Raw genomic sequence first — 57,671 nt, 5'->3', positions numbered from 1 at the left:
CTTCCAGGCGCGGCTGAACGGGCCGGGGGAGGCCGCCGGAGAGACCCTGCGGGTGCTCGCCGAGGTCACCACCCCCGCCCTCGCCCGGCGCGCCGCCGCCCTCGTCCGCGCGTACGCCGAGCGCCACCCCGAAGGCGCCGGTCACGCCGCCGCCTTCGTCGACCGCCGCCTCGAACACGGCCCCGCCGCTCGCGCCGTCCTCTTCCCCCTGGTCACCGGTCTGCTCCGGGGCCGGTCCGACCAGGTCCGCAGCGCTCTCGCCCCCGTGCTCGCCGCGCCCGGCACCGGCGCGTCCCGCCTCCTGCGTACCGAACTACTCGACGTACTCCTCGACGTACTCCGCGACCACGAACGCTACGAGGCACGGGATCCCGCCGTGTTCGACGCCCTGCTGCGGGCCGCCGCCCTCGGCTGCGAGCGGCGCCCCGAGGTCCGCACCCGCGCCCTCGTCCACCGCACCGGCCTCCTCCTCGTCCGCACCCCCGAGGGAGCGACCCGCTTCGACCGACGGCTCGTCCAGCTCGCCCGCGAAGTGCCCGCGTTCGCCGCGCAGCTGGCCCGCTGGCCGGCCGAAGCCCCCGCCGACTGGGCCGCCGTGATCGGGCCCAGCACCCGCCGCACGGTCCAGGGCATCGCCAGTTCCATGCCGATGCGGGACGACGGCCGTGGGCATGGCAGTCTTAGACCTGCGTAAAAGGCGAACAGGGCGAACAGGCGGACGAGGAGCGGTCACAGTGCAGCGCTGGCGTGGCTTGGAGGACATCCCCCAGGACTGGGGGCGCAGCGTCGTCACCATCGGCTCCTACGACGGCGTGCACCGCGGGCACCAGCTGATCATCGGGCGGGCTGTGGAGCGCGCCCGCGAGCTGGGCGTTCCCTCGGTCGTCGTGACCTTCGAACCCCACCCTTCCGAGGTCGTGCGGCCCGGCAGCCACCCTCCGCTGCTCGCCCCGCACCACCGCCGCGCCGAGCTGATGGCGGATCTTGGCGTGGACGCGGTCCTCGTCCTGCCGTTCACGGCCGAGTTCTCGCAGCTGTCCCCGGCGGACTTCATCGTGAAGGTCCTCGTCGACAAGCTGCACGCGAAGGCCGTCATCGAGGGCCCCAACTTCCGCTTCGGCCACCGCGCCGCCGGCAACGTCGACTTCCTCGCGGAGCTCGGCGCCACCTACGACTACGAGGTCGAGGTCGTCGACCTCTTCGTGAGCGGCACGGCCGGCGGCGGCGAGCCGTTCTCCTCCACACTCACCCGCCGGCTCGTCGCCGAGGGCGACGTGGAGGGCGCCGCCGAGATCCTCGGCCGCCCCCACCGCGTCGAGGGCATCGTCGTCCGCGGCGCCCAGCGCGGCCGGGAGCTCGGCTTCCCCACCGCCAACGTCGAGACCCTGCCGCACACCGCGATCCCGGCGGACGGCGTGTACGCCGGCTGGCTGACCGCCGCCGGGGAGCGCATGCCGGCCGCGATCTCGGTCGGCACGAACCCCCAGTTCGACGGCACGGAGCGGACGGTCGAGGCGTACGCCATCGATCGCGAGGGCCTCGACCTGTACGGCCTGCACGTGGCCGTCGACTTCCTGGCGTACGTCCGCGGCATGCTCAAGTTCGACACCCTCGACGATCTGCTCGAAGCGATGGCGGGGGACGTGAAGCGCTGCCGCGAACTCACCGAGGCGTACGACAAGAAGCGCTGAGGCAAGAAGCGTGAGGCAAGAAGCGCTGAGGCAAGAAGCGCTGAGCCGGAAGCGCTGAAGCCCCTCGTCACCAGGTGACGATCAGCTCCTTCGGGCCGCGGATCAGCCCCTTGGACTGGAACACCGTCTCCTCGGCCGGGCCCGCGAGCCGCAGCTCCGGATAGCGCCGCAGCAGGGTCGAGATCATCACCTCGGACTCCATCCGGGTGAGCATCGCGCCCATGCAGTGGTGCGGCCCGTGGCCGAAGGAGACATGGCCCGTGCCCTCCCGGTCGAAGTCGACCTCGTGCGGGTTCTCGAAGACCGACGGGTCGCGGTTGGCGGCGAGGTAGGACGCGTACACCGCCTCGCCCGCCCGGATCAGCACCCCGCCGACCTCCACGTCCTCCGTGGCGATCCGCGGTAGCCCGACGCCGTTGCGGTGCGGGATCCAGCGCAGCAGCTCGTCCACGGCCTGCGGCAGCAGCTCCGGCTCCGCGCGCAGCCGGTCCATCAGGTCCGGCCGGGTGAGCAGCAGATACACCATGTTCGCGCTGTTGTTCCGGACCGCGTGCGCGCCGCTGATCAGGATCGCCATGGACAGCGACACGGCCTCGTCCATGGAGATCCGGCCCGCGGCCAGGGACTCCGCGAGCTCCCCCGCCAGGTCCTCGCGCGGCTCCTTGCGCCGCCGGTCGAGCAGCCCGCTGATGTAGCCGTGGATCTGGGCCTTGGCCGCCCTGCTGCTCTCCGGGCCCGGCCCGGAGGACAGGATCAGATCGGGCCAGGAGGCCAGCTCCGCGCGGTCCTCCTCGGGGATGCCGAGCAGGTCGCAGACCACGGCCATCGGCAGCGGGCCGTGCAGATGGCGCATCAGGTCGGCGGGCCGGCCGGCCTCCTCCATCGCGTCGAGCAGCCGGTCCGCGGTCGCCTGCGTCAGCGGACGCAGCCGCTTGGCGTTCTGACCCGTGAACGTCTTGGTCACGGCCTTGCGGAGCTGGGTGTGGTACGGCGGATCGGCGTAGTTCAGGGCCGCCTTCGAGGCGACCATGTGGCCGGTCATCTTGGTGACCATGTGGTCGAGCAGGGCCGTTCGGCTGAAACGCGGATCGGAGGTCACGGAGCGTACGTCCTCGTACCGCGTGACCAGCCACGCCTCGTTCTCGGCGGCGAACGGCAGCCGGATGCGCGCCACCGGCTCCTCGTGGAGCAGTTCGGTGAGCAGGGGGTCGAACTCCAGCGCGGGGAGATCGTCTACCGCCCAGGTACGGACCGGCTTGGCGGGGACCGGCCGGGTCGCGGCGCCCGCGGGTTCTGAGGTCATCTCGGAGGTCATGGGAAGGCTGTTCCCGGCCCGGGGTCGCCCCGACACGCCGGGCGATCACAGCCCCCCGGACGGAGGACGGCACCGGGCACGGCGGTGACGCTCCGTATCACCCTCCGCGTCCCCCCGGTGACGCTCGCGGTTGCGGGGTGCGGTGGACGGGGTGAGTGTGGGCCCAGTTCGCGGTGAACGAGAACGAAGGAGCGACTGTCGTGGTGACTCTGTGCAAACCCGCGGTGTCCGTACCCGAGTACGTGATCACGAGGGAGGAGACGCTCGCCCTCGCCCGCTCGCTCCACGCCGATCACCCCCAACTGCCCCTGGCGCTCAGGCTGATCGAGAACACCGGCGTGACGCAGCGGCACATCGTCCAGCCCATCCAGGAGACGCTGAAGCACCCCGGCTTCGAGGAGCGCAACGCCCTCTACGAGAAGGAGGCCAAGGCCCGCGTCCCGAAGGTCATCGAGGAGGCCCTGCGCAACGGAGGGCTGCGCCCCGCCGACATCGACATGATCGTCTACGTGTCGTGCACGGGCTTCATGATGCCCTCCCTCACCGCCTGGCTGATCAACCAGATGGGCTTCCCCAGCCACACCCGGCAGCTGCCCATCGCCCAGCTCGGCTGCGCGGCCGGCGGCGCGGCGATCAACCGGGCGCACGACTTCTGCGTGGCGTACCCCGACGCCAACGTGCTCATCGTGGCCTGCGAGTTCTGCTCGCTCTGCTACCAGCCCACCGACCTCGGCGTGGGGTCGCTGCTCTCCAACGGCCTGTTCGGCGACGCGGTCGCGGCGGCGGTCGTACGGGGCAGGGGCGGCACCGGGATCGCCCTGGAGCGCAACAACTCCCATCTGGTCCCGGACACCGAGGACTGGATCGCGTACAGCGTCCGGGCGACCGGCTTCCACTTCCTGCTCGACAAGCGGGTGCCGACCACGATGGAGCCGCTGGCCCCCGCGCTCCGCGAGATCGCGGGCGACCACGGCTGGGACGCGGGCGGCCTGGACTTCTACATCATCCACGCGGGCGGACCGCGCATCCTCGACGACCTCAGCCGCTTCCTCGAAGTCCCGCCCGAGTCCTTCCGGTTCAGCCGGGCCACTCTCACGGAGTACGGCAACATCGCCAGCGCCGTCGTCCTGGACGCGGTGCGCAGGCTCTTCGACGCGGGCGGTCTGCCGGACGGGGCGCGCGGCATCATCGCCGGCTTCGGCCCGGGGATCACCGCGGAGATGTGCCTGGGCCGGTGGACGACGGCCGTCATCCCCTCCCTGGAGCCGGACCTGAACGCCCGCAGGATCGTCGGCTGCCCGACCCCTGTCCAGCCGGCCCCGACCACGACCTGACGCCCGCGAGCCCGGCCGCACGAGGCCAGTACCGCACCGAGCTAGTACCCAGTTAGTACCCAGCCAGTACCCAGCCAGTACCCAGCCAGTACCGCGAAGCCCCTTCGGCGAAGCACGTTTCCGCAATGCCTGTTCCGCAAAGGAGACCCCGCATGCCCGTCACGCCACCCTCCCACCGTCGGGCCGTCCGAGGCCCGGCCGCGCTCACCGCACTGCTCGCCGGGGTCGCTGCGGCGTCCCTTGCCGGCGCGCCCGCCCAGGCGGTCGCGCCGAAGGGCAAGGTGCCCATGCACCAGTGCTGGGTGAACGACGTCTCCGCGCCGCCCGGAGAGCTGGTCAGCGGCACCGAGAAGGACGACCACATCTTCTGCGACAGCGACCTGGAGAACGTCACCATCTGGGGTGGCGACGGCAACGACATGATCGAGGTACGCGGCCTCGTCATCGACTCCGCCATCAGCGGCGGGGAGGGCGACGACGTCATCCGCGCCAAGCACCTCGTGCCCCAGAACAGCTTCAGCATGGTCCGCGGCAACCGCGGCAACGACGTCATCAAGGTCGCCACGGTCAGTGGGGACGGGGAGAAGGGAGCCGTCGTCCACGGCGACGACGGCAACGACAAGATCACCACCGGGTCGGTGTCCGGCGCACCCGGCAAGTTCAACCGGGGTGGCGGCATCGTGACGGGCAACGACGGCGTCGACATCATCAAGGTCGGCACGATCGACTTCTCCGCCCGGGTCCTCGGCGGCAGCGAGAACGACACCATCGAGGCGAAGGCCCTCGGCCCCGAGTCCGGCGGCCTCATCCAGGCGGGCCCGGGCGACGACAAGATCAGCGGCCCGGACGGCACGACCCTGATCGTCGGCGAGCACTGGGGGAGCGTGGACGCGGGCGTCGGCAAGGACGACTGCAAGGTGAAGTCCGTCTCGACGCGGACGTCGATCAGCGGCTGCGAGATCCTCCCGAAGGCCGACCCTGCGGGCACCAACCAGAAGCCCCCGAACCCTTCCGGCCCGGCCGAGAAGCCGGCCGAGAAGCCGGCCGAGAAGCCGGCCGAGAAGCCGGCCGAGAAGCCGGCCGAGAAGCCGGCCGAGAAGCCGGCCGAGAAGCCGACCGAGAAGCCGGGCGAGAAGCCGGCCGAGAAGCCGGCCGACAAGCCTGCCGAGCCCGCGGCGAATCCCGGGTCCGGCCCCGCGGCGAAGCCTGAGGCTGGTCCCGCGGCTGACGTAGCGCCCGAGTATGCGGCCGAGCCCGCGGCGAAGCCTGAGGCCGGTCCCGCGGCTGACGCTGCGGACGAGTCTGCGACGAAGCCTGAGGCCGGCCCTGCGGCCGAGTCTGCGGATGAGCCCGCGGACGCGGCCGACTACGGCTACTGACGGGCCGTACGCCACGGGGGCCCGCGGTGGCCATCGGCAGCTGCCGCCGTCGCGGGCCCCTCGGGCGGCCTGCCCGCCCGTGCCTCCCCCGAGGGGCCCAGGGGTTCAGCGGCCTCGTGGGCTCCTCGGGTGTTCCGCCCCCGTGCCTCCGTCGAGGGGCCCAGGGGTTCAGCGGCCTCGTGGGCTCCTCGGGTGGTCCGCCCCCGTGCCTCCGCCGAGGGCCCCGGGGTTCAGCGGCCTCGCGCCCCCCGGGCGGTCTGCCACCCGGTGACCCCCGCCGAGGGACCCGGGGCGGTCGGACGGACTCCGGCGGGGCCCCGGGGCCTTCACGGGCTCGGGGCCTCCGCCTCGTCGGTCACCCAGTGGCAGGCCACCGCGCGCGTGGCGCCGCCGGGGAGGACCGGGAGGTCCTCGGTGCGGCAGCGGGTCGCGACCGGGGCCGCCTCGCCCGAGGCGAGAACCTGGCAGCGGGCGTGGAAACGGCACCCGGACGGGATCCGGGCGGGGTCCGGAGGCTCGCCGGTCAGTACCACCGGCGGACCCTCGGACTCCGGCAGCACCGACAGCAGCGCCCGCGTGTACGGATGCTGAGGCGCGGTCAGTACGGACTCCACCGTCCCCGTCTCCACGATCCGCCCCAGGTACATCACCGCCACCCGGTCCGCGATGTTCCACGCGAGACCGAGGTCGTGCGTCACGACCAGCGCCGAGAGCCCCAGTTCGTCCCGGAGCCGTAGCAGCAGCGCCAGGATCTCGCCCCGTACCGACGCGTCCAGCGAGGCCACCGGCTCGTCCGCGACGATCAGCTCGGGCTGGAGGACCAGGGCGCCCGCGATGACGACGCGCTGGCGCTGACCGCCCGACAGCTCGTGCGGGTAGCGCAGGAAGAAGCGCTCCGGCGGGCGCAGTCCGGCCCGCGACAGCGCCTCCGCGACGGCCGCCCGCTCGTCCCCCTCGTACCCGTGGATCCGCAGCCCCTCGGCCACCGCGTCGTACACCGTGTGCCGCGGGTTCAGCGATCCGCTGGGATCCTGGAGGACCAGCTGGACACGCCTGCGGTACGCCTTGAGCGCGCGCGAGGTGTACGACAGCGGCTCACCGGCGAAGGCGACCGAGCCCGACGACGGCCGCACCAGTCCGAGCAGCGACCGCGCCAGCGTCGTCTTGCCGCACCCCGACTCGCCGACCAGCGCCACGATCTCCCCGGCGCCGATGTCCAGATCCACCCCGTCCACGGCCCGCGCGGCCGGCGCCCCCCGCCGCCCCGGGAAGGCGACGTGCAGCCCGCTCGCCGAGAGCAGCGGCGCGACGGCCGTCGCCGCACCCGCACCCGCCCCTGCCGACAGACCCACCGGGGACGACCCGTCCGGTGTCAGCGGGTTCATGAGCCACTCCCCACGTGTACGCAGGCCGCCCGGCGCCCCGCGCCCGCCTCCCGCAACTCCTGGTCCCGCACCCCGCAGACGGCGTCCACCGCCACCGGGCAGCGCGGATGGAACGCGCACCCGCCCGGCAGATCGGCGGGGTCCGGCGGATCACCCGGAAGGCCGCGCGGCGCCCGCCGGGACGCCGGGTCGCCGATCCTCGGGAAGGCCGAGGACAGCGCCCGCCCGTACGGATGCTCCGCAGCGTCGTACACGGCCCGCGCCGGGCCCTCCTCCACCACCCGCCCCGCGTACATCACCGCGAGCCGGTCGCAGGTGTCGGCGAGGACCGCCAGATCGTGGCTGATCATCAGCAGGCTGATGTCGTCGTCGGCCACCAGACGCTCGATCAGCCGCAGGATCTGCGCCTGGATCATCACGTCGAGCGCCGTCGTCGGCTCGTCCGCCACGATCAGCCGCGGATCGCAGGCCAGCGCCATCGCGATCATCACCCGCTGCCGCTGCCCCCCGGACAGCTCGTGCGGATAGGCCGCCGCCCGCGCCGCCGGAAGACCGACGTGCTCCAGCAGCTCCCCGACCCGCTTCCGCGCCGCTGCCGGGGTCGGATGCCCGTGCACGAGCAGCGGCTCGGCGATCTGGTCGCCGATCCGCCGCACCGCGTTCAGCGAGTGCATCGCGCCCTGGAAGACGATCGACGCCCCCGCCCACCGCACCGCCCGCAGCCGCCCCCACGTCATGGCGAGGACGTCCTCGCCGTCGAGCAGGATCTCCCCGGTCAGCCGGGCCGACGGCGGCAGCAGGCGCAGCAACGCCAGCGCCATCGTCGACTTCCCGCAGCCCGACTCGCCCGCGACCCCGAGCTTCTGCCCGGCGCCCAGGGTGAGGTCGACGCCCCGTACGGCGGGGACGGCGCTCGCCCCCGACCCGTACGTCACACGCAGATTCCGTACCTCGAGCAGGCTCATCGCCCCACCCCCAGCTTCGGGTTCAGTACGGACTCGACCGCCCGACCGCACAGCGTGAAGGCGAGCGCGACGAGCGCGATCGCGATCCCGGGCGGGGCGAGGTACCACCAGTGGCCGGACGACACGGCGCCCGCCTCCCGGGCGTCCTGGAGCATGCCGCCCCAGGAGACCACCGTCGGATCGCCGAGGCCGAGGAAGGCCAGCGTCGCCTCGGTGAGGATCGCGGCCGAGATGCCGAGCGTGGTCTGCGCGAGCACCAGCGGCATCACGTTGGGCAGCACGTGCCGGCTCATGATGTGCCCGTGTCCGCCGCCGAGCGCCGTGGCCCGTTCGATGTACGGGCGGGACTCCACCGCGATCGTCTGGGCGCGCACGAGGCGGGCCGTCGTCGGCCAGCTGGTGACGCCGATCGCGAGGATCACCGTCCACATCGAGCGGGACAGCACGGTCGCGAGGACGATCGCGAGGACGAGCGTCGGCATCACGAGGAACCAGTCGGTGATCCGCATGACGACCGTCGAGAACCAGCCGCCGTAGTGCCCGGCGATGATCCCGACGAGGGTGCCGATGGCGACCGAGAGCGCCGCCGCGAGCAGCCCGACCAGCAGCGAGATCCGCGCGCCCCAGATCAGCAGGCCGAGCAGCGAACGCCCGAACTGGTCGGTCCCGAGGGGGAATTCGGCACTCGGGGACTCCAGGGCGGTACCCGGCGCGTTCGTCACCGACTGCACGTCCGCGCCGACGATCAGCGGGGCGGCGAGCGCGAGCAGCGCGATCAGGGCGAGCCCGGCCAGACCGTAGAGACCGGCGCGGTGGGTCCGGTACTGCTTCCAGAAGCGGGCCACCGTACCGCGTCGGCGTTGCCAGGACAGAGAGGTCGTCATCGGCCCACCCGGGGGTCGAGCAGCGGATAGAGCAGATCGGCGATCAGGTTCATCACGATCATCGCGCCCGCGAAGACCACGAACAGGCCCTGGACCAGGGGCAGATCGGGCACGCTGAGCGCCTGGTAGAACAGCCCGCCGAGGCCCGGCCAGGAGAACACCGTCTCCACCAGGATCGAACCGGCCGCCACATGCCCCAGGTTGATGAAGACCATGGTCACCGTCGGCAGGAGCGCGTTCGGTACGGCGTGCCGGTGCCGTACGGCGTCGTCGCGCAGCCCCTTCGCCCGGGCGGTCGTCAGATAGTCGCTGCCCATCTCGTCCAGCAGCGAGGAGCGCATGACGAGCAGCGTCTGCGCGTACCCGACCGCCACCAGGGTGACGACGGGCAGCACCATGTGGTGGGCGACGTCCATGACGTACGCGAAGCCGGTCTCGCCCGTGCCCGACTCCATGCCGCCCGTCGGGAAGAGCCCCGGGACCGGTCCGATGCCGACCGAGAAGACGATGATCAGGAGCAGCCCGAGCCAGAACGAGGGCACCGACCACAGCGTCAGCGCGACTCCGGTGTTCACCTTGTCGCCGAGCCCGCCGTGGCGCCAGGCGGAGCGGGTGCCGAGCCAGAGCCCGAGCGCCGAGTAGAGCACCACGGCGACACCGGTGAGCAGCAGCGTCGCCGGCAGCTTCTGCGCGATGAGGTCGCCGACCGGGGCATGGAACTGGTACGAGGTGCCGAGGTCGCCGCTCAGCGCCTTGGCGCAGTAGTCGGTGAACTGCTGCCACAGCGGCAGATCGAGCCCGAACTGCCGGCGCAGCGTCGCCAGCTGCTCGGCCGAGGTGGGGACTCCGTGGGTCATCGCCTTGACCGGGTCGCCGGGGATGATCCGGAACAGGAAGAAGCTGGTGACCAGCACGGCGAAGAGCGAGACGGCCGCGCCGCCCAGCTTCCCGGCCACGTAGCGGAGGTACTGGAGGGTCGTACCGGTGCGGGAGGCGCCGTCCGTGGCGCGGATCTTCTCGGTCCGCGCCACGTCGGCGGGGGTGCTTGCTGTCGTCACGACTCTGCTCGTCTACTCGCGGTCGTCGGCGGTGGACCGGCGCCGGATGCCGAGGAAGACGCCGATGCCGACCACGGCGACCGCGGCCGCGCCGATACCGACGACGAGGCCGGTGGACGAGCCGCCGTCCGCTTCGGAGCCGGCGGTGGCGACGGCCGGCTCGGCCGACCACCAGCTCCAGTAGCCGTCCTGGCCCCAGAGGTTGCCGGCGGCCGCCGGCATGGTCGTGATGGACCTGATCTGGTCCGTGCGGTACGCCTCCAGGGCGTTCGGGTAGGCCATGATGTTCATGTACCCCGTGTCGTACAGCCGGGACTGCATCTGCTTGACCAGATCCGCCCGCTTGGCGGCGTCGTACTCCACCGCCTGCTGCGCGTAGAGCGCGTCGAACTGGCGGTCGCAGATGAAGTTGTCGGTGGCGCCGGTGTCCTTCGGGGTCGCGGGCAGGGTGCCGCAGGTGTGGATCGACAGGACGTAGTCGGGGTCGGGGTTGACCGACCAGCCGTCGAAGGCGAGGTCGTAGTCGCCCTTCGTCCACGGGTCGCCGACGTTGTCGAGGCACTCCACCTTCAGCCCGATGCCGAGCTCGCCCCACCACTCCTGGAGGTACTTGCCGACGGCCTTGTCGTTCGGGTCGGTGGCGTGGCACAGGATCCGGAAGTCCAGCGCCCTGCCGTCCTTGCCGACCCGCTTGCCCTCGCCGTTCTTCTTGTACCCGGCCTGGTCGAGGAGCTGCGCGGCCTTGGCGGGGTCGTAGGCCAGCTTCTGTCCGGCGCCCGGCTTCCAGAAGTACGTGCCGAAGCGCGGCGGGATGTAGCCCTCGCCCTCGACGGCGTGGCCCTGGAACACCTTGTCGACGATCGTGGCCCGGTCGACGGCGAGGAAGAGCGCCTTGCGGACGGCCGGGTCGAGCAGCGCCTTGTGCCCGTTACCGAAGGTCTTGCCGTCCTTGGCCTTCGCGCCCGGGTTGGTGGCCAGGGCGAAGAAGCGCCGGCCGGGAGCGTCGTTGACCTTGATGTTCTTCGCCGTCTTCAGGGCGGCCGCCTGAGCGGGCGTCAGGTTCGGTACGAAGGACACCTCGCCCTTCTGGAGCGCGGCGACGGCGGCGTCACCGTCCTTGTAGTACTTGAACACCAGCTCGTCGAACTTGGGTGCGCCGCGCCAGAAGCCCTTGTTGGGCTTCAGCTTGATGTACTGGTCGACCTTGAAGTCCGTGATGACGAACGGGCCGTTGCCGACGATCGGGAACTGCTGGTCGTTGTTGAACTTCGAGAAGTCGCCGACCTTCTCCCAGACGTGCTTGGGCACGATCGGGACGTCGAGCGCCGTCATCGTGGCCTGCGGCTTCTTCAGCTCGATGACGAGCGTCCGCGGGTCGGGCGCGGTGACCTTCTTGAAGTTGGCCGTGAAGCTGCCGTTCGCGGTGGCGGCGTTCTCGTCCGTCATCATCTTGTTGAAGGTCCAGGCGGCGTCCTCGGCGGTGGCCTGCTTCCCGTCGGACCACTTCGAGTCCGTGCGGATCGTGTACGTCCAGGTCAGCTTGTCGGGGGAGGACGTCCACTCGGTCGCCAGGCCCGGGATCGCCCTGGCGTCCTTCGCGTCGTAGTTGGTCAGGTACTCGTACGCCAACCGGTGGATGCTGGTCGAGACGAGCTTCTGGGCGAGGAAGGGGCTCAGGGAGTCGACGCTCTGCGAGACGGCGACGGTGAGGGTGGTGTTCCCTTCGGCGGCCTGGGCGGTGGCCTGGGGGACGGCCACGAGCGTGGCGGCGGTGACGCCCGCGGCGAGGAGCAGCCGGGGGAGTCTTCGGGGGGCGGCGGGGCGGGGCGGAACCTTCGTGACCATGACCATAGGACGTACCTCGCGTCGTGGATCTTGGGCGCCAACTGGTGAAGCGAAGGTCTATCAGCGGTGGACGACGTCGTCAACGATGACTCAAACCCCTTGTGGGCTGCGGGAATACAAGAAGACCCCGCACCGGGGAGCCGGTGCGGGGCCTCATTGGTCTACTCCTGTGACGCCTTACTGCTGAGGGGCTGGCGGAGCCTGCGGGGGCGCCTGCGGAGGCTGCTGCGGCCACCCGGCGGGAGGCACGGGAGCATTCGGATCCGCTTGCGCCTGCGGGGGCGCGGGCTGCGCCGGGGGCTGCTGCTGCCAGCCCTGGGGCGGCACACCGGGCTGACCGGGCTGACCGGGCTGCGGCGGGTAGGGCTGCTGCGGGTACGGCTGGGGCTGCGCCTGGGGGTACGGCTGGGGCGCGTACGGCTGTCCCTGCTGCGGCGGGTACGGCTGACCGGGCTGGGGCGGGTACGGCTGACCGGGCATCGGCTGACCGGGGATGGCCTGGCCCGGCATGGCCTGGCCCGGCATCTGCTGGCCGCTTGGCATCGGCGGGGCCATGTGCGGCGGCAGGCCGCCCTGGCCGTCACCGGTCCACAGCCCCTGCGCCTGCTGCGCCCTGATGAAGTCCTCGGCGACCATCGCCGACAGGTTGAAGTACGCCTCGCGGGTCTTCGGCCGCATCATGTCGAGGTCGACCTCGGCGCCGGCCGACAGGTGCTCGTCGAACGGCACCACGATCACCCCGCGGCAGCGCGTCTGGAAGTGCTGCACGATGTCGTCGACCTTGATCATCTTGCCGGTCTCCCGGACCCCGGAGATGACCGTGATCGAGCGCTGCACCAGCTCCGCGTACCCGTGCGCGGAGAGCCAGTCGAGCGTCGTCGAGGCGCTGGAGGCACCGTCGACGGACGGGGTGGAGATGATGATCAGCTGGTCGGCGAGGTCGAGCACACCGCGCATCGCGCTGTAGAGCAGACCGGTACCGGAGTCGGTGAGGATGATCGGGTACTGCTTGCCCAGGACGTCGATCGCCCGCCGGTAGTCCTCGTCGTTGAACGTCGTCGAGACGGCCGGGTCCACGTCGTTGGCGATGATCTCCAGACCGGAGGGCGCCTGCGAGGTGAAGCGGCGGATGTCCATGTACGAGTTGAGGTACGGGATCGCCTGCACGAGGTCACGGATGGTGGCCCCGGTCTCCCGCCGCACCCGGCGGCCGAGCGTGCCGGCGTCGGGGTTGGCGTCGATGGCGAGGATCTTGTCCTGCCGCTCCGTGGCCAGGGTCGCGCCGAGCGCGGTGGTCGTCGTGGTCTTGCCGACACCGCCCTTGAGGGAGATGACGGCGATCCGGTAGCAGGACAGGACGGGCGTACGGATCAGGTCGAGCTTGCGCTGCCGCTCGGCCTCCTCCTTCTTCCCGCCGATCTTGAAGCGGGCGGAGGCGCCGGGGTTCCGGCTGGACTTGGCCTTCTGCTTGTTGTTGCGCAGCAGCCGGTCGGAGGAGAGCTCGACGGCGGCGGTGTACCCGAGCGGAGCGCCAGGCACGGACCGCTCACGCTGATCGTGCGTGACGGGCGTGGGCCAGGCGCCGCCGGTCCGCGGATCGACGGGCCCCTGCGCCGGAACCTGCGCGTCGGGGTACGCCTGGGGAGCCTGCGGCGCGGGCTGCGGCTGGGGCTGGGCCTGACCGGGGTGCGGGAAGCCGTAACCGCCCTGTGCCTGCGGGGGCACGGGAGCGGGCTGGGGGAAGCCGTAACCCCCCTGCGGGGCGGGGGCGTTGGGCGCCTGGGCCGCGGGCTGCGGCTGGGGCTGGCCGGGGTGGGGGAAGCCGTAACCCCCCTGCGGGGCCGCGGCGTTCGGAGCCTGGGGCTCGGCCTGACCAGGGTGCGGGAAGCCGTACCCGCCCTGTGCCTGCGGCGGCATGGGAGTCGCGGGGGTGGGCCAGGAGGCGGCGGCGGGAAGCGGCGCGGCCGGCGGGGCCGACTGGTCGCCCGTGGGCGCCGGAGCGGGCCACTGCGGTGCCGCGGTGGGAGCCGCGGGCTGGAACGACGGCGGCAGCGGGGGCAGTACCGTCCCGTCCTGCGGCGCGGGCGCCGAAGGAAGCGCGGGCGGCAGCGCGGCCGGGGGAGCGTCCTGGGGCTCCGGCTGCTCGGACGTGGGGGCGGGAGCGTCGGCGGTCGCCTCGCCGCCTTCGGAGTGCAGGACCAGCTCCGTACCGGGCGCCGAGCTGTCGGCGCCCTCGGAGTCCTGCTCGGCGGACGCTGACGCGCCGTCGGCCCCATCGGCGTCGGAACCGTCGGAAGCGTCCGTCACGGTCGCGGGCGCCGTCGCGCCGTCGTCCTGCCCCCCGTCGGCCGCAGCCGCAGCCGCAGCCGCAGTCGCCGAAGGCTCCGCGGACGTGTCGCCGTCCGGTGCCGTCTCCGGGGACGACGAAGGACCCTCGTCCTCCGAGGCCGACTTCGCCGCGGCGCGTTCCGCGAGCTCCGCCATCTCGCGCTTCATCGCGGCGGGGGAGAAGCGCATCGTCGCGCCACTGTCCAGATCGCCGTTGCCGAAGGGGTCCGAGGGGGAGGCCTCGGCCGGACCGGGCTCCGGGGCGCCAGGCCCAGGAACGGGCGCAACAGGAGCCAAAGGAGCCACAGGCGGTGCCGTCGGCACGTTCGGCTGGAAGCCGCTCCCGGCGGGCAGGCCGGGCACGGCGACCGGTGCCCCCGTCGGCGGGGGCGGGGTCTGCTGACCGGCGGCACCGCCCGAGGCGTCGCTCGCCGCGCTCTGCGTGTACCAGGCAGGCGGCGTGTAGTCGATGGTGAACTCACCCGTCAGCTCTGCGGGATCCGCGTCGGACTCGTCGACGGGAGGGTTCCAGTTCCCGTGGATGTCGTCCCGATCGCCGTTCACTTTGCCTCCTGGTGTGGTCGAGCACCCTTGTGCCGTCGTGGGTGGGGGCCACCGTTCACTTCCGATCGGCCCGGCTCTCCCCCTGGAACACGGCGAACAAGCCCGAGGGTTCTTCTGCCGCGCCCTGACCCACCCTAATCGCCCGCATCACCGCTCCGGCAGGCCCACCGGCCCCCGGCGGCAGTCCCCTGCGTCACCCGGTGCCCTCAGGTGACACCGATACGGCGGAGCGTGAAGAAGCGGGCAGGTCAAAACAGTACAACTACGCACGAGTCCGGGCCCGGCCGGACCACCCGGCGTACGCAGCCCAACAATCCGGTCTCGAAGCCTGTCCGCCTCACGACGAAACCGGCGGCCATGCGCCCCTCCCGGGGTCGCACAGCCGCCGACTCGACACACAGAACACGGACACCCGTCTCAGCGGAGGTCGAACTCCCCGTCCCGCGCGCCGAGAACGAACGCCGTCCACTCGGCCTCGGTGTACCGCAGCACGGTGTCGGGGTCGAGCGAGGAGCGCATGGCGACGGCACCGCCCGGCAGATGGGCGATCTCGACGCGCTCCTCGTCCGGGCTCGTACCGGGGGCGCCTTGCCACTCGACGTCCGAGATGTCGAGGGCGTACAGCTCGTCCTTTTCCTGTGCGCTCCCCATGGGAGTTCCTTTCGTTCACGGCCGGGTGACGGCCCAAGGGCCTCGTGGCGCCGAGCCGTCCGGCGTCGCTCGACGTCACCAGGGGAATACTAGGCAGCTCAGGACACTGGCGGGGGCCTTTCGGCCGTCCGCTCACTCGGGGGTGGCCGCCGGTGGCTCCCGTAGTCGCCCGGCGGCTCAGTCCATCCGGCGGGCCATGCCGAGCAGACCCGACTCCGCGTCCGTGGCGCTCGTCATCACCCACTGCCGGTCGCCGCCCGCGCACCAGAGCGTGACGCCGTCCGCCAGCGTCGGCAGCGCGTCGACCTCGCCCTGGGCGAGACCCAGGATCCGCCCGATCTGCTGTGCCTCCTGGGGAGACACCCGCTGCACGCCCACGAGCGTCGCGGACCGCATGAGCCGCGGCGCCACCGGGCTGAGGTAGGGCAGGAGGGTCAGTACGGACTGCCACGGCGACGAGACGACGCGCCCGCGCGGCGGCCGCATGCCGCAGTCGCGCACCACGACGACGGGACTGCCGACGCTCGCGCCCAACGGAGGCACCCGCCCCACGTCATGGAGCGTGATGCACTCCAAACCAGCTCCGGCCGCCTGCGCCAGGCCCACCCACTCGTGGGGTCGCCCGGTCTCCACCACGACCCGGGCTCCCGTGCCGGCCGCGCGCAGCGCGAGGACCTGCGCCGTCCATAGGCCGCCGATGAGCAGTACGTCGTACGGCGTCGAGCGGTGGAAGCCCACCAGCTGCGACCGCCCCTCGGCGTCCTCCCCGATGACCACGCCGTCGTCGCCCACGGGCAGGGACAGCGCACCGAGATGGTCCGCGGGCATGGTGTGCCCCGCATGCCGCGGGCCGATCAGACCCCGCAGCCCTTTCAACGTTCCGCCACGCCCCATCGCCATCACCGGGCACCTCCCAGAGGCATCGTCGCCAGCACGCCCGGCAGCTGTTCGCGGTCCAGCCGCAAGAGGCCGACCTTCGCGGTGCGCGCCGCCTGCTCCAAGGTCCGGCGGACCCGGACCAGTTCGTTGTCGGAGCCGCCGGTGACCCGCACATGGCCGCCGACGTCCATGGCTCCCTGGCGCGTACCGCGCCGGACGGTGAGGCTGAACGTCGTGGCGTACGCGGGTACGGAGGTCAGCAGCGAGACCAGCCTCGGCAACGGCGCCGCACCCCGTCCGAGCTCGGGCCAGCGGCCGATCGCGTACGTGGTGTGCCACCGGTCGTCGCACCGCCAGACCCGGGACGTCTCGGCCGTACGCCGCTGGGGCGCCGTGTCGGGCCGGCCGGCGCGGGCCGCGGCGCGCGGACTCGTACAGGCCGCCGTCGCCATGGTGGAGTTGAGCTCCTCCTGGTCCAGTACGACGGCCTGGAAGCCCGCACCGGTGATACGGCTGGCCAGATGGTCCGCGATCCGGACGAGGCACCGCTGAGCGCCCTCGAGGCCGCCGCCGCGGGCCTCCACGGCCTCCCGGCAGAGCTCGGGGTCCAGCTTCACCGCCACCCAGGTCAGCCGCAGCGCGGGCGCGCCGGTTCGCTCCTGCAGCGGGGCGTAGGAGAGCCGCGCCACGGACTGCTGCGGAAGGTGCGGCGCGGGGGCCGCCCGTACCTGCTGCACCAGCTGCACCGATTCCACCACGATGTCGTCGACCTCGAGGGCGTCGCCCAGAAGGGACAGCGGGAAGGCGCGCGCGCCGAACACCGGGCGCAGCGCCGAGCCGCTCGCCTCGACGCGCAGCACGGCGGTCAGGAAGCTGCCGTCGCCCAGCATGCCGATGGTGCGGTGGTTCCGGTCGACGTACGGCGAGGCACGGAAGCCCGGCACGTTCTCGGTCACCGGAGCGAGGGAGGGGTCCGAGTCGGGCGCGGCCGGGGCGGTGTTGCGCTGCCGCGCACGCAGCCCGAGCGCGGTCCCCAGCCACTCCTGCATGGCCTGGCCGCGGCGGCGTATCGCCGCGAGCACAACCAGCAGGCCGGCCGCGACGCACGTGGGCACGAGCCAGAGGCCGCCCAACGCGAGACCGACCGCGACGAGCGCGAGCGCCGACTCCACGAGCACCAGCTGGCGCAGCTGGAAGGGGCCCACGTGGCTGGTGCGCGACAGCGGTCGCAGCGTCGTCGTCGCGGGGACACCGCGCGGAGCAGGCGTCGTTCGAGCTTCGCCGCGCTCATTGCTGCGTTGCCGTCGGGAAGTTCCGGGCGTCCGGCCGGTGGTCCGCCCGTTCCGCGCACGCGTCGCCGTACCCATCGCCGCGTTGCCCCCTCGTGTCCGTAATAGCCGAATTCCCATGGGCGTTGACTGGGCGATCACCCTACCTGAGCAGTGAGACGCAAGCGCCGACAGGCATAGTAGGGGGCTGCGGGGCGGCTGACCGGCCCGATGAGTGTGGGACCCTGGTCGCCCATCGGGGAGAGGGACAAGCGAACAGATGGCATCACGACGGGATGAACTGAACGCCTACACCTTCGCGAAGCGGAGGCTGATTGCACAGTTCGTACAGCCGAACGCGACAGGCTCGGAGGAAGGCGCACCGCGCCCGCTGCGCGCGGTGGCGCCGGGAGCCATCGTCGGTGTGGTGATCCTCGCGATCTTCGGCGCCTGGGGCATGTTCAAGCCCGTCGCCCCCAAGGACTGGGACAAGCCGGGCGAGAACGTCATCATCGCGAGCAAGTCGACCACGCGCTACGTGGTGCTGAAGACCGGTGGCAAGACCCAGCTCCACCCGGTCCTGAACATGTCGTCGGCCAAGCTGCTGCTCAACCCCGACAAGGGCAAGGTCATCAACGTCGACGAGTCGGTGCTCGACAGCGGCAAGATCCCGCACGGCGCCACGCTCGGCATCCCGTACGCCCCCGACCGCCTCCCCAGCGACAAGGAGGCCGGCGGCGCGAAGCGCTGGGCCGTGTGCGAGCGGCCGGGCGAGGGCGGCCGGGCGATCCAGAAGGCGGCGTTCGTCCTCGCCGAGCGCGAGGAGAAGAAGACCGACGGCGCGAACCGGCTGAGCGGCGGCCAACTGCTGTACGTCGAAGGGCCCGACAAGACCCGCTACGTCGTCGACGCCCAGGGCACCGCCTACCCCGTGGACAAGGACGAACTGCTCCTGAGGCAGCTCGTCGGCCAGGGCCGCGTCGCCCAGCGGGTCTCCGACCCCTGGCTGGCCACCCTCCACAAGGGCGACGCCATCTCCTTCCCGCGCGTGCCCGGCCAGGCGGGTTCCCCCGCCGGTGTGAGCGGTCTCCCGCCCGAGGTCGACAAGATCGGCATGGTCCTGTCCGCCACGGACGGCACGCGGAAGCAGATGTACGTCGTACTCAAGGGAACGGTCGCCCCCGTCTCGGACTTCACGGCCAAGCTCCTGCTCAACAGCAAGCAGCTCGTGGACACGGGGCAGGCGGGCCAGGCGACCTCGGTCAGCGGCGGCGCCTTCCAGCCGGGCCAGGCGTTCGGCAACGACAAGAAGTGGCCCCAGGCCGCCCCGGTGCCCGTCAACGAGGCGAGCACGGCCGAGGGCAGCCGTAACACCGTGTGCAACGTCCTGCGCAAGGTGGACACCGACAACGGGGCGACCACGCTGAGCACTTGGGCGGGCACCGACTTCCCCGCCACGCTGCCGACCGGCTCCAGCAGCGCGTACGTCACTCCCGGATCGGGCCAGCTCTTCCGGCAGTTCAAGGGATCCCAGACCGGCACCGGGTTCCTCTTCCTCGTCACCGACACCGGACTGCGGTACGCGATGCAGTCGAACGGGGACAGCGCGACCGACGACGCGGGCATCGGCTCGTCCGGCTCGGAGGAGGAGAAGCAGCAGCGCCAGGCGGAGGCACAACAGGCGCAGAACCGGCTGGGATACAAGAACGTCGCTCCGCTGCCCGTTCCCGCCGAATGGTCGACGTTCCTGCCGACGGGCCCACGCCTGTCGACGGGCGCGGCGCGGCAGCCGCAGGGTTCGTGAGGGCGGGACGATGACGAGGAACACTCGACGCCTGCTGCTGCTCACGGCAACAACTGTGCTCCTGACCGGCCTACCGCTGTCCACAGCGGCGGCGGAAGACGGCTCCCAGTGCACCTTCCCCGGGAAGAGGTACGAGGGCCGCCCATGGTCGCTCCAGCGTGTCCTGCTGGACGAACTGTGGTCGCAGTCCACGGGCAAGGGAGTCCGGGTCGCCGTCATCGACACCGGTGTCGATGTCAGGAACCCGCAGCTGACCAAGGCCGTGGACGTCAAGAGCGGCGCGAACCTGATCCCGAAGAACATCAAGGACGCCAACGGGAACAAGATCGAGCGGGGCAAGGAGAACGGCACCACGGACACCGTGGGCCATGGCACCAAGGTGGCCGGCATCATCGCCGCGCGCCCGGCCAAGGGCACGGGGTTCGTCGGGCTGGCGCCGGACGCCACGATCATCCCCATCCAGCAGAACGACGCCGAAGGCCACGGCACGACCACGACGCTCGCCGCGGCGATCCGGCACGCGATCGCCAAGAAGGCGGACGTGATCAACATCTCGCAGGACACGGCCAACGCCGTGGAGCCCACGCCGCTGCTCAAGCAGGCCGTCGACGAGGCGCTGGCGAAGGAGATCGTGGTCGTCGCGTCGGCGGGCAACGACGGCCTGGGCGGCAACGTGAAGTCCACGTACCCCGCCTCGTACCCCGGCGTCCTGGCCGTCGCCTCCTCGGACCGCAACAACGAACGCGCGCAGTTCTCCCAGTCCGGCGACTTCGTGGGCGTGGCCGCGCCCGGGGTCGACATGGTCTCCACGGTGCCGGGCGGCGGCCACTGCGCCGACAACGGCACCAGCTTCTCCGCCCCTTACGTCGCCGGCCTGGCCGCCCTCATCAAGGCCAAGCACCGCAACTGGACGCAGGAGCAGATCGTCGCCCAGATCCAGCAGACCGCGGAACGCTCGATCGCGGGCCACGACCGCCTCGTCGGCTGGGGCGTCGTCGACCCGGTGCGAGCCCTGACGGAGGACGACAAGCCCCTGGAGAAGCCGGTCGCCCACGAGGGCGTAACGGCCGCCGAGGCCCCGACACCGGCCGCCCTCCACCTGGGCGAGACCCCGGAACAACGCTCGGCCCGCCTGGCGACCTACGTGGTCGTGGGCGGCGGGGTCCTGGTGGCGGCGATCGCCGGCGCAGCGGTGGCGCTGCGGGACCACCGGCGGAGGAGTCGGCGGATCGGCATGCGTTGACGATTGCAGCCGCACAGGGCGTTGGCGTACCGAACTGTAGAAGTCTCGTGACGGATAAGATACTTGGGCCTGTCAGTCGCAGTGATTACAGTGGTATCCGATGCAATCCGTGGACGGCGAGCCGCCACGATCGCAATGTAGGACAGCAGTAGCAAACGGGGAGGAATGGCTCGTGCTTGAGGTAGTGGGTGACGGGGGCGGCAGTGAGTAACCTCGAGACCGGAGTCGGCGCGCTGAAGAAATTCCGTAACCAGGTCGATGCCGTACTGACGGACCTGGAGGGCGGCGACGGCGGCGCCGCCAAGGTGGGCATGGAGCGGGTGACACGCGCGTCGTTCGGCGACGTTACCTTCAAGTTCCACGAGGCCGATGGCTTCTATGAGCAGTACAACCGCGTCCACCAGGCGCTCGTCTTGTTGTCGAAGAACCTCAGCGACCAGATCGAAATGCTGACCATCGGCGTCCACGCGGCCGACGTCGGCTACGACAACGTGGAAGACGAGCAGCGTCGCCGCTTCCACGAGATCCAGGCGCGCCTGGACAAGGAGCGGGAAGAGGCGGAAGACCTCAAGGAGCGCAAGGAGCAGGAGCGGAAGGGTGATCCCGCCCAGCCTGCGAAGCCGGTCCAGGGCGCCAAGAGCGGGGTGATCCGATGAGCGAAGATAAGCAGCCGACGACTGAGAAGCCGAAGCTGACCCCGGAGCAGAAGCAGCAGCAGGACGACGCCCAGATCCAGGGGAAGTACGCCGTCATCGACATGACGGAGCGCGTGTCGGACCTCGTCGACATCTTCGGCCCGGGTGCGGGCTACATCGCCCTGGGCAAGACTGCCTTCGACAACATGGAGCTCAACCCACTGATCGACTTCGTGGAGAAGGCCAGGCCCGCCGATCTGGAGAACGCCAGTGAGGCGCTGGAGAGGGCGACGATCGCCATCAACAAGGCGGCCAAAGAGCTGAACGAGTTCGTCAGGACGACTGAATGGGAGGGCGAGGGAGCCACCGCCTTCCAGGAGTACGGCCAGGGGGTCGTCGGTTACGCGTACGACATCGCGGGAGTGGCCAACGCTTTCGGCGCCCAAATGAAGGTCGCCAGCACGGGCCTCACCTCGGTGCGCAACGCGATGCCGCCGCGCGATGACCGTGCCCTTGCTGACCAGAAGCGACCGGAGAAGCTCAAGGCCGAGGGAGCAAGGCCGGACAACCCGGAGTACCAGAAGGCGCTGCAGGTCGAGAAGGACCGGCAGGAGGCCATCAACCAGATGAACCGCCTGGGGTCGTACTACGTGGTGTCGCAGTCGACGCTGGCAAGCCAGGAGATGCCGCCGCCGCCGAAGTCGTACAAGGCGGCGGTGCCGCGGCCTAAGGGGCGGTTCGATCCCTACGCGAACGCTGACTCCGCCACGTCTCGTGAGGACCTGTCCCAGTCCCCTCCCCGTCGTGCCATCGAGGGTGAGACGGGCACGAACGAGACCTCGCCCCGAACCCGAACCGAATCTCCCGGCAGGGTTGAACCGATTCGGGACCCGGACACGTCGATCCAGATCGACAGTGTGAAGACCCCGCCGGCGCCGCCGACCACGCCGACCGTGACACCCCCGACCACGACCACGGGAATGCCGAATCCGACGGGCCCCGTGCTGCCTCCTACAGTCTCGCTCGGCACCCCGCCGCGCACCGGAGGTCCTCGGGCCACCGGCATGCCCGGTGTTCCGCGCACCACGACCGGCCCGACCGCCGTGGGCCGACCGGGCGGGCCGACGACCTCCCCGGCCGTGGGACGACCGGGTGGACCTGTGGGGAAGGCGGGAGGGCCGCCGGCCACCGCTCAGTCCACGCAGACCGGGCGCGCGACGCCGCAGGTCGGCCGTCCGGGCGGGCCGGGCATGCCCGGAGGCACGACGCAGCGTCAGGGAGCCGGCGCGACGCGTGCGCAGTCTCCGGTCGTGGGCCGGCCCGGTGGTACGGGACAGCCTGTGACCGGGCGCACGAGCACCGGTCCCGGCACCGGGCGGTCCAACCCCATCGTCGGTGGAACACCGCAGCGCTCCTCGGGCGGGAACACCGGATCGCGGATTCCCAAGGGCACGGTCGTCGGCAGTGATGGCCCGGCTGCGGGCCGTACGTCCGCAGCGCGGCCCAGCCAGGCGGGCGTGGTGGGTGCCCAACCCGCCAACAAGGCCGCACGCCCCGTCGGCCGCGGCTCTCCCAGCACCAACGGCGTCGTCGGAACCCCTCGTGGCGCCGGCGGACCCGTCGGCGGCGGCCGTGGCAACCAGCGCCCTGCACGTGATGAGCAGGACCGCGAGGGCTCTTCGCGCCCCGACTACCTGACCGAAGACGAAGAAACATGGACGAACCGTCGGCGCGGTGCTGTACCGCCGGTGATCGACTAACCACTGGGAAGGTTCGGAAGTCAGGATGACGGCAGGAATGATTGAGGCGCGCAGGCTTCGGCGAGGGATGCTCAGCACGGTTGCTGCGATGGCGGTGCTGACGGCTGGCTTCGTCGGCGCTGCCCCCGCGGCGGTTGCTGCCGATGTCCAGTCGAAGCAGTGGTACTTGGATGCCATGAATGCCGAGGAGATCTGGAAGACCTCGACAGGCGAAGGCATCAAGGTTGCCGTCATCGACACCGGAGTCAATCCGTCCACTCCTTCCCTCAAGGGGCAAGTGCTGAAGGGGATGGACGCCTCAGAGGCTAAGGGCGACGAAACCGACGACTACAGAGGCCACGGGACGACGATGGCTGAGCTCATCGCCGGCACGGGAGCAGGCGGGGGCCTCAAAGGGCTGGCGCCTGGAGCAAAGATCATTCCTTATCGGGTCAGCGACACGGAGTTGCAGAACAATCAGAAGGTAAACGCCTTCGACGAGGAAGAGGCGATCAGGGCTGCCGCGGACAGTGAAGCCAAGATCATCAACATGTCGTTCGGCAACGAGTACTACGCGACGGCCGTTCGAGACGCCGTCAAATACGCTCAGTCGAAGGGCAAGCTGTTCTTCGCAGCAACAGGCAACGATGCCAAGAAGGGGAACAAGGAGCACTTTCCGGCCGCCTACCCCGAGGCGATCGCAGTCGCAGCAATCGATCGGGAAGGCCAAGTGGCCGACTACTCTTCGCACGGCGACTTCGTAGACCTTGCCGCCCCGGCCAATGACATCCCAAGGTGGTGCGACGCGAGCTTCACCCGCTACTGCGACGGCGACGGCGGAACCAGTGCCGCCACCGCAATCGCCTCCGCCTCCGCCGCCCTCATCTGGTCCGCCCACCCCGACTGGACCGCGAACCAGGTCCTCCGCGTCATGCTCGAGTCCGCCGGCCGCAGCGAGGACTGGAAGCCGGGCACTGTGAGCCGGTACCTCGGCCACGGCATTGTCAGTCCCGGCGCCCACATCAACCTCGGCATCGGCAAGCCGGGTGACCCGAACATCAACCCCCTGACCAACCAGAAGGTCGGCGGCACGAACGGTTCGTCCCCCTCGACCGCACCGTCTGCATCAGCTTCGGCACAAGCCCCCGAGAGCAAGCCGACATCCGACGCCGTTGTGGCAGGCTCCAGCAAGAGCACCGAAAATAACAGCCAGTTGGGGCTCATCATCGGCGGCGCCGCAGTCGTGGTTGTCGTCGCGGGGGTGGCCTTCGTGATCGCGCGACGGCGGCGCACCGCCTGACGGCTGCCGGGCGGTAGCGGAGTCGACCACACAGACCAACCTGCGTGCGCGTGAACCGGCGGACGCAGCCTCAATGAGAACCCAGAAGGGGAGAGCGAAACATGTCAGTCTTGAAGGTTGGCGATCAGAGTCTCAAGGAATTCCAGGACGAACTCACCGTCAAGTTCGAGGACGTCAAGGGACAGCTGAAGTCCCTCCAGGGCGTCATCGACAGCCTCGAGGGCCGCTGGAAGGGCATCGGCGCCGGCGCCTTCGACGTCAAGCAGAACGAGATCAACCAGGGCATGGTGCGCATCGCCAAGCTGATGCTCAACTTCCAGGAAGCCATCCAGGTCACCCGTACGACCTCCGGCAACACCGATGACGAGGTCGAGGCGGCCCTGAAGGGCGTCGACGTGACCGCGGGGTTCTCGGGCGACGCCGGGGCAGAGAAGCGGGCCACGTCCAACATCGCCGGCCTCTGACGTTCGCGTCGGAAACCGCACCAGCCAACCTGTACACACCATCGGCACCCGGAGGGACCATGTCGACCAAGAACGACGGCGTCATGCTCGTCACATACGCCTCGCTCGATGACGCGGCGAACACGATCGAGGCGCAGGCGAAGCGTCTGGACGACGCTCTGGAGGCGATCCAGACGAAGATCCGCTCGGTCTCCAACACCTGGGAAGGTGAGGCGAAGACCGCCGCGGACGGCGCGCACCTCAAGTGGGACAAGGAGACCCGCGCGATCCACACGGCGCTGCAGGGCATCGCCAAGGCGGTCCGCCAGGCCGCCCCGGCCTACCAGGCCGGCGACAAGAGGGCCGCGGGCTACTTCTAAGCCACGGCCGAACAGCACACAGGGTGGGCGCGCGCGGGAGGCGCCCACCCTGTTCTTCTGCTCGCGTTCCCTCAGGGCCTGACCGGTAGGGCGGAGATCGAGTCGGCGTGCCCGACGAAGACGCGATTGCCGTCTCCGGCGTACGCGTACCCGCCGATGCCCTCGTCCGAGTAATCGAAGATCTGCTCACCGGAGCGGGTGTCGACGGCGATCAGATATCCGTCGTCACTCTTCGCGACCCACACCGTGCCTCCCTGGACGACAGGCGGCAGCTTGCTGCCGTAGCTGGTTGCTCCGTAGAGATCCCACTCTTCCTTGCCGTCGCCCGCCCGGAGGCGGCGGAGGTCGTGGTCGACGGCGTACACCTCGTTACCGCGGACGGCCGGAGGTCCCCATGCCCCGAACTCGGCGGGAACGCTCCACAACTCCTTTCCGTCGGTGAGCGACCGGCATGTGAGCGTACGGCCGCCGAGGTACACCTTGTCGCCGACCACGGCGGGCATGACCGCCGACGTCCCCTGGTCGTCGAGACCCCAGGCGGCCTTGCCTGTGGCCGTGTCCAGAGTGACGACATTGCCGTCGGACGGGAACAGGACCAGTCGGCCATTGTTCACGGCCGCCGCCGGAGGCTTCGAGCTCGACGTCCGCACAGGCGTGGGCACCGACCAGAGCACTGTGCCGGTCGCGACGCCGACTGCCCGCAACTGCCGCTCCTCGGTCATCACGTACACGGCGCGGCCGTCCGAGGCCAGAAGCCTATCGGCGGAGACGGGGACCGACCACACCTGTTCGCCCGTCGAGGCGATGAACGCGTACAGGGATCCCGCAATATCCGCCGCAAGGACGAGCCGATCGGCCGCGGTGAGCCGGCCGGCGGACGCCATCACTTTCGGGGCCGTCCACTTCCGCTGTCCGTCAGTCACCCGGTAGGCGGCCAGTCCGCCGTCGGCCGAGCCGACCACCACGACGTCCCGGACAGGGAGGGGCGGCAGCGTTGTGGCGTCCGTTCCTGTCATGGGCCCCCACAGAGGAGTCAGTTGTTCATCCGGCTTGAGTACGGCGGCCACCGGCCGCTCCGCGGCCGCTGGGATGACCACCGGAACGTTCGCGGACTCGGGGTCGTCCGGGAGCCACCAGGCCGCCCCCACGCCGCCGAGGCCGAGTGCGGCGCCTCCCCCCGCGAGCGCCATGAGAAGTCGCCGACGGGACGGCTTGGCCTCTCCGGCTGAAGGGAAGGCCGCGGTCATGACCGCGGCAGCCTTCTCACGCCGTCGGATGTCCTCGGCCAAGTCACCCTGGTGCCACAGTCTGTTCGCTCCCCGCGGCGGCGTGAAAGCCTCCGCGATCTGCGAGGGGAGGGGGCGATGGGCCGGGTCCTTCGCCAGGCAGGGGAGCAGCAGGGCCCGGATTCCGTCGGGGACGTGTCGCAGGTCCGGCTCGCCGTGCACGACCTGGTACTGCACGCCTGCCACATGCGGGCCGTCGTAGGCACGGACTCCGCTCGCCGCGTATGCGAGCAGGGCGCCCAGAGAGAAGACATCGGCCGCCGGTCCGACGCGCTGCCCGAGCACCTGCTCCGGTGCGCCGTACCCCGGGGTGACCGGGATCTGGCCAGTCGTGGTCAGGGTCAGTCCGTGCTCGGGACGGGCGATGCCGAAGTCGATGACGCGCGGACCGGCCGAGGTCAGAACGATGTTGGACGGCTTGAGGTCGCGATGGACGAGACCGGCCGCGTGAATGTCCCCGAGCGTACGGGCGAGAGCCGTCGCGAGGGAGCGCAGTCCGGCCTCGTCCAGCGGTCCGTACGCGTTGATCGCGTCGTCGAGCGTCGGGCCCGCCAGGAACTCCGCGGCGATCCAGGGACGGCCGCCCTCCAACTGCGCGCCGAGGACCCGCGCCACGCCGCGGCTGGTCACGGCCTGCGCGGTGACGGCCTCCCGTACGAAGCGCTGAGCCAGGTGCGGGTCGTGGGAGAGCTCGGGGCGCAGGACCTTGACCGCCGCGGTGTGGCCCGCGCTGTCCCGCCCGAAGTAGACCTTTCCCATCCCGCCCTCACCCAGGACGCCGAGAAGCCGGTACGGGCCGAGCCGCAGGGGATCGCCAATGCTGAGAGGGTTCATTGCGAGGTTGCCGCTTTCATTCGAAAGGCAGGGCGAATGCGGAGTCGACGTCGACGCAGATGAGCCGCTTGGCTTCCTCATTCGCAGCGAAGACCACAGAAGAAGTCCCGTATGTCCAAGCGGACTTGTGGGTTCGCATGTCGACGGCGCTGATGCCGTTGCCGACCATGACGTAGACGAATTTTCTGCCGATGACGGGAGGCGGGTCGAGGACAGGGGCCACATCCTCCGTCAGGTTCTCGGATTCTTCCCAGAGGAGATTTCCCGTCGAGGCGTCCAGGGCCACGATGCCCCGGATTCCCTCGGCCGCGTACACGACACCGTCCCTGACGGCTGGCGTTCCATAGCGGCGTGATTTTTCTGGAATGCCACCGTAGTTCCGGTCGTCGCCGAACTTCCAGGCGACCTCACCATCGGAGAGCCGCAGCGCCCAGACATGGCCGCTGGCGACGTAGACATGCTGCTTGTCCAAGGCGAGGCTGCCTGGGATGATGTGCGAATTGTCGTCGGCCTGTCGGGGGATCTTCCATGCCCAGAGGCGCTCGCCCGTGCGGATGTCGGCGGCTGCGACGTAGAAATGCGGGCCGAAATCGTCATCCCCCTCACTGGAGATGATTCTGCGGCAGAAGACTAGGCGGTTTCCGGTGACCTTCACGCTGATGGCCACCGACGTATCCCCCGGATTGAAGTACGACGTGGTCTTCTGCCACCGCTTCTCGCCGGTACGGATGTCGACCGCCAGCAGGTGCCAGTCATCTGCCTGCTCGGATTCGTCGTGGCCGGGCACAACCTTCCGCGCCGCGATGAAGAGCAAGTCCGCCGCCGCGAGGAGCACTTCCGCCTGCCCATGGGAGCCCGCGAACCCGGGGATCAGGGCGATGCGTCGCTGCGTCACTCCGGTACCCGGGGTGAAGGCGTGAAGGGAAAGTGCGTCTATTCCCCCCTGCTCCGGGATGAAACCGTAGATCACTCTGCCGTCGGTCGTCATGTCGCTCGGATCCATAAACACGCTGGACGACCAGCGGTGTTTGCCGCTTTTCGCGTCCAGGCCGACGACCTGCCTGTTCCCCCAAGTGGCCACTGTATCGCCCATCGTCATCAGGAACGGCTCTGTCCCCACGTGGCCGGCATCGGCGCGCCAAAGGCGTTGGGGTGCGTTGTCGGCGGGGAGTGAAGACAGGTCCTCGCCCGTCGCCTTCCTCCCGGCCCACACCCACGCCCCCGCCCCCGCCGCGCCCACCCCCACCAGCGAACCGCCGGCCACCGACAGCAGCTTGCGCCGAGACATGCCCGGCCGGCCCGAGGGCGGGGGTGCGTACGGGCTCTCGGACGGGGGCGGCAGCCGGTACGCCTGGTACTGCCAGACCTCTGTCGCGCGGCGCCCGATGTCCGTGAGCAGCGGCGTCGGCAGGTGATCAGCGAACTCGCCGCGACCGTCGTGCAGTTCAGCAGCCAGTTGTTGGGGCGTAGCGCGTTGCGCGGGGTCCTTCGCCAGGCAGCGGCTGAGGATCGACGCCAGTCCCGCCGGGACTCCCGACAGGTCTGGGTCGGCGTAGCGAACGCGGTAGAGGAGGTCGGCCGCTTGGCCGGTGCCGAAGGGGCCGTGGCCGGCGGCGGCGAAGACGAGGACCCCGGCGAGGGCGAACACGTCGCCCGCGGGCGTGTGTTCCTGGCCCGTGGCCTGCTCCGGAGACATGAAGGCGGGGGTGCCCGCGGCGGTGCCGGTACGAGTGAGGCGGTCGTCGCCGGCGGCGCGGGCGATGCCGAAGTCGATGACCTTGGGGCCATGGGCCGTGATCATGATGTTGGAGGGCTTCAGGTCGCGGTGGACCACGTCGGAGGCGTGGAGCTGGGCGAGAGCGCCGGCGAGGGCCGCGCCCAGGGCCCGTACCGACGCCTCGGGCAGCGGGCCGCAGAGGGCGACGGCGTCGTCCAGGGGCGGGCCGAGGACGTATTCCGTGGCGAGCCAGGGGGTTTCGGCGCCGGGGTCGGCGGCGACGACGGTGGCGCCGTGGTGGCCTCCGATGATGCGGGCCGCGTCGGTCTCCAGGTGGAAGCGGGTACGGGCGGCGGGGTCGGCGGCGATGCGGGCGTGCATCGTCTTGAGGGCGAGGGTGCGCCCGCCGGCGGTGCGGGCGAGGTAGACGGTGCCCATGCCGCCGTGGCCGAGGCGGGCGAGCAGGCGGTGGCCGCCGATCTCGGCCGGGTCGTCGTGGGTCAGGGGCGCAAGCATCGTCGTCAGGTCCAGGTGGCGGTCGATGGGACACGGAGTTCGGCCGCGAGCAGCTGGGCCGACTGGCGGGCGAGTGCTGCGACCACACGCCCGGGCAGCCAGCCGGGGGACAGCAGCGACGCCGACGAGTCCAGAACCGTCGCCGACGGTGAGGACGAGGCCGACGGGAGGGCGACCAGCAAATCGGCGGCAGTCGGCCGGGCCGCCGCGTCGCGCGACAGGCAGCGGGAGATCAAAGGGCGCAGGGACTCGGGGAGTTCGGAGCGGTCCGGGATCGTGTGCCCGGTGGCGGCATACGCCAGCACGGCGCCGAGCCCGTGGATGTCGCCTGCGGGGCGCGGGCGCCCGCCGGCCGCCGCTTCGGGCGCCAAGCTGCCCGGCTCCTGCCCAGGACGACCGCCGCGCTGCTCGCCGTCGGGCGCCGCCGCGCGCACGGAGCCGTAGCAGGTCAGGCGCGGCCCGTCCCAGGCCAGCAACACCGCGGCGGGGGACAGGCCCGCGTGGGTGACGCCCGCGGCGTGCGCGTCGGCGAGGGTCTCGGCGAGGGCCGTCCCGATGGCCTTTACGGTGTGCTCCGGCAACGGGCCGCCGTGCACGGCGAGCGCGACGGGCAAGGGCAGCACCGGCAGGTAGGGCGTGGCGTACCAGGGGTCCGACGGCTCCGGCGACACCTCCGACACCGGCAGCACCCAGCGCCCGGCGAGTGCGCCCGCCGCCTGCGCCTCGATGAGGAAGCGGCCGGGGTCGACGCCGTTGAGCGGCGTGCTGACCAGGACCGTACGCTCACCGTCCGCGCTGCGCGCGACGAACCGGCGCTCGGGCATGGGCGGGAAGCCGGGACTGGACGGGTCGAGCCGGGTGATCAGCTGGTACGGGCCGACACGGCGGCGGCCGCCGCCGCTTTGCTGCTCGGTACGCCCTGGTTCCATCCGCGAATCCCCCGTGAAAGTGAACAACCACCGGAGCCTATCGAGAGGCTGCGATGCGGCAAGGAGCGGGCCGCTCGCTCGCTGCGATGCTCACGAGCAGGTATGCAGCCGCGTATTCATCGCCGGTGATCCCGAATGTGCGGAGGCCGGGGATGCGGACACCCCCGCCCCTCCGAGGTCGGACGCGCGGAGGGTGTCAGTCGGCGGACTTGTCGTCCTCGGGTTCGCCGACGGGCGGCAGTACGTCTACGACGTACGAGCCCTTATGCGGCAACGTCTCGATCAATCCTCGCTCGCGGAGGTCGCGTAGGGCACGCCTGATCGTCCGGTCGGCGACGCCGTGAGTCTCGGCCAGCCGCGTGATGCTGGACAGTGCTCCGCCAGGCGGGATGCGTCCCGACCGGATCTCTTCCTCGATGGTGCGTGCGATCCGCTGCCACTCGTACTCAGCCATGCATTCAGCTTCGCGCGGTGCACCGGGATCCACATCGCTAGCCCATGGTGCACCGGGGGCGACCATGGCGTACCGTGGTACATCGCAATGTGACCCCCGCAGCCGTTGGAGCGGCCCGGGGGTGTGGCCACCAACCCCTGGAGGTTGATGACAGTGGGCATTATCCATGCCTTCCTACACTTCTTGCTGGGCGTGTTCGCGCCCGGTTCCGGGCGGCGCCGGGCTGGTATCCGCCCCGCCGCCCCGCCTTCCGCCGGGCGCACGAGGGCGGCCCGCCCGACCGATGCCCCTGCCCGACAGGGGCAATGCGAGCGGTGCGGTCCAACTCAGGGATGGACCGCGCGGCCCAGGTCCCCGTATGGGCTCGGGGAAACGCTCGGCGGGGAGGACACGGCCCTCATCCGCCCCTACCTGGTCGCGTACGAGCGGCAGGAGGAGCGCGCCCGCCAGCGGCGGCGGTGCCTCACCCTCGTCATGGCGGCGGACTTCGGCATCGACCTGGACATCCGGAACGTGCACGCGACGGGGGTGGCCTGGTGAGCGAGCCGACCTCAGGCACGCCGAGGCGGAAGCCCGTCCGAATGTGCGTGTGCTGCAACCACATCACGGACGCTCCCGTGCTCGTCTCCGAGGTGCACCAGAACTCCGGTCCCGGGTTCAACGTGTACGCGTGCCCGGAGTGCGCACCGCACTTCCCGCCGCTGCCTGATGCGCTCGACCTCCTCGAGGGCGGGCATCGCCGGTACCGGGACGGTGCCGAGTGACCGCACGACCAACGGTGACCGTGCCTGCGTTCGGCCACGCCCCGGTCCGGCCGCGCGGGCTCACGCGCTCCTGAGCCCGAGGAGCTGAAGCGTCCACGCCCCGCCGGATATCGATACGCTGGCGGGGCCCACCCTGGAGGCCACCGTGAGCGCACAGCCGATCCCGCGCACGCAGAACGCCGTCGCCGCTTCTCTGCCCCCAGCGCAGCGCATGGAGTTCTACCGCGAGATGGGCGAAGCCACCCCGGCGACGATCGGGCACGTCCTGACGAACTGGTGGCTCCTCGTCCAGGTGGTAGGCGCCCCTCAGACCGCTCGCACCGCCGCCGCGGTGAAGGCGCGTACCGCTCCTGGCCGCCCGGCGTCCACGGTCATGCGAGAGCTGCGGGAGCGCGGAGAGTAAGGGACGGGGCCGACCCGTACGAGGGTCCCGAAGAGGAAGATCCCCTGACTCTCTCACCACAGGTCGAAGAGGTCCTCTTCAGCCCCGACACCCCCGCCGACGTGATGTCGGCTGTCTCCTTCGTCATGCCTCGCTGTCATGAGTCTCTGGGCCACATTGTGGCGAATTCGGGTGGGTGACGTTATCGCCTGTCCCTGCCCTGCGACTAATCGGAGACTTCAGCAAGGCCCCTGTGCCACACGCACGGTCAGACGAACGGTGATGGTCTCCGGCCCAGTGCTCGGCTCGGGAGGAGTGATAGTCATGCAGTAGGTCTCTACGGTGTCGTCCGTTCGGATCTCGAAGCTGTCCTCTGCCCGCTTGTTGGCCTCACCGCTTCCTGCGTTCTCATCCGTGCGGCGCGTGAGGTGGATGACGCCGTGCTCCGGGCCCTCGCCCGTCGCCCAGATGGCATCCTCCACCAGGTTCTCGTACGTGGAGTACAGGCTCACCTCCTGCGGTCGGGCCTCAAGATCGCGGGCAGCTTCGTGAACGGCGTGGCGCAGTTCCGTCTCGCTCCACCGGAGTGCGGCGAACTCGTGGTAGAAGTAGCCGATCATGCCGACAACAGTCGCGATGATCAGCACCAAGCCCAGGCGATTTCTCGGGTTGTAGACGTAGTTGTGGACATAGCGGCCTCTCCCGCGTTCGGTGCGCAGGAACAGTGGCTCGCGGTCTCCCCACGTCATGATGTCCACCTCAAAGTTCGGCAGGCCGCGCCCGGACGGACGACGCCCGGGCGCGGCTGGATGTGGGCTCGTGCCCGCATCAGGCCGTGCAGGCCAGAGCCTTCTTCACCTTCGGCACGAGGTCGAGGGTGAAGGCCTCAATGTTCTTACGGCGTTCGGCGACGTCGCCGCCGGCCTGGCCGTCGACACTGACGTACGCGACGAGGAAGTCCGCCTTCGGGCCGGAGCAGCCCGTACTGACCATGGAGGTGGAGTCACCCAGTGCCCCAAGGCCGGAGAACGGCAGGTTCTTCATCTTCTCCCGGTTGGTGAAACGGAACGCGTCCAGCTCGGCCATCGGGTCGTAGATTTTGTCCACCTTGTCGACCTGAAAGCGGACCCCCCGCTTCCCGTCCACCCGGATCTCGCACGACCCCGAGGTGTCCGAGCCGGTCTCGATCACGGAATCGCCCACGACCGCGAGCTTCTCGCCGTCGACGAGGAACGGGTCGAGTGTCTTCTCGTTGACCGCGATCCCGCACGCCTCCTTCGGAACGGCGTACTCCCGTCCGCCGCCGCACGCGGCGAGGGACAGCGCGAGGCAGGCGGTGAGGGCGGAGACGGCCGTACGGCGCAGTGCCATTGTCATTGGACGCCCCCTACCCCCTCGGCCTTCTTGTTGCCGTCGTTGGCAGCGCCCTCGATCTGCGAGTAGATGCCGTGGTCCTTGGAGTAGCCCTCGTGCGTCGGGTCCTCCGCCCACTCCTTGTTCTGCTGGTACCAGACGTCTGCGAGGCCCCGCAGCTCCTCGCTGCGGCTCTCGTACGTCTTGGTGTGATCGGCGGTGGCCTGGGCGTTGATCCTGTTCTGTTCGTCCTCGAGCATCTTGGCGGTGATCAGGTCCACGCCACGCTGTACGGCGTCACCTGCCGGATGCCACGGCGTGACGAGGCCACCCACGATGTGGTACCTCCACGACTTCTCCCACGAGGCATCGGCGAGGGCTTCGCCCTTGTCGGTGTTGGTCGCCTGGTAGCGGGCCTCCTCCAGGAAACCGATCGTGCGACCCGCGCGGTCGAGGCTGTCCTCGGGGTGGCCCTTCTCGGTCATGATGTCGGCCACGACCGACTGGTGCATGACCTGGGTGAGGGCCTGGTAGTCGTCCCTATTGCGCGAGATCTGCTTGCTGACCTCCATGAGCTGGCCGGCGTCCAGTTCGTGCCGCCCGACCGGGTCGCTCATCGCCTTGTGGACCCAGTCGCCGTGGTTGCCCATTGCGTACGCCATGCTGTCGCGCATCTCCGGCGGGAAGTCGTTGCCGGTGCTCGCCAGGATGCTCAGAGAGCGCTTCATGGCCTCCCGCTGCTCCGGCGTGTGCTCCTCGTACTTCGCCCCCGGCGCCTCCGGGTCGGTGACGCCCGACACGGCCGCGAACATGGCCTTGCCGGCCGCGTCCTTGGCCTCGTTCGGGCCGTCGTCCAGGGGCGAGTCGTCGAAGTACGGGCGGTCCTTGAGCACCCACTGTGCGTTGTCCTGTGGCTCCTTCGTGTTGAAGAAGTCCGTTGAGGCGTCCGGGCTGTTGGAGAGTGCCGTGAGGAAGCCGGTCATGGGGTCGCGGCCGAACTCATCGTCACCGATGAAGTTCATCTTCGGCTTCGGCTGGCTGTTCCAATAGCGGTCCGGGACCTTCATCTCCTTTTCCCTGGCGACCAGATCGTTGCCGTACTTGTTGAGGAACTGGTCGTCGTAGTCGCCCGTGCGCATGAGGTTGCTCATGATCTGGTAGCCCCAGACATCGCCGTGGCGGGTGTTGTACCGCTCGCCCGAGAGTCGCAGCATGTCGTTCTCCCACTGCCGCATGGCGGGACTGTCCGACTGCGTGGCTCCGCCCAGGACGTAGCCCAGGTTCTTCTGGAACTCGCCGAGCTGGTTGAGCTGCGTCTGGGTGAGGTCCTTGGTGGTGTCCGGGCTCGACAGGTCCGCCCAGAACTCCAGCATCCCCTTCGGGCCCACCTGCGTGGTGAACCGCTCCTGGAACAGCGGGTCGTTCTTGTTCGAGGCGAGCAGCCCGTTCAGTCGCTGGAACTCCTCTGGCGACATCTCGTCGCCCTTCTCCTTGATCAGCTTGGCCGCTTCCTCCGCGTTGCGTACGGCTTCGATCGCGGAGTCGCGGTCGCCGTACTTCGCACCCGAGAAGCCGGTCTCGGCCTGGTCGACGATCGCGCGCAGGACGGTCGCCGCCGTCGTGTCGCTCTCCGTCGCCCGGTTCAGGATCCGCTGCACGTCGTCCCGCAGGTGCTCCGCGTCCTGGGGAGAGTGGTCCGGGACGTCATGGCCCTTGGCGGCGCGGTCCGGGTGGATGAGCATCGTCACGGTGAAGCCACCGCCGGCGATGGGGGTCACCGTGAGGTTCTTCTTACGACCCCGCTCAAGAGCCTGCTCCAGCTGCTCCTTGTAGCTCACCAGCTCGTCGTGGGTGTCCTTGAGGATGTCGTGGATCGTCGTCGCCTGGGTGTGGGCGTCCGTGAACTCGCCGGCCGTCTTGGTGATGAACCCACGGGAGACCGTGGCGTTCACACCGGCCCAGTTGGCCTTGTCGGCCTTCGCCTTCAGATCGTCCCGTGCGTCCGTCTCCAGCGTCTTGAGCTTGTCGGCCACTCCCTTCCAGGCCGTGATGGCCTGGCTGAGCTTGCCGAACTCGCAGAAGCGCAGCGTTTCGAGGTCCATCAGCGCTGCGTCCTCTCGGTGAATCCGTCGTCCAGCGTCGCGATGCTGCTCACGACGCCGTAGATGTAGTACTCGTCACCGGCGTGCGCGCCCTGGGTGAAGTCCATGTGGTTGGAGATGTGCGCGCAGGCGTCCAGCAAGGTCTTGAGCTGCTTCTCCCAGCGGTCCTGCACATGGTCGAGCGCACCCCCCAGCGCGAAGCCCTGGGTGCTCAGGTCCTTGGCGGCCGTCTGGCTGATGGACCAGGCGTCGCGGCCGTATTTGCCGAGCTGGTCGAAGAGCTTGAACGCGGAGTCTCCGACAGCGGCGAGATCCTGTTGGTCTGCTTTCAGATCGCCCCCCGGGGGCGCGGCGCCGGGGTCCTCGTCCGGCACCCGGTTCAGCTGCATCGCCGTCGAGTTCTTCTCGGCGGCCTCCGTCTTGAGCCGCTCCCACTCGTCCCAGGCCATCAGACCCCTTCCCCCGTGCGTCCTGTTGCTCCGCCGTGTTGGATAAGTCGATTCGATCTGCCACTCGAAATATTGACTTTAGCAACCGGACTTGACGGGAGTCTGGCGCACTGACGGCGGCTGCCCCGCACCCGGTGAGGATTCCGGTCACGAAGTACCCCAGGTCGGGGCAGCACCGGCAGAAACCCGGGTGTGCGGGTTCCGGGGCAAGACGGCCCTGACGATCCAGATGACGGCGGCCCCTCGACCCGGGCCCCTCCGGGGTTTCCGGAGCGGCCGGGTCGGAAGCGCTGCTCCGGCGTCCGCCAGTTCACGCACGCGGCGGCGAGAAAGCCGGCCCGAGAGCACCGCAGAGGGCGCCGATCACCGTGCAGATCCGTCGGCATCAGCCCCGTCTGGATCAGCGGGTTCCCCCGCTGCCGCGACACGTAGATGCCCCGGCCCGCCGGCATCGACCGCATCCGACCCCGCCGAGCACGTCGCCCTCCTGTGGGTCACCGGAGAGTGGACGCTGAGGTTGAAAGGGTGGGGTGACAGCGGGGTTGGCGGTGCTATGTCGTCATCATGCGGTATGCGGATGGCGGCGGGTTGACCGCTGTGGGGCGGGCGAGGCGTGAGGCAGCGGTGGTACAGACCCTCGAACAGAGGGCTCTGCTCGTGAGCCAGCACACCCCCGCAGAAGGTCTCCATGGTCTTCTGGAAGCGGTATCGGACTCCCGTGTCGCTCTCCCGCCACCAGATCCGCGCCGCCAGGAGCCCCAGGATCAGGACCCCCGCTGTCCAGGCGATCCGCCGGACTCCTGTCGTACGTGCCAGTCCGAACTCACTGCCCCTTGCTGTTGGACCTGCTGCCGTACTTTCGGGATGTACGCGCCCATGCCCGGGTCGACCCTCCCAAGGCCTGGATGTGGCCAGCCGTCACCCAGACGAATCTGCACCGACGTGAGGTGCATCGGCCGGGATCTTGGACGGCAGATCGCACTTGGCGTCGCTGTGGGCAAAGCGCGCGGCACTCACTGCCAGGTCCACCAGCTGCTGCTCGACCTTCGGGTCGTCCGCCCCTTCGTGCCGTCTCAGATCCACCACGGTGCTGAGGCTGTAGCTTCCGCCCACAACCGTTCCCGGAGCTGAACAAGGCACCAAGACTGCCGCCTTGAGACCCGGAAAATCGACGACACCCATGGCGCCCGCCTCGAACTCCTGGGCCCTGGACGCTTGCTTCTCGCCGATGGCCTCTGCCACCCAGCTCTTCGACGGAGCGGCAACCATCATCTGCGTACGGACACTGAGCAGCACGTCGCCCTCGCCCCACACAAAGCAGTTGGCTGTGTAGGTCGACCCGCCTTGAGCGACATTCTGGCCGGCGATCCGGTCGTCGAATGAATACTTGGGCTTGCTCGGCAGGGCTTCGTCGAGTGCCGGGATCGACTTTTCCGGATCACCCAGCGAGGCGCAGACGTTCTCGGAGCTGATTATTCCGCGTCCCTCGAACGGAGGAAGCTCCAGCACGTACGCAGTGCCCGCGGCCAGGCCCGCGGCAGCGACTACAGCTGAGATGGGAAGGATGAGCCTCTTGGATTTGATGTTCACGGTGCTACTTGTCCTTTTCCAGCTGCTTCGGGACTCCCTGTCCATTGCAGTAGTCCGTGACCATGGCCTGGGCGTTGGTGAACCCCGACTCGGCGGCTGTTGCTGCAGCTGAAACGATATGCGGGGAGGGGTTCTTCGCGTTCTCGCCAGCCTTTTGGGCTGCTTCCTCGATGAGCTTGTAGGTGGATTCCTTGGTGTCGTTGATCTCCTTGCCGTTGCGGTAGATGACCTCGTCGGTGCTGTCCTTCATCAATCCTTCGGTGAGGGCTCCGATGATTTCATCCGCTGCAGTACCGGCAAGGCCTCCAGCGACGATTCCGCCAGGCCCAACTGCAGGTGCCGTGACCAGTCCGACGCCGATCCCGACGCCACTGCTGACCCATGTGCTGGCGGTTTCGATGGAATCGTTGAACTCTGCGTCCTTGTTGCCCCCCTCGACCTCGTTGGCGTAGGCGCGAGCGGCGCCGATGGTTCCCTCGATTTCGCCGGAAACCCGGGCGATGTCCTCGATCGACTTCTTGAGGTTGTCGTTCACGCTGAAGTTCTTGTCCGCCAAGTGGGCTTCCGGGTTGGCGAAGTGATACTCCATCACCGAGGTGGTGTAGCTGTGTTGTCCTGCGTTGATGGCTGCGTAACCGTCGGGGTTCTGTCCCACGGTGTAGAGGAAGCGAGTGATGTCCTGCTCGCTGAGTGCGGCCGAGCTACCTGCCACGGGGAAGAGATCAGCTACGTTCTCCTTGCCGGGGTGCAGGCCTCGGTGAACGTCCGGCATGTACTCGGCGGCGATCTGTCCCATGCTGTCGGACATGAAGCCGTTCTTCGTGAGCCGCTCAGGATTTTCCGATACCGAGTGGAAGATGTCTTCGACGAGCTGAGCCTGCTCATCATTGTGCGCTGGTGTATCGATGGTCGGCATCTCCCCAGCCGGATGCCCTGTCGTAGCGGCCTCCAGTGCCATGGCCAGGTTGTTGCGGCCCTCGATGCTGTCTTCGCCCTCGTCATCCATCTCCTGAGGCCAGTCCCGCTCCTCGAAGAGATACTGGAAGTTGCTCAGGCCGACCTTCCCCTTCTTGTCGTCCCCATCCGTATCGCGCTCGAAGTCGTGGTCCTCGTCCTTCGTGACGAAGTCCGCGCTGAAGAAGTCCGTCGCCGCGTCCGGGCTGTTTGAGAGCGCCCTCAGGAAGCCGGTCATGGGGTCCGAGCCGGAGTCGCTGCCGGTGCGGTTGAGGTACGGGTCCATGCCCATGCGCTGCCACCCGATCGGCACATGGCGGCCGTTGTCCGAGAGCTTCTTCTCCGTGTCGATCAGCTTCGTGCCGTAGTCCTTGAGGAACTGGTCATCGAAGTTGCCCCAGCGCATCAGGTTGCTCATCACCTGGAAGCCCTGGGTGGTGCTGTTCTTGGAGATGGGCTGGTCGCCCAGGCTGACCATGTCGTACTTCCAGCGCGACATCTCGGGGGAGTCCGCCTGGGTCGCTGTGGCGAGCGTGAGGCTCAGGTTCTTCTGGAGGTCGTCGTACTGGTCGACACGTTCGCGGCCCACCTTGTACGCCTGGTGGGGGTCGTTGAGGCCTGCCCAGAAGTTGAGGGTCTCCTTGGGGCCGAGGGTGGTGGCGAAGTGTTCGGCGAAGATCTGGTCGCCGGAGTACTTCTTGAGGCCGGCGTTGAGCGCGTCGAAGTCCGCCGTGGTGAGGTCCTCGGGCTTCTTCTTCGCGATCGCCGCCAGCTTCTCGGCTTCCTTGACGGCGGCCGCCGCTTCGTCGCGGTTCTTGTAGACCGCGTCGGAGAAGCCGTGGTCGGTGAGGTCGACCAGGGCCTTGAGGCTGGTGGAGGCCGTGCTGTCGATCTCGGTGGCCTTGTTGAGGATTCCCTGGAGCTCGTCCCGCAGTGCGTCGACGTCGGTCTGGCCGTTGGGGGCCTTCTTGTCTGGGTTCTCCCGGACCGTGAAACCGTCGCCGCTCGTCGTAACGGTGAGGTTCTTGCCGCGGCCGCGTTCGATGGCCTCCTTCAGGAGGCGCTGCTGCGTCTTCAGCTCGTCCCGGGTGTCGAGCATGATGTTGTGGATCGACGTCGCCTGGGTCAGGGCGTCGCCGAACTCGCCGGCGGTCTTGCCTACGAATTCGCGTGTGATGACCGCGTTCTCGCCCGCCCAGTTGGCCTTGATGGCCTTGCCGCGGAGTCCGTCGTGCGCGTCCTTCTTCAGTGCTTCCAGCTTGGTCAGCATGTTCTTCCAGTCGCTGACCGTGTCGTCGAGCAGCTTGAAGTTGGCCGAGTGAAGGGCTTCGAAATCCATCAGATATCCCCTTAGTCCTCGTCCTTCTTGGCCTTCTCGCCGTACACCGCGTTCTTCTTGCCCGGCTCCGCCCATGCCTCGTCGAAGCCCGCGTCCAGTGTCTGGATGCTGCTGACGTGCCGCTCGATGAAGGTGTCGTCTTCGGCGTGTGTCTTCTTCGAGAATTCCATGTGGTTCGAGATGAGGGCGCAGGCGTCCATCACCGAACCCAGCTGCTTGTCCCAGCGCAGTGAGACGTGCGACAGCGCGCTGCCGAGTGCGAAGCCCTGGGTCGAGAGGTCGGTCGCGGCCGAGTCCGTGGAGGTGACCCGTGCTTCCTTCCACAGCCGGTTGTACAGCTTGAAGGCCTCGTCGCCGATCGCGGCCAGGTCCTGCTGGTCAACGGCGAGGAAGCCGCCGGCCGGGTTGCCCGCATTGGGCCGGTCCTCGGGCGGCAGCCCGTTCAGCTGCATCCGTGCCGAATCCTTCTCGGCCGCCGAGGCTTTCAGCTGCTCCCACTCGTCCCATGCCATGGACGTCACATCTCCTTACGGATTTTGACTAGTTGGAACTGATTCGGGGACGTTCATTGAGGAATGCCCGAGGGAGGAATGCCCGAGGGAGGAATGCCCGAGGCTCTCGGTATTCGCCGCCCTGTAGGCGTGTCAAAGTCAACCAACACGTGACGCGTGGCGTCACCCCGCACACAAGCGGCGGGCGGGGGTCTCAGACGCATGCTCTGTCCACCACATCCGTACGGATCCCGTACATCAGGATGTCCAACGCGCGGTCCCTCTCGGACTGCCCCGGCAGCGGCGTCGCCGTCACCGTCAGGCAGATGCCGTCGACCTCGTAGCGCTCCACGAACTGGCCCTTGACGTCAGGCGCGGATTCCCCGCCCCCGCCCGACACGCCAGAAGCCTCGTCCTCCACCAACGTCGCCACAGGATCCTCGCGCTCCGGCCCCTTCAGCCCCGGGTTGATGAAGGCGCCCCACGAGCCCTCGATGCCCGACAGCTTGTACCGGCCCGCGCCGTCCTCCGTCTCGAGGTCCTCGGCGACGTCCTTCACGCGCTCGAGGATCTCGGCGTGATCGGCGCCCGACTCGAAGACGCCGGCCAGGCGCAGCATGCTGAAGCTCTCGTACGCCAGGAAGAGGCCCAAGGCGACCATGACCATCCGTCGCGTCGTGAACGACGCCGACGACGGTTCATGCGCCTCCGGGTTCTCGAAACGCGGCGCCCGGAAACGCCACCACAACCCCCGCGCGTCGACGAACAGGCCGAACGCGACGAACGCCACCGCGAACACCCCGGCGAATACCGCCGCTCCGATCATCGCAGCCGCCCCGCCTCGCGCCGGGCGCCCAGGACGCGCCGCCACTCGTTCCGCGACATTCCGTGGATCCTTCCCCGTGCCTACCGATCCCCGTGCCTACCGATGGACCGCGGTGAGGGCGACGGCCGGCCCCCAGGACACGACCGTCACCCCGTGCCGGAGGGCCTACACCTCCGGCATCAGCCCCGTCTGAATCAGCGGGTTCCCCCGCTGCCGCGACACGTAGATGCCCCGCCCCGCCGGCATCGGACGCATGCGGACGCCGCCGAGTACGTCGCCCTCCTGCGGGTCGCCGGAGAGCAGGACGCCCTGCGCGCCGAGCTCCATCATCCGCTGCATGAACGACTCGTACGCGGCCCGGCTCGCGCCCGCCGCGCTGCGGGCGATGATGAAGCGGACGCCCACGTCGCGGGCGAACGGCAGGAGCTCCGTCAGCTTCGACAGCGGGTTGCCGCTGGACGTGGACACCAGGTCGTAGTCGTCGACGACCACGTACACGGACGGGCCCTGCCACCAGCTGCGGTCCCGCAGCTGCTGGGCCGTGACCTCCGCCGACGGAGAGCGGCGCTGCATCAGGTCGGCCAGCGCGTCCACGTGGTGGTCCATGTTGTTCGACATGGGCACGTACTCCGCCAGGTGGCTCGCCGGAGTGACGTCGAGCAGCGCGCGCCGGTTGTCGATCACGAAGAACTTCGCGGAGTTCCCGTCGTACCGCTCCGTGATCTGCTTGATGAGCAGGCGCAGGAGGTTCGACTTGCCCGACTCGCTCTCGCCGAACACCAGGAAGAACGGGTCTCGGTCGAAGTTGACGAAGACCGGCTCCAGGTTGTTCTCGTCGATGGCGAACGCGACACCGCGCTGCGGCTCCGCGTGACCGGCGGGCAGGGCGTGCGCGTCGAGTTCGCGCGGCAGCAGCCGGACCTCCGGCGCGCCCGGCGCCGTCCAGTGGCGGGTGACCTCCTGCGTCATCGCCGCCGTCGCCTCGGACAGGTCGCTGTCGGAGTTGATGCCGTCGATGCGCGGGACGGCCGCCATGAAGTGCAGCTTCTCCGGCGTCAGACCACGGCCCGGAACACCCGTCGGCACGTTGGCCGCGATCTTGCGGTCCAGCTCGGAGTCCATCGTGTCGCCCAGCCGCAGCTCCAGGCGGTTCATCAGGTGGTCCTTGAGGTTGGCGCGGACCTCCATCGAGCGCGACGCCGTGATGATCACGTGGATGCCGTAACCGAGTCCGCGCGCGGCGATGTCGACGACGGCGGCCTCCAGACCCTCGTACTCGGTACGGAAGTTGCCCCAGCCGTCGATCATCAGGAAGACGTCGCCCCACGGCTGGTCCGTCACCGAGATGTCGCCACGGGCCCGGAGCCTGCGGTACGTCGAGATGGAGTCGATGCCCGAGCTGCGGAAGTACTCCTCGCGCCGGGCGAGGATGCCGTAGACCTCGGCGACCGTACGGCGCACCCGCTCGGGGTCGAGACGGGACGCCACGCCGCCGACGTGCGGCAGCCCCGCGACCGACGACATACCGCCACCACCGAAGTCGAGGCCGTAGAACTGCACCTCGTGCGGGGTGTGGGTCAGCGCGAAGGCCGAGATGATCGTCCGCAGCAGCGTCGACTTGCCGGACTGCGGACCGCCGACGATCTGCATGTGGCCCGCGGCGCCCGAGAAGTCCCGGTAGAGCGTGTCGCGGCGCTGCTCGTACGGCTTGTCCACCACACCCAGCGGTACGACGAGCCTGCCGGCCCCCTCGTACCCGGGCTGCGTCAGCCCGCGCCCCTCCACACCGGCGAGGCCGGGCAGGATCGCGTCGAGCGGCGGCGGGTTGTCCAGAGGCGGCAGCCACACCTGGTGCGCCTCGACACCGCGCCCCTCCAGCCGGCGCACGATCACGTCGAGCACCGAGTCGGCCAGCGCGTCGTCCTCCGGCGTCCGGGCCTCGGGAACCTGGCCCTGGGCGGTCGGTTCGAGGTAGCGCACCGGGACGTGGGCCGCGGTGAACGGAACCGGCCGGCGGTCCACGGGCAGCGGCCCGCCCGGCACGGCCGCGTGCTGTGTCGTCGTGCGGTACACACCGGAGACGTACGCGGCCTTGAAGCGCACCATCTCGTCGGTGCCGTACTTGAGGTACCCGGAGCCCGGGACGTTCGGCAGCGAGTAGGCGTCGGGCACACCGATCGCCGCGCGGGACTCGGCGGCGGAGAAGGTCCGCAGACCGATCCGGTACGAGAGGTACGTCTCCAGGCCGCGCAGCCGGCCCTCCTCCAGGCGCTGCGAGGCAAGCAGCAGATGCACACCGAGCGAACGGCCGATACGGCCGATCTGCACGAACATCTCGATGAAGTCCGGCATGGCCGTGAGGAGCTCGCTGAACTCGTCGATCACGAGCACGAGCGACGGGATGGGCTGGAGCGGGGCGCCCGCGGCGCGCGCCTTCTCGTAGTCGTGGATGTTCGCGTAGTTGCCCGCGTCGCGCAGCATCTCCTGGCGGCGGTTCAGCTCACCGCGGATGGAGTCGCCCATGCGGTCCACGAGCGTGAGGTCGTCCGCGAGGTTGGTGATCACCGCGGCGACGTGCGGCATCTGGGACATGCCGGCGAAGGTGGCACCGCCCTTGAAGTCCGCGAGGACGAAGTTCAGCGTCTCCGAGGAGTGCGTCACCGCGAGACCGAGGACCAGCGTGCGCAGCAGCTCCGACTTTCCGGAACCGGTGGCGCCGACGCACAGGCCGTGCGGACCCATGCCCTCCTGCGCCGCCTCCTTGAGGTCCAGCATCACCGGGATGCCGTCCTCGCCCACGCCGATCGGGACCCGCAGCCGCTCGGACTGGGACCGGGGGCGCCAGGTGCGGCTGACGTCGACCGAGGCCGCGTCGCCGAGGTTCAGCAGATCGGTGAAGTCGAGGTTGGCGAGCAGCGGCTCGTCGTCGTCCGAACCCGACCCGACCCGCAGCGGAGCGAGCTGGCGGGCGAGCGCCTCCGCCGCGTCGAGGCTCAGCCGGTCGGGGCTGCCGTCGTACACGAGCCCGTGACCGGACTCCAGCCGCAGCGAGTCGGGCTCCACGATCACGGACAGGTCGCCGCGGGCGCCGGTGACCCGGCCCTGCACGACCTCGATGATCGTCACGCCCTGGAGGCCCTCGGGCGTGGCGAGCGCCGAGGCCTGCGGGATCGACTGGCCGTCGAGCACCACGACCAGGTGCGGGTGATCGAGCAGCGGGTGGTTGACGCCCTGGAAACGGGGACGCCCCTCCAGGCGGGCGCCGAGCATGTCCTGCAGCTCACGCGCGTCCGTGGTGATCAGCCGCCGGCTGCCCGCGCCGTCGCCGGGCCCCGACGCCTGGACGTGCGGCAGCCACTTCGCCCACTCCCAGGCGGGCGCCGCGCCGTCGCCCGCGGCGATGGCGATGACCAGGTCCTCGGGGGAGTGCAGCGCCGCGAGTGAGCCGACCATGGCGCGCGTGGTGGAACGGGCGGAGTCCGCGTCCCCGCTCACGGTGAGGTGATAGAAGGCGCGCAGGGAGACGGCCATGGGAAGGCCGTCGAGCGTGCTGTGCGCGGTGAGGAACTGCTGCATCGCGCCGGCGGTCAGCGGCTCGAGCTCGTCCACGGGAGCGGTTTCGGGGGCGATCAGGGGCGTGGCGAGCTGCTGGCTGCCCAGACCGACGCGTACCTGCGCGAAGTCGTCGTCGCCGATGCGCCGTTCCCAGACCCGGCTGCCCTCGGCGACGAGCGCCCACAGCTGCTCGGGGGACGGGTGCAGGTAGAACTGCGCGTCACGCTGGAGGTGGGCGGTCCTGAGGACGGCGCGCCGTGTCTGGGTCAGGTACTTCAGATAGTCGCGCCGCAGATCGGCGAGCTGCCCCTGCGTACCGCGCCGGTAGCGGACCAGCATCGCGATGGCCATCGCGACCGTGGACGCGATCATCACCATGCCCATGATCCGCATGATCGGGTTCGGCGTCATGAAGAAGAAGACGACCGAACCACCCATGCCGAGCATCGGCAGGAGCTGCATCAGGGCGCCCTCCTGCTGCCCGCGGGGAAGCTCCGGCGGAGGTTGCAACTGCACCTGCTCGCCGGGCACTTCGGACGGCAGAGCCCGTGGTGGGCGCTTGACGACGATCTGACTCACAGCTCACCAATTTCCGTTGCCGGACGGAAAGTTCCTCTAGACGCCCCCGTGGCGACGGGATCCATCCGCGGGGAGGGATCCTACTTTGGTGTGGAGTCAGGGGTGGGCGGTAGGGTGGCCCGACATGTTTGCGCGCCCATGAACTATCGCAAAAAAACGGGTCATTCGGAGCGCATTGTCCGGAGCGTCCGGCGCACCGGGTGCGCGATGTCAGGCCGGCGCACCGGGTGCGCGATGTCAGGCCTGCCGGCCAGGATCACCACGAGGGGAAGCAGCAGGTGAGTATGACGGCCCCAGCCACGGCCAACGGAGCGGGCCAGTCGGCCCCCGCGACCGTGTTCCACGGTGGCACCGGCTTCTGCCGGGTCACGGTCGTCGCGCCCGACGGCCGCGTCGACGTCGCTCTGCCCGAGGACATCGCGGTCGCCGACCTCTACCCGGAGGTCCTCCGCCTCTCCGGTCAGACCCCCGCACCGGGCGCCCCGGTCGGCTACCACCTGGTGCGCCGGGACGGCACCGTCCTCGACGGCGGCCGCTCGCTCGCGGCCCAGCGCATCCTCGACGGTGAGCTGCTGTCGCTGCGGCCCTTCGCCGAGTCCCTGCCGCCGGCGGTCTTCGACGACGTCTCCGACGCCGTCGCCTCCGCCGTCGCCCGCGACCGCACGCTGTGGTCCGACGCGCTGATGCGCGGCGCGGGCCTCTTCGGCGGCTCGGTCCTGCTGCTCCTGCTCGCCTTCGTCCTGTGGACCGCCGACCCCCGGCACGACATGCACGGCCTTCCGGGCATCCTCGCCGCGGTCACCGCCGTCCTGCTCCTGGCGCTCGCCGGCGTCCGCGCCCGGGTGTACGACGACCGCGGCTCCGCCGTGGCCCTGGGCATGGGCGCGATGGCGAACGCCGCCGTCGCCGGTTCCGGTCTGCTGTCGCCGGCCGCGGGGCAGGGCAACGGCAAGCTCCAGTTCCTGCTCGCCTGCGCCGCCGTCCTCGTCTGTGCCGTGATCCTGACGATCGTCTCCCCGGGCGGCGACGGCCCCTTCGTCGCGTTCGTCTTCGCCTCTGCCGTCGGACTTCTGGTGACCTTCGTCGCCATCCTCACGCAGCTGGAGCCGGCCGAGACCGCCGCCGTCTGCGCGCCGCTCTCCGTCGGCGCCCTCGCCTTCCTGCCCGGCCTCTCCACCCGCTTCGCCCGCCTCCCGATCGGCTTCGAGCCGCCCAGGACCAGCGTCGGCGGTTACGGCTCCGAGCCCGAGCCCCAGGGCCCGGTGGACGCCGTCCGGATCGCCGCGCAGGCCCGCCGCGGCCACGAACTGCTCGTCGGCCTCGTCGGCGGCTGCGCCCTCGTCGCCGTGGCCGCCTCCGCCGTCCTGGGCTTCTCCGAGAACATCTGGGGCCAGCTGCTCGCGCTCGCCACCGGCATCGCCATGCTGATGCGCGCCCACCTCTTCCGCTACACCGCCCAGGTCGGCTGCGCCCTCGGCGCGGGCCTCGGCGCACTGGTCCTGCTCGGCCTCGGGCTCTCCCTCAACCCGCCCGTGGAGCTGATCATGGAGGCGGTCAAGGGCGACGGCACCGGCCTGGACATCCGTACGATCTGGCTCTCCGCCGCCATCGCCGGCGTCGCCGCGCTGATCACCGCCATCGGCCTGATCGTCCCGCGCAAGGGCGTCACGCCGTTCTGGGGCCGCTTCCTCGAAATCGCCGAGACGTTCGTCCTGCTCACGCTGCTGCCGCTCTGCCTGGCGGTCTTCGACGTCTACCACTCCATCCGGGCGCTGACGTCCTGAGCGTCCCGGGCGCCCTGGTACTGTGGGTGACGGCCGTTTGTGTACGCGCTCCCGGAAGCACCGGAATCCCCAGAATCTCTGGATGATCCGGATTCTCTGGGAGCTGCGCTCATCGGACCTTCGCCTCCGAGTCACGGAAGCTCCCCTGAGAACAAGACCAGGGGCACTCGTGGGCGCACGAACACCAAGAGGAGTACCGAGTGTCTCTCGACGCCGCTACGAAGAAGCAGATCATGGCCGAGTTCGGCACCAAGGAGGGCGACACCGGCTCCCCCGAGGTGCAGGTCGCGATGCTCTCCCGCCGCATCTCGGACCTGACCGAGCACCTCAAGCAGCACAAGCACGACCACCACTCCCGTCGTGGTCTGCTGATCCTGGTCGGCCAGCGTCGCCGCCTGCTGCAGTACCTGGCCAAGAAGGACATCCAGCGCTTCCGCGCCCTGGTCGACCGCCTCGGCATCCGCCGTGGCGCGGCCGGCGGTGCCAAGTAAGGACGCCGTGAAGGGAGCGGTTCCCACTTTTAGGGGGCCGCTCCCTTTGCTGTACGTGCGCAATGTGCCGACCGGCACTTAGTCTGGTCGCACAACGCCACATCACGAGCGAGAGGCCGCCGGCACGCCGCCGGTCCTCGGTAGTGGCCCCCGGACCCCACAATCCCCGGGTGCTTCGATCGAAGACCGGCCCGCATCCGAAGGCGCGCTTCTCCTCCATCACCGTCCCCGGCCACACGGGCCGACGGACGAAAAGACGAACACGTAGGAGAAACCGCTAGTGGAGAACGAGACCCACTACGCCGAGGCCGTCATCGACAACGGAACCTTCGGCACCCGCACCATCCGCTTCGAGACGGGCCGCCTGGCCAAGCAGGCCGCCGGCTCCGCCGTCGCGTACCTGGACGACGACACGATGGTCCTTTCCGCGACCACCGCGTCCAAGAAGCCCAAGGACCAGCTCGACTTCTTCCCCCTCACGGTGGACGTCGAGGAGCGGATGTACTCGGCCGGCAAGATCCCCGGCTCCTTCTTCCGCCGGGAGGGCCGGCCCTCCGAGGACGCCGTCCTCACCTGCCGCCTGATCGACCGCCCGCTGCGCCCCTCCTTCAAGAAGGGCCTGCGCAACGAGATCCAGATCGTCGAGACGATCATGGCGCTCAACCCCGACCACCTCTACGACGTGGTCGCGATCAACGCCGCCTCCTGCTCCACGCAGCTGGCCGGCCTGCCCTTCTCCGGCCCGATCGGCGGCACCCGTGTCGCCCTGATCAAGGGCCAGTGGGTCGCGTTCCCGACGCACACCGAGCTCGAGGACGCCGTCTTCGACATGGTCGTCGCCGGTCGCGTCCTGGAGGACGGCGACGTCGCGATCATGATGGTCGAGGCCGAGGCCACCGAGAAGACGATCGAGCTCGTCAAGGGCGGCGCCGAGGCGCCGACCGAGGAGATCGTCGCCGCCGGTCTCGAGGCCGCGAAGCCCTTCATCAAGGTCCTCTGCAAGGCCCAGTCGGACCTCGCCGCCAAGGCCGCCAAGCCCACCGGCGAGTTCCCGGTCTTCCTCGACTACCAGGACGACGTCCTGGAGGCGCTCACCGCCGCCGTCAAGAACGACCTCGCGCAGGCGCTCACCATCGCCGGCAAGCAGGAGCGCGAGGCCGAGCTCGACCGCGTCAAGGAGCTCGCCGCCGAGAAGCTTCTCCCGGCCTTCGAGGGCCGCGAGAAGGAGATCTCCGGTGCCTACCGTGCGCTGACCAAGAAGCTGGTCCGCGAGCGCATCATCAAGGACAAGGTCCGCATCGACGGCCGCGGGCTCACGGACATCCGTACGCTCGCCGCCGAGGTCGAGGCCATCCCGCGCGTGCACGGCTCGGCGCTCTTCGAGCGTGGCGAGACCCAGATCCTGGGCGTCACCACCCTCAACATGCTCCGTATGGAGCAGCAGCTGGACACCCTCTCCCCGGTGACCCGCAAGCGCTACATGCACAACTACAACTTCCCGCCGTACTCCGTCGGTGAGACCGGCCGCGTGGGCTCGCCCAAGCGCCGCGAGATCGGCCACGGCGCGCTCGCCGAGCGCGCCATCGTGCCGGTCCTTCCGACGCGCGAGGAGTTCCCGTACGCGATCCGTCAGGTGTCCGAGGCTCTCGGCTCCAACGGCTCGACGTCCATGGGTTCGGTCTGCGCCTCCACCATGTCGCTGATGAACGCCGGTGTGCCGCTGAAGGCCCCGGTCGCCGGCATCGCCATGGGTCTGATCTCCGAGGAGATCGACGGCAAGACCCACTACGTCGCCCTCACCGACATCCTCGGTGCGGAGGACGCCTTCGGCGACATGGACTTCAAGGTCGCCGGTACGAAGACCTTCGTCACCGCGCTCCAGCTCGACACCAAGCTCGACGGCATCCCTGCCTCGGTCCTGGCCGCCGCGCTGAAGCAGGCCCGTGACGCGCGTCTGCACATCCTCGACGTGATGAACGAGGCGATCGACGTTCCGGACGAGATGTCCCCGAACGCGCCGCGCATCATCACCGTCAAGATCCCGGTGGACAAGATCGGTGAGGTCATCGGCCCCAAGGGCAAGATGATCAACCAGATCCAGGAGGACACCGGCGCCGACATCACGATCGAGGACGACGGCACCATCTACATCGGTGCCCAGCAGGGCTCGCAGGCCGAGGCCGCCCGCGCCACGATCAACAGCATCGCCAACCCGACCATGCCGGAGGTCGGCGAGCGCTACCTGGGTACGGTCGTCAAGACCACCACCTTCGGTGCGTTCGTGTCCCTGCTCCCGGGCAAGGACGGCCTGCTGCACATCTCGCAGATCCGCAAGCTCGCCGGTGGCAAGCGCGTGGAGAACGTCGAGGACGTGCTCGCGGTCGGCTCCAAGGTCCAGGTCGAGATCGCCGAGATCGACCAGCGCGGCAAGCTCTCCCTGATCCCCGTGATCGCGGACGAGGACGCTGCCGCCGAGGGCGACAAGGACGACACCGACCAGTGACGTCCCGTAGTTCCCGTGTGACGGCCCGCCCCTCTTCGGAGGGGCGGGCCGTCGCCCGTACCCAAACGCTTCTCCCGGGCAAGGACGGCATCGGCACGGTCCGCCGCACCACCCTCCCCGGCGGCCTGCGGATCGTCACCGAGACCCTGCCCTCCGTGCGCTCCGCCACCTTTGGCATCTGGGCGCACGTCGGCTCCCGCGACGAGACGCCCACGCTCAACGGCGCCACGCACTACCTGGAGCACCTCCTCTTCAAGGGCACCAAGCAGCGCAGTGCCCTCGACATCTCCTCCGCGCTCGACGCGGTCGGCGGAGAGATGAACGCCTTCACGGCGAAGGAGTACACCTGCTACTACGCGCGGGTCCTCGACACCGACCTGCCGCTCGCGATCGACGTGGTCTGCGACATGCTGACCGGCTCGCTGATCCTCGAGGAGGACGTGGACGCCGAGCGCGGTGTCATCCTCGAAGAGATCGCGATGACCGAGGACGACCCGGGCGACGTCGTGCACGACCTGTTCGCGCACACCATGTTCGGCGACACCCCGCTGGGCCGCCCGGTCCTCGGCACGGTCGACACCATCAACGCCCTCGACCGCGGCCGGATCGCCCGCTTCTACAAGAAGCACTACGACCCGACCCACCTGGTCGTCGCCGCCGCGGGCAACATCGACCACGCGACGGTCGTACGCCAGGTCCGCCGCGCCTTCGACAAGGCAGGCGCCCTCTCCCGTACGGACGCCGTCCCCGTCGCCCCGCGCGACGGCAGCCGCACGATCCGCACCGCCGGCGCCGTCGAGATACTGGGCCGCAAGACCGAGCAGGCCCACGTGGTCCTCGGCATGCCGGGCCTGGCCCGCACCGACGAGCGCCGCTGGGCCCTCGGGGTGCTGAACACGGCCCTCGGCGGCGGCATGTCCTCCCGCCTCTTCCAGGAGGTCCGCGAGAAGCGCGGCCTGGCCTACAGCGTGTACTCGTACACCTCCGGCTTCGCCGACTGCGGCCTCTTCGGGGTGTACGCGGGCTGCCGCCCCAGCCAGGTCCACGACGTGCTGAAGCTCTGCCGCGACGAGCTCGACAAGGTGGCCACCGACGGCCTGACCGACGACGAGATCGCCCGCGCCATCGGCCAGCTCTCCGGCTCCACCGTCCTCGGCCTGGAGGACACCGGCGCGCTGATGAACCGCATCGGCAAGAGCGAGCTGTGCTGGGGCACCCAGATGTCGGTCGACGACATGCTCGCGCGGATCGCCGCCGTCACCCCGGACGACGTCCGCGAGGTCGCCCGTGATGTGCTCGGACAGCGCCCCTCGCTGTCCGCGATAGGACCGCTGAAGGACAAGCAGGCGGCACGCCTGCACGAATCCGTCGCCTAGAGAGAGTTCACAGAGCTATGAGCAAGCTGCGCGTGGCGGTCCTCGGAGCCCAGGGCCGTATCGGCTCCGAGGCGGTACGGGCCGTCGAGGCCGCCGAGGACATGGAACTGGTCGCGGCGCTCGGCCGCGGCGACAAGCTGGAGACGCTCACCGACGCGGGCGCCCAGGTCGCGGTCGAACTGACCACCCCGGCCTCCGTGATGGACAACCTCGACTTCTGCGTACGTCACGGCATCCACGCGGTCGTCGGCACCACCGGCTGGAACGAGGAGCGCCTCGCGCGGCTGAACACCTGGCTCGCCGCCTCTCCGGAGACCGGCGTCCTGATCGCCCCGAACTTCTCCATCGGCGCCGTGCTGACCATGAAGTTCGCCCAGATCGCGGCCCCGTACTTCGAGTCCGTCGAGGTCGTCGAGCTGCACCACCCGCACAAGGTCGACGCGCCCAGCGGCACCGCCACGCGCACTGCCCAGCTGATCGCCGCGGCCCGCGCCGAGGCCGGCCTCGGCGCCCAGCCGGACAACACCGCCCACGGCATCGAGGGCGCCCGCGGCGCGGACGTGGACGGTGTCCGGGTCCACGCCGTACGCCTTGCGGGTCTCCTGGCCCACCAGGAGGTGCTGCTCGGCGGCGAGGGCGAGACCCTGACGATCCGTCACGACTCGCTGCACCACTCCAGCTTCATGCCGGGCATCCTCCTGGGCGCCCGCCGTGTCGTCACGACCCCGGGCCTCACCTTCGGCCTGGAGCACTTCATGGACCTGGGCTGAGGTCATGGGCGGAAAGATCACGTACGTCTTCCTCGCCACCGTCCTCGTCCTCGTCTTCGGCGTGGTGGCCATGGAGGGCGCGCTGCTCCTGCTGACCGGCGAACCGGTCGCCATGGGCATGGGCGCGGTGGCCTTCCTGCTGCCTTGCGTGGGCGGCTGGTTCCTCTGGAAGAACACCGCCTTCGCGCGGAACGCGCAGCGGCTCGCCCGCGAGCTGGAGGCCGAAGGCGGCCTGCCGGTGGACGAGTTGAAGCGCACCGCCGGCGGCCGGATCGACCGGGAGTCGGCCGACGAGGTGTTCGCCAGGCGGCGCGCCGAGACGGAGGACTCCCCGGACGACTGGCGCTGCTGGTTCCGGCTCGCGGTCGCCTATCACGACGCCCGCGACACCCCGCGCGCCCGCAAGGCGATGCAGCGCGCGATCGCCCTGCGCGCGGGGCGCACGGTCAGCGTGTGACAGCGCCGCACGGTCAGTGCGTGACAGCCGAGCCGTACTCGGCGTTCCACGCCTCGACCGTGTCGGCCGCGCGGTCGAACGCCTCGACGCGGGAGAGGAAGTCGGCGTTGTGGTCGGTGAGCAGGGAGATCTGCTCACCACCCTGCCGTACGAGAATCAGCGCCTGACCCTGCACCGTGCGGGGGAGCCCCAGCCACCGCACGGGCTGCTGCACCGTGCGCACCTGCGTCACCCGGGTCCACGCCACGGTCGTGGTGGAGAGGAAGCCGACCCGGCGCACGCCCTGACGGCTCACCCAGGTGCCCACCCGCAGCATCCGCAGCGCGGCGACGATGATCAGGGCGGCCAGACCGAACGTGAGGACGGCACCGCCCATCGCCCCGGCGACGGAGATGATCACCGCGGCGAACAGCACGAACGACGCGAGCAGCAGGGCGAGCGCCGCCGCCCCCACGCGCCAGGGACCGGGCCGGTAGGGGCGACGCCACTGGTCGTGGTCGTCGAACGGAAGCGCGACGTCGTCGGTCGCGTCATAGGCGCGGTCGGCCGTCAGAAAGGGCAGGGGCACGACTGATCCTCACTCACAAGCACGCTCGAAGGGGGCTGTGCCCGGTGAGGCTACCCAGGCGGTCTCGACCGGGCCACCTCAGGGGGCCGTACTGCTCAGCGGCCGTCCGAGGCTTCGGACTGCTGCCGGTGACCCTCGGCCGCACCCGACTGCATGGACGGCATTCCGAAGAGCAGCGACCCGACGAGACCGGCCACGACGGTCAGCCCGATCAGCGTACGGCCCGCGAGCTGGGAGGCACTGAGGCGCTCCCTGGGCGGCGGAGTGACGTTACTGCGGAAGCTGTCCGCCTCAGCGACGAACGTGAACGGGACAGCCTCTCGCCGGCCGGACATGGGGCCACTCTCCTCGGAGCTCTGTGGGGTGCGGTGTCACAGGTACAGACGAGCGAAGTCACCATTCGGTGCCCGATTTCCCCGAATTGGCCAAAGAATGTGGTCCGGGTGGGTGTGGGGACCTGTTGTCAGTGGCTCCCCGTAGAGTGGGCGCCGCCCGAGCGACGCACTTTGGAAGGACCCCGCCGGTGAGCGACACCCCCGCAGCAGATCTCAAGCCCAGCTTCCGCAGCGATGTGACCGTCGAGCTGGTGAAGCACAGCGCCGCCGACTCGGACGTGCTGTGGGCGGCCCGCGTCTCCACCGCGGGGGAGCAGTCACTCGAAGAGCTGCAGAAGGACCCCGAGCGGTCCAAGGGGCTCATCAACTACCTGATGCGGGACCGGCACGGCAGCCCGTTCGAGCACAACTCGATGACCTTCTTCATCAGCGCCCCGATCTTCGTGTTCCGCGAGTTCATGCGCCACCGCGTCGGCTGGTCGTACAACGAGGAGTCGGGCCGCTACAGGGAGCTGGAGCCGGTCTTCTACGTCCCGGACGCCTCCCGGAAGCTCGTCCAGGAGGGCCGCCCCGGCAAGTACGTCTTCGTCGAGGGCACCAAGGCCCAGCAGGAGCTGACCGGCCGCGTCATGGAGGACTCGTACATTCAGGCGTACGCGGCGTACCAGGAGATGCTCGCGGCGGGTGTGGCCCGCGAGGTCGCCCGCTCGGTCCTGCCCGTCGGTCTTTTCTCCTCGATGTACGCCACGTGCAACGCGCGCTCGCTGATGCACTTCCTCGGCCTGCGCACCCAGCACGAGCTGGCCAGGGTGCCGTCCTTCCCGCAGCGGGAGATCGAGATGGTCGGCGAGAAGATGGAGCAGCACTGGGCCCAGCTCATGCCGCTGACCTATGACGCGTTCAACAAGAACGGCCGTGTGGCCCCATAAAGCACATACGTACGACCACGTCACGCGAAGTGTCCGTATTGCGACGTTTCACGAAGTTCATCTAGGCTGATCAAACGGACCCGGCACTGCTTGAACCCCCGAGCAGGCAGTGCCGGGCTCCCTTTCACACGTCCCCCGAGGGGACACCGGGCGATGAGCAGCGAGTAGCGTGTTACCCATGGCTCCGATCTCCACTCCGCAGACCCCCTTCGGGCGGGTCCTCACCGCCATGGTCACGCCCTTCACGGCTGACGGCGCACTCGACCTCGACGGTGCCCAGCGACTCGCCGCCCATCTGGTGGACGCGGGCAACGACGGCCTCGTCATCAACGGCACCACCGGCGAGTCCCCGACCACCAGCGACGCGGAGAAATCGGAGCTGGTACGGGCGGTACTGGAAGCGGTCGGCGACCGCGCCCACGTCGTCGCCGGCATCGGCACCAACGACACCCACCACTCCATCGAGCTGGCCCGCACCGCCGAGCGCGACGGCGCGCACGGCCTGCTCGCCGTCACGCCGTACTACAACAAGCCCCCGCAGGAGGGCCTGTACCGGCACTTCTCGGCCATCGCCGACGCCACCGGCCTCCCAGTGATGCTCTACGACATCCCCGGCCGCAGCGGCGTCCCCATCGACACCGAGACGATCGTCCGGCTCGCCGAGCACCCCCGGATCGTCGCCAACAAGGACGCCAAGGGCGACCTCGGCCGCGCCAGCTGGGCCATCGCCCGATCGGGCCTGGCCTGGTACTCCGGCGACGACATGCTCAACCTGCCGCTGCTCTCCGTGGGCGCCTGCGGCTTCGTCTCCGTCGTCAGCCACGTCGTCACGCCGGAGCTCCGGGCCCTTCTCGACGCCCACCTGAACGGCGAGGTCCAGAAGGCCACCGAGATCCACCAGCGGCTCCTGCCGATCTACACCGGTATGTTCCGCACCCAGGGCGTCATGACCACCAAGGCCGCCCTCGCCCTCCAGGGCCTCCCGGCCGGCCCCCTGCGTCTGCCCCTCGTCGAGCTGTCGCCCGAGGAGACGGCCCAGCTCAAGATCGATCTGGCCGCCGGCGGGGTAGAGCTCTGACTACAGACTTCACAACTGAATATCCGATCGGCGAACGATCGACTGACAACAGCAAGTGCACGAATGTCATGCGCGCCACGTGCCCAAGCGGTACGTGGCGCGTGTGGTGAGGAGAGTCTTTTGAGTCATCCGCATCCTGAACTCGGCGCCCCGCCGAAGCTGCCCAAGGGCGGCCTCCGCGTCACCCCGCTCGGCGGGCTCGGCGAGATCGGCCGCAACATGACGGTCTTCGAGTTCGACGGCCGGCTGCTGATCGTCGACTGTGGCGTCCTCTTCCCCGAGGAGGAGCAGCCGGGCATCGACCTGATCCTGCCCGACTTCACCACCATCAGGGACCGCCTCGATCAGGTCGAGGGCATCGTGCTCACGCACGGCCACGAAGACCACATCGGCGCCGTCCCGTACCTCCTCCGGCTCAAGCCGGACATCCCGCTCATCGGCTCCAAGCTGACCCTCGCCCTGATCGAGGCCAAGCTCCAGGAGCACCGCATCCGCCCCTACACCCTCGAGGTGACGGAGGGCGACCGGGAGAACCTGGGCCCGTTCGACTGCGAGTTCATCGCGGTCAACCACTCCATCCCCGACGCGCTGGCCGTCGCCATCCGCACCCCCGCGGGCATGGCGGTCGCCACCGGCGACTTCAAGATGGACCAGCTCCCGATGGACGGCCGGCTCACCGACCTGCACGCGTTCGCGCGGCTCAGCGAGGAGGGCATCGACCTCCTGCTGTCCGACTCGACGAACGCCGAGGTCCCGGGCTTCGTCCCGCCGGAGAAGGACATCTCCAACGTCCTGCGGAACGTCTTCGCGAACGCCCAGAAGCGCATCATCGTGGCCAGCTTCGCCAGCCACGTGCACCGCATCCAGCAGATCCTCGACGCGGCGCACGAGTACGGCCGCCGCGTGGCCTTCGTCGGCCGCTCGATGGTCCGCAACATGGGCATCGCCCGTGACCTGGGCTACCTCCGCGTCCCGGCCGGCCTGGTCGTCGATGTGAAGACGCTGGACGACCTGCCGGACGACGAGGTCGTGCTGGTCTGTACGGGCTCGCAGGGCGAGCCGATGGCGGCCCTGTCCCGGATGGCCAACCGCGATCACCAGATCCGGATCGTCCAGGGCGACACCGTGATCCTGGCGTCGTCGCTCATCCCGGGCAACGAGAACGCGGTCTACCGCGTGATCAACGGCCTGACCCGCTGGGGTGCCAACGTCATCCACAAGGGCAACGCCAAGGTCCACGTCTCGGGCCACGCCTCGGCCGGCGAGCTGCTGTACTTCTACAACATCTGCAAGCCGAAGAACCTGATGCCGGTCCACGGCGAATGGCGCCACCTGCGCGCCAACGCCGAGCTCGGCGCGATGACGGGTGTCCCCAAGGACCACATCGTCATCGCCGAGGACGGCGTCGTCGTCGACCTGATCGACGGCAAGGCGAGGATCGTCGGCAAGGTCCAGGCCGGTTACGTGTACGTCGACGGCCTCTCGGTCGGCGACGTGACCGAAGTCCACCTCAAGGACCGCCGCATCCTCGGCGACGAGGGCATCATCTCGGTCTTCGTGGTCGTGGACGCCTCGACCGGCAAGATCGTCAGCGGTCCGAACATCCACGCCCGGGGCTCCGGCATCGAGGACTCGGCGTTCGACACCGTGATCCCGAAGGTCGAGCAGGCCCTGAACAAGTCCTTCCAGGACGGCGTGGTCGAACCCCACCAGCTCCAGCAGCTGATCCGCCGTTCGGTCGGCAAGTGGGTCTCGGACACCTACCGCCGGCGCCCGATGATCCTCCCGGTGGTCGTGGAGGTCTGACCAGCGTCAACTGCGAGCGGGGCGCCTCGATTTGCATCGGGGCGCCCCGCTCCAGTACGTTTACGGCTCCGCCAACGAGGGAAGCCCGGCACGTTCGTGTGCCTGAACAGCTGACCGGACGGGGGCGGGAAATCCGACTCAGAACTTCTGATAAAGTCGGATCAACGCCGGAAAGCGGATCGGGAAACAAAAACCCGAGAAGCCGGAAAGCACCGAGGAAATCGGATCGGAAAGATCTGATAGAGTCGGAAACGCAAGACCGAAGGGAAAAGCCCGGAGGAAAGCCCGAGAGGGTGAGTACGAAGGAAGCGTCCGTTCCTTGAGAACTCAACAGCGTGCCAAAAATCAACGCCAGATTAGTTGA

Annotated in this window: 47 protein-coding genes (1 of these 47 running past the window's edge); 22 read left to right on the top strand and 25 right to left on the bottom strand. The window is 69.6% G+C overall.

Annotated features, from left to right (window positions below):
• Together ACZ4VI_RS24365 and ACZ4VI_RS24360 are read left to right on the top strand one after the other, a co-directional pair.
• Positions 1-694, top strand: the 3' portion of a protein-coding gene (locus tag ACZ4VI_RS24365; protein ID WP_468002373.1) for a trypsin-like peptidase domain-containing protein. Its footprint begins 4,022 nt before the window's first position; 694 of the gene's 4,716 nt are visible here — the last part of the coding sequence; the start codon falls outside the window, past its left edge; it ends in the stop codon at positions 692-694.
• 40 nt (positions 695-734) lie between these two features.
• Positions 735-1,691 carry a bifunctional riboflavin kinase/FAD synthetase gene (locus ACZ4VI_RS24360; RefSeq protein ID WP_468002372.1) on the top strand — a complete coding sequence of 319 codons (957 nt, stop codon included), beginning with the start codon at positions 735-737 and terminating at the stop codon, positions 1,689-1,691.
• A gap of 67 nt (positions 1,692-1,758) precedes the next feature.
• Here ACZ4VI_RS24360 and ACZ4VI_RS24355 read toward each other — a convergent pair whose 3' ends face one another.
• Entirely contained in the window at positions 1,759-2,994 is a 1,236-nt protein-coding gene (locus ACZ4VI_RS24355) for a cytochrome P450 (RefSeq protein ID WP_468002371.1), read from the bottom strand.
• A 212-nt stretch (positions 2,995-3,206) separates the two neighbouring features.
• On the opposite strand from ACZ4VI_RS24355, the gene ACZ4VI_RS24350 reads away from it, so the two are divergent.
• Positions 3,207-4,340 carry a type III polyketide synthase gene (locus ACZ4VI_RS24350; protein WP_468002370.1) on the top strand — a complete coding sequence of 378 codons (1,134 nt, stop codon included), beginning with the start codon at positions 3,207-3,209 and terminating at the stop codon, positions 4,338-4,340.
• A gap of 152 nt (positions 4,341-4,492) precedes the next feature.
• Positions 4,493-5,719: a hypothetical protein gene (locus tag ACZ4VI_RS24345; protein ID WP_468002368.1), complete on the top strand. Its 1,227-nt coding sequence runs from the start codon at positions 4,493-4,495 to the stop codon at positions 5,717-5,719.
• 326 nt (positions 5,720-6,045) lie between these two features.
• On the opposite strand, the gene ACZ4VI_RS24340 is transcribed toward ACZ4VI_RS24345, so the two are convergent.
• The 9 genes from ACZ4VI_RS24340 to eccE all read right to left on the bottom strand — a co-directional run bounded on the left by ACZ4VI_RS24340 (position 6,046) and on the right by eccE (position 17,645).
• Positions 6,046-7,104, bottom strand: a complete 1,059-nt coding sequence (locus ACZ4VI_RS24340) for an ABC transporter ATP-binding protein (protein WP_468002367.1) — start codon at positions 7,102-7,104, stop codon at positions 6,046-6,048.
• Positions 7,101-8,069, bottom strand: a complete 969-nt coding sequence (locus ACZ4VI_RS24335) for an ABC transporter ATP-binding protein (RefSeq protein WP_468002365.1) — start codon at positions 8,067-8,069, stop codon at positions 7,101-7,103. The genes ACZ4VI_RS24340 and ACZ4VI_RS24335 overlap by 4 nt, the downstream gene beginning before the upstream one ends.
• The gene (locus ACZ4VI_RS24330) at positions 8,066-8,953 is read right to left on the bottom strand and encodes an ABC transporter permease (protein WP_468002363.1); all 888 of its coding nucleotides are present in this window, start codon (positions 8,951-8,953) and stop codon (positions 8,066-8,068) included. The genes ACZ4VI_RS24335 and ACZ4VI_RS24330 overlap by 4 nt, the downstream gene beginning before the upstream one ends.
• Positions 8,950-10,011, bottom strand: a complete 1,062-nt coding sequence (locus ACZ4VI_RS24325) for an ABC transporter permease (protein ID WP_468002361.1) — start codon at positions 10,009-10,011, stop codon at positions 8,950-8,952. The genes ACZ4VI_RS24330 and ACZ4VI_RS24325 overlap by 4 nt, the downstream gene beginning before the upstream one ends.
• 12 nt (positions 10,012-10,023) lie before the next feature.
• Complete coding sequence (locus ACZ4VI_RS24320; RefSeq protein ID WP_468002359.1) at positions 10,024-11,856, bottom strand: ABC transporter substrate-binding protein; 1,833 nt, start codon at positions 11,854-11,856, stop codon at positions 10,024-10,026.
• A gap of 177 nt (positions 11,857-12,033) precedes the next feature.
• Positions 12,034-14,748, bottom strand: a complete 2,715-nt coding sequence (locus ACZ4VI_RS24315) for an SCO5717 family growth-regulating ATPase (RefSeq protein WP_468002357.1) — start codon at positions 14,746-14,748, stop codon at positions 12,034-12,036.
• 417 nt (positions 14,749-15,165) lie between these two features.
• A complete protein-coding gene (locus ACZ4VI_RS24310) occupies positions 15,166-15,399 on the bottom strand; it encodes a DUF397 domain-containing protein (protein WP_468002356.1) in 234 nt (77 codons plus the stop codon).
• Positions 15,400-15,576: 177 nt separating this feature from the next.
• Positions 15,577-16,299, bottom strand: a complete 723-nt coding sequence (locus ACZ4VI_RS24305) for a hypothetical protein (protein WP_468002355.1) — start codon at positions 16,297-16,299, stop codon at positions 15,577-15,579.
• A complete protein-coding gene (eccE, locus tag ACZ4VI_RS24300) occupies positions 16,299-17,645 on the bottom strand; it encodes a type VII secretion protein EccE (protein ID WP_468002353.1) in 1,347 nt (448 codons plus the stop codon). The genes ACZ4VI_RS24305 and eccE overlap by 1 nt, the downstream gene beginning before the upstream one ends.
• A 181-nt stretch (positions 17,646-17,826) precedes the next feature.
• On the opposite strand from eccE, the gene eccB reads away from it, so the two are divergent.
• The 7 genes from eccB to ACZ4VI_RS24265 all read left to right on the top strand — a co-directional run bounded on the left by eccB (position 17,827) and on the right by ACZ4VI_RS24265 (position 25,090).
• A complete protein-coding gene (gene eccB / locus ACZ4VI_RS24295; RefSeq protein WP_468002351.1) occupies positions 17,827-19,350 on the top strand; it encodes a type VII secretion protein EccB in 1,524 nt (507 codons plus the stop codon).
• Between the two features lie 10 nt (positions 19,351-19,360).
• Positions 19,361-20,593 carry a type VII secretion-associated serine protease mycosin gene (gene mycP, locus ACZ4VI_RS24290; RefSeq protein ID WP_468002349.1) on the top strand — a complete coding sequence of 411 codons (1,233 nt, stop codon included), beginning with the start codon at positions 19,361-19,363 and terminating at the stop codon, positions 20,591-20,593.
• A gap of 203 nt (positions 20,594-20,796) precedes the next feature.
• Entirely contained in the window at positions 20,797-21,249 is a 453-nt protein-coding gene (locus ACZ4VI_RS24285; protein ID WP_468002347.1) for a hypothetical protein, read from the top strand.
• Positions 21,246-22,988, top strand: a complete 1,743-nt coding sequence (locus ACZ4VI_RS24280; RefSeq protein ID WP_468002345.1) for a hypothetical protein — start codon at positions 21,246-21,248, stop codon at positions 22,986-22,988. The genes ACZ4VI_RS24285 and ACZ4VI_RS24280 overlap by 4 nt, the downstream gene beginning before the upstream one ends.
• A gap of 25 nt (positions 22,989-23,013) precedes the next feature.
• Positions 23,014-24,267: a S8 family serine peptidase gene (locus ACZ4VI_RS24275; protein WP_468002343.1), complete on the top strand. Its 1,254-nt coding sequence runs from the start codon at positions 23,014-23,016 to the stop codon at positions 24,265-24,267.
• Positions 24,268-24,368: 101 nt separating this feature from the next.
• Entirely contained in the window at positions 24,369-24,731 is a 363-nt protein-coding gene (locus tag ACZ4VI_RS24270; RefSeq protein ID WP_468002342.1) for a WXG100 family type VII secretion target, read from the top strand.
• A 59-nt stretch (positions 24,732-24,790) separates the two neighbouring features.
• Entirely contained in the window at positions 24,791-25,090 is a 300-nt protein-coding gene (locus ACZ4VI_RS24265) for a WXG100 family type VII secretion target (RefSeq protein ID WP_468002340.1), read from the top strand.
• A 71-nt stretch (positions 25,091-25,161) separates the two neighbouring features.
• On the opposite strand, the gene ACZ4VI_RS24260 is transcribed toward ACZ4VI_RS24265, so the two are convergent.
• The 4 genes from ACZ4VI_RS24260 to ACZ4VI_RS24245 all read right to left on the bottom strand — a co-directional run bounded on the left by ACZ4VI_RS24260 (position 25,162) and on the right by ACZ4VI_RS24245 (position 30,826).
• Positions 25,162-27,210, bottom strand: coding sequence for a protein kinase domain-containing protein (locus ACZ4VI_RS24260; RefSeq protein WP_468002338.1), 2,049 nt, complete (start codon positions 27,208-27,210; stop codon positions 25,162-25,164).
• Positions 27,211-27,226: 16 nt separating this feature from the next.
• Positions 27,227-29,443, bottom strand: a complete 2,217-nt coding sequence (locus ACZ4VI_RS24255; protein ID WP_468002336.1) for a protein kinase domain-containing protein — start codon at positions 29,441-29,443, stop codon at positions 27,227-27,229.
• Between the two features lie 5 nt (positions 29,444-29,448).
• The gene (locus tag ACZ4VI_RS24250) at positions 29,449-30,372 is read right to left on the bottom strand and encodes a protein kinase family protein (protein ID WP_468002334.1); all 924 of its coding nucleotides are present in this window, start codon (positions 30,370-30,372) and stop codon (positions 29,449-29,451) included.
• Between the two features lie 196 nt (positions 30,373-30,568).
• Entirely contained in the window at positions 30,569-30,826 is a 258-nt protein-coding gene (locus ACZ4VI_RS24245) for a winged helix-turn-helix domain-containing protein (protein WP_468002332.1), read from the bottom strand.
• A gap of 617 nt (positions 30,827-31,443) precedes the next feature.
• Between ACZ4VI_RS24245 and ACZ4VI_RS24240 the strand changes: the two genes are divergently transcribed.
• Both ACZ4VI_RS24240 and ACZ4VI_RS24235 read left to right on the top strand, forming a co-directional pair.
• Complete coding sequence (locus ACZ4VI_RS24240) at positions 31,444-31,590, top strand: hypothetical protein (RefSeq protein ID WP_468002330.1); 147 nt, start codon at positions 31,444-31,446, stop codon at positions 31,588-31,590.
• Between the two features lie 145 nt (positions 31,591-31,735).
• Positions 31,736-31,993 carry a hypothetical protein gene (locus ACZ4VI_RS24235; RefSeq protein ID WP_468002328.1) on the top strand — a complete coding sequence of 86 codons (258 nt, stop codon included), beginning with the start codon at positions 31,736-31,738 and terminating at the stop codon, positions 31,991-31,993.
• 218 nt (positions 31,994-32,211) lie between these two features.
• Here ACZ4VI_RS24235 and ACZ4VI_RS24230 read toward each other — a convergent pair whose 3' ends face one another.
• The 9 genes from ACZ4VI_RS24230 to eccCa all read right to left on the bottom strand — a co-directional run bounded on the left by ACZ4VI_RS24230 (position 32,212) and on the right by eccCa (position 45,210).
• Complete coding sequence (locus ACZ4VI_RS24230) at positions 32,212-32,721, bottom strand: hypothetical protein (RefSeq protein ID WP_468002326.1); 510 nt, start codon at positions 32,719-32,721, stop codon at positions 32,212-32,214.
• 79 nt (positions 32,722-32,800) lie between these two features.
• The gene (locus ACZ4VI_RS24225) at positions 32,801-33,349 is read right to left on the bottom strand and encodes a hypothetical protein (protein ID WP_468002324.1); all 549 of its coding nucleotides are present in this window, start codon (positions 33,347-33,349) and stop codon (positions 32,801-32,803) included.
• A complete protein-coding gene (locus tag ACZ4VI_RS24220) occupies positions 33,346-35,427 on the bottom strand; it encodes a rhodanese-like domain-containing protein (RefSeq protein WP_468002322.1) in 2,082 nt (693 codons plus the stop codon). The genes ACZ4VI_RS24225 and ACZ4VI_RS24220 overlap by 4 nt, the downstream gene beginning before the upstream one ends.
• The gene (locus ACZ4VI_RS24215) at positions 35,427-35,876 is read right to left on the bottom strand and encodes a hypothetical protein (RefSeq protein ID WP_468002320.1); all 450 of its coding nucleotides are present in this window, start codon (positions 35,874-35,876) and stop codon (positions 35,427-35,429) included. The genes ACZ4VI_RS24220 and ACZ4VI_RS24215 overlap by 1 nt, the downstream gene beginning before the upstream one ends.
• A 918-nt stretch (positions 35,877-36,794) precedes the next feature.
• Positions 36,795-37,466, bottom strand: a complete 672-nt coding sequence (locus tag ACZ4VI_RS24210; RefSeq protein ID WP_468002318.1) for a hypothetical protein — start codon at positions 37,464-37,466, stop codon at positions 36,795-36,797.
• A gap of 4 nt (positions 37,467-37,470) precedes the next feature.
• Entirely contained in the window at positions 37,471-39,759 is a 2,289-nt protein-coding gene (locus ACZ4VI_RS24205) for a hypothetical protein (protein ID WP_468002316.1), read from the bottom strand.
• 11 nt (positions 39,760-39,770) lie between these two features.
• On the bottom strand, positions 39,771-40,271 hold the full coding sequence (locus ACZ4VI_RS24200; RefSeq protein ID WP_468002314.1) for a hypothetical protein: 501 nt from the start codon (positions 40,269-40,271) through the stop codon (positions 39,771-39,773).
• A 193-nt stretch (positions 40,272-40,464) separates the two neighbouring features.
• Positions 40,465-41,076 carry a hypothetical protein gene (locus ACZ4VI_RS24195; RefSeq protein ID WP_468002312.1) on the bottom strand — a complete coding sequence of 204 codons (612 nt, stop codon included), beginning with the start codon at positions 41,074-41,076 and terminating at the stop codon, positions 40,465-40,467.
• Positions 41,077-41,241: 165 nt separating this feature from the next.
• Positions 41,242-45,210, bottom strand: a complete 3,969-nt coding sequence (gene eccCa, locus ACZ4VI_RS24190; protein WP_468002310.1) for a type VII secretion protein EccCa — start codon at positions 45,208-45,210, stop codon at positions 41,242-41,244.
• 284 nt (positions 45,211-45,494) lie between these two features.
• Between eccCa and eccD the strand changes: the two genes are divergently transcribed.
• The 6 genes from eccD (at position 45,495) to ACZ4VI_RS24160 (ending at position 52,591) form a co-directional block, all read left to right on the top strand.
• Positions 45,495-46,994 carry a type VII secretion integral membrane protein EccD gene (gene eccD, locus ACZ4VI_RS24185; RefSeq protein ID WP_468002308.1) on the top strand — a complete coding sequence of 500 codons (1,500 nt, stop codon included), beginning with the start codon at positions 45,495-45,497 and terminating at the stop codon, positions 46,992-46,994.
• Between the two features lie 200 nt (positions 46,995-47,194).
• Positions 47,195-47,485, top strand: a complete 291-nt coding sequence (rpsO, locus tag ACZ4VI_RS24180; protein ID WP_158991116.1) for a 30S ribosomal protein S15 — start codon at positions 47,195-47,197, stop codon at positions 47,483-47,485.
• A gap of 280 nt (positions 47,486-47,765) precedes the next feature.
• Complete coding sequence (locus ACZ4VI_RS24175; protein ID WP_468002306.1) at positions 47,766-49,988, top strand: polyribonucleotide nucleotidyltransferase; 2,223 nt, start codon at positions 47,766-47,768, stop codon at positions 49,986-49,988.
• Positions 49,985-51,364 carry a M16 family metallopeptidase gene (locus tag ACZ4VI_RS24170; protein ID WP_468002304.1) on the top strand — a complete coding sequence of 460 codons (1,380 nt, stop codon included), beginning with the start codon at positions 49,985-49,987 and terminating at the stop codon, positions 51,362-51,364. Before ACZ4VI_RS24175 ends, ACZ4VI_RS24170 begins: the two co-directional genes overlap by 4 nt.
• Before the next feature lie 17 nt (positions 51,365-51,381).
• The gene (gene dapB / locus ACZ4VI_RS24165; protein ID WP_468002302.1) at positions 51,382-52,134 is read left to right on the top strand and encodes a 4-hydroxy-tetrahydrodipicolinate reductase; all 753 of its coding nucleotides are present in this window, start codon (positions 51,382-51,384) and stop codon (positions 52,132-52,134) included.
• 4 nt (positions 52,135-52,138) lie between these two features.
• Positions 52,139-52,591 carry a hypothetical protein gene (locus ACZ4VI_RS24160; protein ID WP_468002301.1) on the top strand — a complete coding sequence of 151 codons (453 nt, stop codon included), beginning with the start codon at positions 52,139-52,141 and terminating at the stop codon, positions 52,589-52,591.
• A gap of 13 nt (positions 52,592-52,604) precedes the next feature.
• Here ACZ4VI_RS24160 and ACZ4VI_RS24155 read toward each other — a convergent pair whose 3' ends face one another.
• Both ACZ4VI_RS24155 and ACZ4VI_RS24150 read right to left on the bottom strand, forming a co-directional pair.
• Positions 52,605-53,159, bottom strand: a complete 555-nt coding sequence (locus tag ACZ4VI_RS24155; RefSeq protein ID WP_468002299.1) for a hypothetical protein — start codon at positions 53,157-53,159, stop codon at positions 52,605-52,607.
• A 95-nt stretch (positions 53,160-53,254) separates the two neighbouring features.
• On the bottom strand, positions 53,255-53,494 hold the full coding sequence (locus ACZ4VI_RS24150; RefSeq protein ID WP_468002297.1) for a hypothetical protein: 240 nt from the start codon (positions 53,492-53,494) through the stop codon (positions 53,255-53,257).
• A 188-nt stretch (positions 53,495-53,682) separates the two neighbouring features.
• Here ACZ4VI_RS24150 and thyX point away from each other — a divergent pair, with 188 nt between their 5' ends.
• From thyX to ACZ4VI_RS24135, 3 genes are all read left to right on the top strand, one after another.
• Positions 53,683-54,423, top strand: a complete 741-nt coding sequence (gene thyX, locus ACZ4VI_RS24145) for an FAD-dependent thymidylate synthase (protein ID WP_468002295.1) — start codon at positions 53,683-53,685, stop codon at positions 54,421-54,423.
• A gap of 178 nt (positions 54,424-54,601) precedes the next feature.
• Positions 54,602-55,501, top strand: a complete 900-nt coding sequence (gene dapA, locus ACZ4VI_RS24140; protein WP_468002293.1) for a 4-hydroxy-tetrahydrodipicolinate synthase — start codon at positions 54,602-54,604, stop codon at positions 55,499-55,501.
• Positions 55,502-55,621: 120 nt separating this feature from the next.
• Complete coding sequence (locus ACZ4VI_RS24135) at positions 55,622-57,307, top strand: ribonuclease J (protein WP_468002291.1); 1,686 nt, start codon at positions 55,622-55,624, stop codon at positions 57,305-57,307.
• Positions 57,308-57,671: the final 364 nt, after the last annotated feature.

Source organism: Streptomyces sp. NPDC029169 (genome assembly GCF_055563935.1).
Note: the sequence above shows the minus strand (reverse complement) of the source record. Positions and strands in the feature narration are given on the sequence as shown.

What these genes read in the sequence shown, in the direction of transcription:
- ACZ4VI_RS24150 (WP_468002297.1), bottom strand. Translation starts at nt 53,494, where the DNA reads ATGTCCGGCCGGCGAGAGGCTGTCCCGTTCACGTTCGTCGCTGAGGCG.
- eccD (WP_468002308.1), top strand. Translation starts at nt 45,495, where the DNA reads ATGACGGCCCCAGCCACGGCCAACGGAGCGGGCCAGTCGGCCCCCGCG.
- ACZ4VI_RS24345 (WP_468002368.1), top strand. Translation starts at nt 4,493, where the DNA reads ATGCCCGTCACGCCACCCTCCCACCGTCGGGCCGTCCGAGGCCCGGCC.
- ACZ4VI_RS24195 (WP_468002312.1), bottom strand. Translation starts at nt 41,076, where the DNA reads ATGATCGGAGCGGCGGTATTCGCCGGGGTGTTCGCGGTGGCGTTCGTC.
- dapA (WP_468002293.1), top strand. Translation starts at nt 54,602, where the DNA reads ATGGCTCCGATCTCCACTCCGCAGACCCCCTTCGGGCGGGTCCTCACC.
- ACZ4VI_RS24305 (WP_468002355.1), bottom strand. Translation starts at nt 16,299, where the DNA reads ATGGCGATGGGGCGTGGCGGAACGTTGAAAGGGCTGCGGGGTCTGATC.
- ACZ4VI_RS24200 (WP_468002314.1), bottom strand. Translation starts at nt 40,271, where the DNA reads ATGGCATGGGACGAGTGGGAGCAGCTGAAAGCCTCGGCGGCCGAGAAG.
- ACZ4VI_RS24260 (WP_468002338.1), bottom strand. Translation starts at nt 27,210, where the DNA reads ATGAACCCTCTCAGCATTGGCGATCCCCTGCGGCTCGGCCCGTACCGG.
- ACZ4VI_RS24355 (WP_468002371.1), bottom strand. Translation starts at nt 2,994, where the DNA reads ATGACCTCAGAACCCGCGGGCGCCGCGACCCGGCCGGTCCCCGCCAAG.
- ACZ4VI_RS24265 (WP_468002340.1), top strand. Translation starts at nt 24,791, where the DNA reads ATGTCGACCAAGAACGACGGCGTCATGCTCGTCACATACGCCTCGCTC.
- ACZ4VI_RS24270 (WP_468002342.1), top strand. Translation starts at nt 24,369, where the DNA reads ATGTCAGTCTTGAAGGTTGGCGATCAGAGTCTCAAGGAATTCCAGGAC.
- mycP (WP_468002349.1), top strand. Translation starts at nt 19,361, where the DNA reads ATGACGAGGAACACTCGACGCCTGCTGCTGCTCACGGCAACAACTGTG.
- dapB (WP_468002302.1), top strand. Translation starts at nt 51,382, where the DNA reads ATGAGCAAGCTGCGCGTGGCGGTCCTCGGAGCCCAGGGCCGTATCGGC.
- ACZ4VI_RS24330 (WP_468002363.1), bottom strand. Translation starts at nt 8,953, where the DNA reads ATGACGACCTCTCTGTCCTGGCAACGCCGACGCGGTACGGTGGCCCGC.
- eccB (WP_468002351.1), top strand. Translation starts at nt 17,827, where the DNA reads ATGGCATCACGACGGGATGAACTGAACGCCTACACCTTCGCGAAGCGG.
- ACZ4VI_RS24340 (WP_468002367.1), bottom strand. Translation starts at nt 7,104, where the DNA reads ATGAACCCGCTGACACCGGACGGGTCGTCCCCGGTGGGTCTGTCGGCA.
- ACZ4VI_RS24250 (WP_468002334.1), bottom strand. Translation starts at nt 30,372, where the DNA reads ATGGAACCAGGGCGTACCGAGCAGCAAAGCGGCGGCGGCCGCCGCCGT.
- ACZ4VI_RS24320 (WP_468002359.1), bottom strand. Translation starts at nt 11,856, where the DNA reads ATGGTCACGAAGGTTCCGCCCCGCCCCGCCGCCCCCCGAAGACTCCCC.
- ACZ4VI_RS24275 (WP_468002343.1), top strand. Translation starts at nt 23,014, where the DNA reads ATGACGGCAGGAATGATTGAGGCGCGCAGGCTTCGGCGAGGGATGCTC.
- ACZ4VI_RS24255 (WP_468002336.1), bottom strand. Translation starts at nt 29,443, where the DNA reads ATGCTTGCGCCCCTGACCCACGACGACCCGGCCGAGATCGGCGGCCAC.
- ACZ4VI_RS24205 (WP_468002316.1), bottom strand. Translation starts at nt 39,759, where the DNA reads ATGGATTTCGAAGCCCTTCACTCGGCCAACTTCAAGCTGCTCGACGAC.
- ACZ4VI_RS24225 (WP_468002324.1), bottom strand. Translation starts at nt 33,349, where the DNA reads ATGACAATGGCACTGCGCCGTACGGCCGTCTCCGCCCTCACCGCCTGC.
- ACZ4VI_RS24230 (WP_468002326.1), bottom strand. Translation starts at nt 32,721, where the DNA reads ATGACGTGGGGAGACCGCGAGCCACTGTTCCTGCGCACCGAACGCGGG.
- eccE (WP_468002353.1), bottom strand. Translation starts at nt 17,645, where the DNA reads ATGGGTACGGCGACGCGTGCGCGGAACGGGCGGACCACCGGCCGGACG.
- ACZ4VI_RS24280 (WP_468002345.1), top strand. Translation starts at nt 21,246, where the DNA reads ATGAGCGAAGATAAGCAGCCGACGACTGAGAAGCCGAAGCTGACCCCG.
- ACZ4VI_RS24245 (WP_468002332.1), bottom strand. Translation starts at nt 30,826, where the DNA reads ATGGCTGAGTACGAGTGGCAGCGGATCGCACGCACCATCGAGGAAGAG.
- ACZ4VI_RS24335 (WP_468002365.1), bottom strand. Translation starts at nt 8,069, where the DNA reads ATGAGCCTGCTCGAGGTACGGAATCTGCGTGTGACGTACGGGTCGGGG.
- ACZ4VI_RS24310 (WP_468002356.1), bottom strand. Translation starts at nt 15,399, where the DNA reads ATGGGGAGCGCACAGGAAAAGGACGAGCTGTACGCCCTCGACATCTCG.
- ACZ4VI_RS24220 (WP_468002322.1), bottom strand. Translation starts at nt 35,427, where the DNA reads ATGGACCTCGAAACGCTGCGCTTCTGCGAGTTCGGCAAGCTCAGCCAG.
- ACZ4VI_RS24160 (WP_468002301.1), top strand. Translation starts at nt 52,139, where the DNA reads ATGGGCGGAAAGATCACGTACGTCTTCCTCGCCACCGTCCTCGTCCTC.
- ACZ4VI_RS24215 (WP_468002320.1), bottom strand. Translation starts at nt 35,876, where the DNA reads ATGGCCTGGGACGAGTGGGAGCGGCTCAAGACGGAGGCCGCCGAGAAG.